The organism is Actinomadura sp. NPDC049753, assembly GCF_040674655.1.
Taxonomy (GTDB): Bacteria; Actinomycetota; Actinomycetes; order Streptosporangiales; family Streptosporangiaceae; genus Spirillospora; species Spirillospora verrucosospora.
The window spans coordinates 1-56,932 of sequence record NZ_JBFARL010000022.1 but is presented as its reverse complement, the minus strand read 5'-3'; the positions used below and the strand labels follow the sequence as shown (position 1 = coordinate 56,932).

General features: G+C 69.7%; 51 protein-coding genes and 3 pseudogenes. 22 read left to right on the top strand and 32 right to left on the bottom strand.

Annotation, left to right across the window (positions count from 1 at the left end):
- The first annotated feature begins 23 nt into the window (after window positions 1-23).
- The 3 genes from AB0K37_RS09040 to AB0K37_RS09030 all read left to right on the top strand — a co-directional run bounded on the left by AB0K37_RS09040 (window position 24) and on the right by AB0K37_RS09030 (window position 5,034).
- A complete protein-coding gene (locus AB0K37_RS09040) occupies window positions 24-806 on the top strand; it encodes an SDR family oxidoreductase (RefSeq protein WP_363977062.1) in 783 nt (260 codons plus the stop codon).
- Window positions 807-832: 26 nt separating this feature from the next.
- Window positions 833-3,760, top strand: coding sequence for a BTAD domain-containing putative transcriptional regulator (locus AB0K37_RS09035; protein WP_363977059.1), 2,928 nt, complete (start codon window positions 833-835; stop codon window positions 3,758-3,760).
- Between the two features lie 77 nt (window positions 3,761-3,837).
- Window positions 3,838-5,034, top strand: coding sequence for an FAD-dependent monooxygenase (locus AB0K37_RS09030; RefSeq protein ID WP_363977056.1), 1,197 nt, complete (start codon window positions 3,838-3,840; stop codon window positions 5,032-5,034).
- Here the strand turns inward: AB0K37_RS09030 and AB0K37_RS09025 are convergent.
- Window positions 5,010-6,623, bottom strand: coding sequence for an ATP-binding cassette domain-containing protein (locus AB0K37_RS09025; RefSeq protein WP_363977054.1), 1,614 nt, complete (start codon window positions 6,621-6,623; stop codon window positions 5,010-5,012). The two genes, AB0K37_RS09030 and AB0K37_RS09025, sit on opposite strands and share 25 nt — an antisense overlap.
- A gap of 75 nt (window positions 6,624-6,698) precedes the next feature.
- On the opposite strand from AB0K37_RS09025, the gene AB0K37_RS09020 reads away from it, so the two are divergent.
- Together AB0K37_RS09020 and AB0K37_RS09015 are read left to right on the top strand one after the other, a co-directional pair.
- On the top strand, window positions 6,699-7,376 hold the full coding sequence (locus AB0K37_RS09020; RefSeq protein ID WP_363977051.1) for a TetR/AcrR family transcriptional regulator: 678 nt from the start codon (window positions 6,699-6,701) through the stop codon (window positions 7,374-7,376).
- A 168-nt stretch (window positions 7,377-7,544) separates the two neighbouring features.
- Window positions 7,545-7,943, top strand: coding sequence for a hypothetical protein (locus tag AB0K37_RS09015; RefSeq protein ID WP_363977048.1), 399 nt, complete (start codon window positions 7,545-7,547; stop codon window positions 7,941-7,943).
- Window positions 7,944-8,043: 100 nt separating this feature from the next.
- Here the strand turns inward: AB0K37_RS09015 and AB0K37_RS09010 are convergent, their stop codons facing one another.
- From AB0K37_RS09010 to AB0K37_RS09000, 3 genes are all read right to left on the bottom strand, one after another.
- Window positions 8,044-9,597, bottom strand: coding sequence for an FAD-binding protein (locus AB0K37_RS09010; RefSeq protein ID WP_363977045.1), 1,554 nt, complete (start codon window positions 9,595-9,597; stop codon window positions 8,044-8,046).
- Window positions 9,598-9,892: 295 nt separating this feature from the next.
- A complete protein-coding gene (locus tag AB0K37_RS09005) occupies window positions 9,893-10,333 on the bottom strand; it encodes a hypothetical protein (RefSeq protein WP_363977042.1) in 441 nt (146 codons plus the stop codon).
- Between the two features lie 360 nt (window positions 10,334-10,693).
- Window positions 10,694-11,740 (bottom strand): hypothetical protein, encoded by a 1,047-nt coding sequence (locus tag AB0K37_RS09000; protein WP_363977039.1) that lies wholly within the window; start codon window positions 11,738-11,740, stop codon window positions 10,694-10,696.
- 109 nt (window positions 11,741-11,849) lie between these two features.
- Here AB0K37_RS09000 and AB0K37_RS08995 point away from each other — a divergent pair, with 109 nt between their 5' ends.
- Together AB0K37_RS08995 and AB0K37_RS08990 are read left to right on the top strand one after the other, a co-directional pair.
- A complete protein-coding gene (locus tag AB0K37_RS08995; RefSeq protein WP_363977036.1) occupies window positions 11,850-12,065 on the top strand; it encodes an aldehyde dehydrogenase family protein in 216 nt (71 codons plus the stop codon).
- Window positions 12,066-12,332: 267 nt separating this feature from the next.
- Window positions 12,333-12,575: a hypothetical protein gene (locus AB0K37_RS08990; protein ID WP_363977033.1), complete on the top strand. Its 243-nt coding sequence runs from the start codon at window positions 12,333-12,335 to the stop codon at window positions 12,573-12,575.
- Between the two features lie 114 nt (window positions 12,576-12,689).
- Here the strand turns inward: AB0K37_RS08990 and AB0K37_RS08985 are convergent, their stop codons facing one another.
- The 7 genes from AB0K37_RS08985 to AB0K37_RS08955 form a co-directional block, all read right to left on the bottom strand.
- Entirely contained in the window at window positions 12,690-13,598 is a 909-nt protein-coding gene (locus AB0K37_RS08985) for an RNA polymerase sigma-70 factor (protein WP_363977030.1), read from the bottom strand.
- Between the two features lie 227 nt (window positions 13,599-13,825).
- Window positions 13,826-14,878 (bottom strand): ferritin-like protein, encoded by a 1,053-nt coding sequence (locus AB0K37_RS08980; protein WP_363977027.1) that lies wholly within the window; start codon window positions 14,876-14,878, stop codon window positions 13,826-13,828.
- 79 nt (window positions 14,879-14,957) lie between these two features.
- Complete coding sequence (locus tag AB0K37_RS08975; RefSeq protein ID WP_363977024.1) at window positions 14,958-15,185, bottom strand: hypothetical protein; 228 nt, start codon at window positions 15,183-15,185, stop codon at window positions 14,958-14,960.
- 294 nt (window positions 15,186-15,479) lie between these two features.
- Window positions 15,480-15,917, bottom strand: a complete 438-nt coding sequence (locus AB0K37_RS08970; RefSeq protein ID WP_363977021.1) for a cupin domain-containing protein — start codon at window positions 15,915-15,917, stop codon at window positions 15,480-15,482.
- Between the two features lie 36 nt (window positions 15,918-15,953).
- On the bottom strand, window positions 15,954-16,712 hold the full coding sequence (locus AB0K37_RS08965; protein ID WP_363977018.1) for an SDR family oxidoreductase: 759 nt from the start codon (window positions 16,710-16,712) through the stop codon (window positions 15,954-15,956).
- A gap of 428 nt (window positions 16,713-17,140) precedes the next feature.
- Complete coding sequence (locus AB0K37_RS08960) at window positions 17,141-17,338, bottom strand: FAD-dependent oxidoreductase (RefSeq protein ID WP_363977015.1); 198 nt, start codon at window positions 17,336-17,338, stop codon at window positions 17,141-17,143.
- A 763-nt stretch (window positions 17,339-18,101) separates the two neighbouring features.
- Window positions 18,102-18,719 carry a response regulator transcription factor gene (locus tag AB0K37_RS08955; protein ID WP_363977012.1) on the bottom strand — a complete coding sequence of 206 codons (618 nt, stop codon included), beginning with the start codon at window positions 18,717-18,719 and terminating at the stop codon, window positions 18,102-18,104.
- 69 nt (window positions 18,720-18,788) lie between these two features.
- Here AB0K37_RS08955 and AB0K37_RS08950 point away from each other — a divergent pair, with 69 nt between their 5' ends.
- Entirely contained in the window at window positions 18,789-19,241 is a 453-nt protein-coding gene (locus AB0K37_RS08950) for a phosphotransferase (protein WP_363977009.1), read from the top strand.
- A gap of 47 nt (window positions 19,242-19,288) precedes the next feature.
- Here the strand turns inward: AB0K37_RS08950 and AB0K37_RS08945 are convergent, their stop codons facing one another.
- The 5 genes and pseudogenes from AB0K37_RS08945 to AB0K37_RS08925 all read right to left on the bottom strand — a co-directional run bounded on the left by AB0K37_RS08945 (window position 19,289) and on the right by AB0K37_RS08925 (window position 22,191).
- Window positions 19,289-19,555 (bottom strand): helix-turn-helix domain-containing protein, encoded by a 267-nt coding sequence (locus tag AB0K37_RS08945; RefSeq protein WP_363977006.1) that lies wholly within the window; start codon window positions 19,553-19,555, stop codon window positions 19,289-19,291.
- A complete protein-coding gene (locus AB0K37_RS08940) occupies window positions 19,552-19,866 on the bottom strand; it encodes a recombinase family protein (RefSeq protein ID WP_363977003.1) in 315 nt (104 codons plus the stop codon). The genes AB0K37_RS08945 and AB0K37_RS08940 overlap by 4 nt, the downstream gene beginning before the upstream one ends.
- Before the next feature lie 286 nt (window positions 19,867-20,152).
- Entirely contained in the window at window positions 20,153-20,557 is a 405-nt protein-coding gene (locus AB0K37_RS08935) for a crosslink repair DNA glycosylase YcaQ family protein (protein ID WP_363977000.1), read from the bottom strand.
- 109 nt (window positions 20,558-20,666) lie between these two features.
- A pseudogene (locus AB0K37_RS08930) lies at window positions 20,667-21,179 on the bottom strand (crosslink repair DNA glycosylase YcaQ family protein); the annotation flags it as partial.
- Between the two features lie 169 nt (window positions 21,180-21,348).
- The gene (locus tag AB0K37_RS08925; RefSeq protein WP_363976997.1) at window positions 21,349-22,191 is read right to left on the bottom strand and encodes an NAD(P)H-binding protein; all 843 of its coding nucleotides are present in this window, start codon (window positions 22,189-22,191) and stop codon (window positions 21,349-21,351) included.
- Window positions 22,192-22,371: 180 nt separating this feature from the next.
- Between AB0K37_RS08925 and AB0K37_RS08920 the strand changes: the two genes are divergently transcribed.
- The 4 genes from AB0K37_RS08920 to AB0K37_RS08905 all read left to right on the top strand — a co-directional run bounded on the left by AB0K37_RS08920 (window position 22,372) and on the right by AB0K37_RS08905 (window position 27,059).
- Entirely contained in the window at window positions 22,372-23,346 is a 975-nt protein-coding gene (locus tag AB0K37_RS08920; RefSeq protein ID WP_185024531.1) for a YafY family protein, read from the top strand.
- A gap of 547 nt (window positions 23,347-23,893) precedes the next feature.
- The gene (locus AB0K37_RS08915) at window positions 23,894-24,361 is read left to right on the top strand and encodes a hypothetical protein (RefSeq protein ID WP_363976994.1); all 468 of its coding nucleotides are present in this window, start codon (window positions 23,894-23,896) and stop codon (window positions 24,359-24,361) included.
- A gap of 594 nt (window positions 24,362-24,955) precedes the next feature.
- Window positions 24,956-25,177: a hypothetical protein gene (locus tag AB0K37_RS08910; RefSeq protein WP_363976991.1), complete on the top strand. Its 222-nt coding sequence runs from the start codon at window positions 24,956-24,958 to the stop codon at window positions 25,175-25,177.
- A 337-nt stretch (window positions 25,178-25,514) separates the two neighbouring features.
- Entirely contained in the window at window positions 25,515-27,059 is a 1,545-nt protein-coding gene (locus tag AB0K37_RS08905) for a M4 family metallopeptidase (protein WP_363976988.1), read from the top strand.
- 674 nt (window positions 27,060-27,733) lie between these two features.
- Here AB0K37_RS08905 and AB0K37_RS08900 read toward each other — a convergent pair.
- Window positions 27,734-28,738 (bottom strand): tyrosine-type recombinase/integrase, encoded by a 1,005-nt coding sequence (locus AB0K37_RS08900; protein ID WP_363976985.1) that lies wholly within the window; start codon window positions 28,736-28,738, stop codon window positions 27,734-27,736.
- 644 nt (window positions 28,739-29,382) lie between these two features.
- Between AB0K37_RS08900 and AB0K37_RS08895 the strand changes: the two genes are divergently transcribed.
- Complete coding sequence (locus tag AB0K37_RS08895) at window positions 29,383-30,564, top strand: hypothetical protein (RefSeq protein ID WP_363976982.1); 1,182 nt, start codon at window positions 29,383-29,385, stop codon at window positions 30,562-30,564.
- Between the two features lie 782 nt (window positions 30,565-31,346).
- Here AB0K37_RS08895 and AB0K37_RS08890 read toward each other — a convergent pair.
- From AB0K37_RS08890 to AB0K37_RS08855, 8 genes are all read right to left on the bottom strand, one after another.
- Window positions 31,347-32,300, bottom strand: a complete 954-nt coding sequence (locus AB0K37_RS08890) for an RNA polymerase sigma-70 factor (RefSeq protein ID WP_363976979.1) — start codon at window positions 32,298-32,300, stop codon at window positions 31,347-31,349.
- A gap of 82 nt (window positions 32,301-32,382) precedes the next feature.
- Window positions 32,383-33,564 (bottom strand): FAD-dependent oxidoreductase, encoded by a 1,182-nt coding sequence (locus AB0K37_RS08885; protein ID WP_363976976.1) that lies wholly within the window; start codon window positions 33,562-33,564, stop codon window positions 32,383-32,385.
- Window positions 33,565-35,876: 2,312 nt separating this feature from the next.
- Window positions 35,877-36,299, bottom strand: a complete 423-nt coding sequence (locus AB0K37_RS08880; RefSeq protein WP_363976973.1) for a hypothetical protein — start codon at window positions 36,297-36,299, stop codon at window positions 35,877-35,879.
- A gap of 657 nt (window positions 36,300-36,956) precedes the next feature.
- A complete protein-coding gene (locus AB0K37_RS08875; protein ID WP_363976970.1) occupies window positions 36,957-37,130 on the bottom strand; it encodes a hypothetical protein in 174 nt (57 codons plus the stop codon).
- Window positions 37,130-37,567: a hypothetical protein gene (locus AB0K37_RS08870; RefSeq protein WP_363976967.1), complete on the bottom strand. Its 438-nt coding sequence runs from the start codon at window positions 37,565-37,567 to the stop codon at window positions 37,130-37,132. The genes AB0K37_RS08875 and AB0K37_RS08870 overlap by 1 nt, the downstream gene beginning before the upstream one ends.
- Window positions 37,568-37,616: 49 nt before the next feature.
- Window positions 37,617-38,951 carry an amidase gene (locus AB0K37_RS08865; protein WP_363976964.1) on the bottom strand — a complete coding sequence of 445 codons (1,335 nt, stop codon included), beginning with the start codon at window positions 38,949-38,951 and terminating at the stop codon, window positions 37,617-37,619.
- Window positions 38,948-40,141, bottom strand: coding sequence for a hypothetical protein (locus tag AB0K37_RS08860; RefSeq protein WP_363976961.1), 1,194 nt, complete (start codon window positions 40,139-40,141; stop codon window positions 38,948-38,950). The genes AB0K37_RS08865 and AB0K37_RS08860 overlap by 4 nt, the downstream gene beginning before the upstream one ends.
- Before the next feature lie 4 nt (window positions 40,142-40,145).
- Window positions 40,146-41,060: a nitrilase family protein gene (locus tag AB0K37_RS08855; protein ID WP_363976959.1), complete on the bottom strand. Its 915-nt coding sequence runs from the start codon at window positions 41,058-41,060 to the stop codon at window positions 40,146-40,148.
- Window positions 41,061-41,210: 150 nt separating this feature from the next.
- On the opposite strand from AB0K37_RS08855, the gene AB0K37_RS08850 reads away from it, so the two are divergent.
- Entirely contained in the window at window positions 41,211-41,654 is a 444-nt protein-coding gene (locus AB0K37_RS08850; RefSeq protein WP_363976956.1) for a helix-turn-helix domain-containing protein, read from the top strand.
- A 671-nt stretch (window positions 41,655-42,325) separates the two neighbouring features.
- Here AB0K37_RS08850 and AB0K37_RS08845 read toward each other — a convergent pair.
- Complete coding sequence (locus AB0K37_RS08845) at window positions 42,326-42,571, bottom strand: hypothetical protein (protein ID WP_363976953.1); 246 nt, start codon at window positions 42,569-42,571, stop codon at window positions 42,326-42,328.
- A 198-nt stretch (window positions 42,572-42,769) separates the two neighbouring features.
- Here AB0K37_RS08845 and AB0K37_RS08840 point away from each other — a divergent pair, with 198 nt between their 5' ends.
- Entirely contained in the window at window positions 42,770-43,315 is a 546-nt protein-coding gene (locus tag AB0K37_RS08840; protein WP_363976950.1) for a sigma-70 family RNA polymerase sigma factor, read from the top strand.
- A complete protein-coding gene (locus AB0K37_RS08835; RefSeq protein WP_363976947.1) occupies window positions 43,312-44,217 on the top strand; it encodes a hypothetical protein in 906 nt (301 codons plus the stop codon). The genes AB0K37_RS08840 and AB0K37_RS08835 overlap by 4 nt, the downstream gene beginning before the upstream one ends.
- 897 nt (window positions 44,218-45,114) lie before the next feature.
- On the opposite strand, the gene AB0K37_RS08830 is transcribed toward AB0K37_RS08835, so the two are convergent.
- Complete coding sequence (locus tag AB0K37_RS08830) at window positions 45,115-45,624, bottom strand: RidA family protein (RefSeq protein ID WP_363976944.1); 510 nt, start codon at window positions 45,622-45,624, stop codon at window positions 45,115-45,117.
- A gap of 965 nt (window positions 45,625-46,589) precedes the next feature.
- On the opposite strand from AB0K37_RS08830, the gene AB0K37_RS08825 reads away from it, so the two are divergent.
- The gene (locus tag AB0K37_RS08825) at window positions 46,590-48,116 is read left to right on the top strand and encodes a hypothetical protein (RefSeq protein WP_363976942.1); all 1,527 of its coding nucleotides are present in this window, start codon (window positions 46,590-46,592) and stop codon (window positions 48,114-48,116) included.
- Between the two features lie 147 nt (window positions 48,117-48,263).
- Here AB0K37_RS08825 and AB0K37_RS08820 read toward each other — a convergent pair whose 3' ends face one another.
- On the bottom strand, window positions 48,264-49,151 hold the full coding sequence (locus AB0K37_RS08820) for an ankyrin repeat domain-containing protein (RefSeq protein ID WP_363976939.1): 888 nt from the start codon (window positions 49,149-49,151) through the stop codon (window positions 48,264-48,266).
- Between the two features lie 1,035 nt (window positions 49,152-50,186).
- Between AB0K37_RS08820 and AB0K37_RS08815 the strand changes: the two genes are divergently transcribed.
- On the top strand, window positions 50,187-50,783 hold the full coding sequence (locus AB0K37_RS08815) for a hypothetical protein (protein WP_363976936.1): 597 nt from the start codon (window positions 50,187-50,189) through the stop codon (window positions 50,781-50,783).
- 139 nt (window positions 50,784-50,922) lie between these two features.
- Here the strand turns inward: AB0K37_RS08815 and AB0K37_RS08810 are convergent, their stop codons facing one another.
- From AB0K37_RS08810 to AB0K37_RS08795, 4 genes and pseudogenes are all read right to left on the bottom strand, one after another.
- Complete coding sequence (locus AB0K37_RS08810; RefSeq protein ID WP_363977089.1) at window positions 50,923-51,696, bottom strand: FAD-dependent monooxygenase; 774 nt, start codon at window positions 51,694-51,696, stop codon at window positions 50,923-50,925.
- Window positions 51,697-52,067: 371 nt separating this feature from the next.
- Window positions 52,068-52,937: pseudogene (gene mca / locus AB0K37_RS08805) on the bottom strand (mycothiol conjugate amidase Mca); the annotation flags it as partial.
- Window positions 52,934-53,794 (bottom strand): alpha/beta hydrolase fold domain-containing protein, encoded by an 861-nt coding sequence (locus AB0K37_RS08800; protein ID WP_363976934.1) that lies wholly within the window; start codon window positions 53,792-53,794, stop codon window positions 52,934-52,936. The pseudogene mca and the gene AB0K37_RS08800, both read right to left, overlap by 4 nt.
- A 12-nt stretch (window positions 53,795-53,806) precedes the next feature.
- Complete coding sequence (locus tag AB0K37_RS08795) at window positions 53,807-53,935, bottom strand: hypothetical protein (protein WP_363976931.1); 129 nt, start codon at window positions 53,933-53,935, stop codon at window positions 53,807-53,809.
- 95 nt (window positions 53,936-54,030) lie between these two features.
- Here AB0K37_RS08795 and AB0K37_RS08790 point away from each other — a divergent pair, with 95 nt between their 5' ends.
- From AB0K37_RS08790 to AB0K37_RS08775, 4 genes and pseudogenes are all read left to right on the top strand, one after another.
- Window positions 54,031-54,669, top strand: coding sequence for a TetR family transcriptional regulator (locus tag AB0K37_RS08790; RefSeq protein WP_363976929.1), 639 nt, complete (start codon window positions 54,031-54,033; stop codon window positions 54,667-54,669).
- Between the two features lie 156 nt (window positions 54,670-54,825).
- Window positions 54,826-55,563 carry a VOC family protein gene (locus AB0K37_RS08785; protein WP_363976926.1) on the top strand — a complete coding sequence of 246 codons (738 nt, stop codon included), beginning with the start codon at window positions 54,826-54,828 and terminating at the stop codon, window positions 55,561-55,563.
- A gap of 262 nt (window positions 55,564-55,825) precedes the next feature.
- The gene (locus tag AB0K37_RS08780; protein ID WP_363976923.1) at window positions 55,826-56,365 is read left to right on the top strand and encodes a DUF1062 domain-containing protein; all 540 of its coding nucleotides are present in this window, start codon (window positions 55,826-55,828) and stop codon (window positions 56,363-56,365) included.
- 139 nt (window positions 56,366-56,504) lie between these two features.
- Window positions 56,505-56,932, top strand: a pseudogene (locus AB0K37_RS08775) (hypothetical protein); the annotation flags it as partial.

The following is a 56,932-nucleotide window of genomic DNA, read 5'->3' as shown; positions in this document are numbered from 1 at the left end:
CGGCCGCTGAACAGGGAGCGACGATGAACGTTCTGACCGGCAAGACGGCACTGGTGACGGGCGGCTCGCGGGGGATCGGCCGTGCGGTCGCGTTGCGGCTGGCGGCCGAGGGCGCGCTGGTCGCCGTCCACTACGGCGGCGACGAGGAGGCGGCCGAGACGACCGTGGCGCGGATCGAGGAGGCGGGAGGCCGCGCGTTCGCGATCCGGGCGCGGTTCGGCGAGGACGGCGCGGTGGACCGGCTGTTCGAGAGGCTGGCGGCAGGGCTGGCGCGGGCCGGGCGGGAGGGGGCCGGGCTGGACATCCTGGTCAACAACGCGGGCATCAGCTCGACCAACCCGATCTCGCAGGTCACCGCGGCGGAGCTCGGCCGGCTGCTGGAGATCAACCTCGTCACCCCGTTCTTCGTGGTCCAGCGCGCGATTGCGCTGCTCAACGACGGCGGCCGCGTCATCAACATGGGCTCGACGGCCAGCCGGTTCGCGGTCTCCACCCAGATCGGCTACACGATCAGCAAGGCGGCGCTGGAGTCGATGGCGCCGTCGCTGGCCAACGAGCTCGGCCGCCGCGGCATCACGGTGAACACCGTCGCGCCCGGCGCGGTGCGCACCGACATGACCGCGGGCTACACCTCCATCCCCGAAGTGGTCGCCGGGCTGGAGTCCATCACCGCGCTGGGGCGGCTGGGCGAGCCCGAGGACGTCGCCGACGTCGTCGGATTCCTGGCGGGCCCGCAGGGCCGGTGGGTGACCGGCCAGACCGTTGACGTCTCGGGAGGGACGTTCCTCGGCCCGATCGCTCCGTGATCGCGTGCCGGTGAATAATCGCCGGCATGCGGTTCGGAATCCTCGGCGAGACCAGGGCCTGGAACGGCGACGGCGGCGAGGCCCCGCTGGGCGGTCCGGCCCGCCGGGCACTGCTGGCCCTGCTGCTGGTGCGTCCCGGAGAAGTCGTCTCCTCGGACCGGCTGGCCGACGAGATCGACCCCGCCGGGGCGCTGTCGGCGCACTCCCTGCAGTCCCAGGTGTCACGGCTCCGTGCGGCACTGGGCGCCGGAGCCGTGATCGAACGGGCCGGAGCGGGATACCGGATCGCGGTCGACCCGGACGACGTGGATGCCTCCCGGTTCGAGCGGCTGGCCGCGGAGGGCCGGGCTGCGCTGGCCGGCGGCGATGCCGGACGTGCGGCCGCTCTGCTGCGCGAGGCCGTGGAGCTGTGGCGGGGACCGGCTCTCGCCGACCTGCCCGACGGCGAGACGGCCCGGGCCGCCGCCGCACGGCTGGAAGAGCGGCGGCTCGGGGCGCTCGAAGACCGCATCGAGGCCGCGCTCCGGCTCGGTGAGCACGGGGCGGCCGTGCCCGAGCTGCGCGAGCTGGTCGGCCGCCATCCGCTCCGGGAACGGCTGGCCGGGCTGCTGATGCGGGCGCTGTTCGCCGCGGGCCGGCAGGCCGAGGCGCTGGTGGTGTTCGAGGAGACGCGCCGGCGTCTGGCCGACGAGCTGGGCGCCGACCCGTCGGCCGAGCTGACCGCGCTGCACCGGGAACTGCTCAGTGCCGATCCGGCGCCGTCGCCCGCCGCGCCGCCCGCCCAGCTGACGAACGTCGTGGGCCGCGCCGGCGAGGTGAGCGACGTCGCCGGGCTGCTTCGCGTGGCCCGGCTGGTCACCCTGACAGGGCCCGGCGGGGTCGGCAAGACCCGGCTCGCGGTCGAGGTCGCGGGCGCCGGGTCGGCGGCGGGCGCGGCCGGCGAGGTGTGCTTCGTGGAACTGGCGCCGCTGCGCGACGGGGCCGGGCTCCCGCAGGCCCTGCTGGGCGCGCTCGGCCTGCGCGAGAGCGGTCTCCAGATGGACGGCGGCGCGAAGACGCCGGTCGACCGCCTGATCGCGGCGCTGTCGGACCAGGTGCTGCTGCTCGTCCTGGACAACTGCGAGCACGTCATCGACGACGTCGCGAGGCTGGCGGCACGGCTGCTGGCGACCTGCCCGCGGCTGCGCGTGCTGGCGACGAGCCGGGAGCCGCTCGGCATCATCGGCGAGCACCTCTTCCAGGTGCGGCCGCTCGACGCCGACTCGGCCGTCCGGCTGTTCACCGAGCGGGCCGCCGCCGTGCGGCGGGGCTTCACCGCCGCCCCCGAACTCCTGCGGCGGATCTGCGCGGCGCTCGACAACCTGCCGCTGGCCATCGAGCTCGCGGCGGCGCGGTCGCGCACCCTGGACATCGACGACCTCGCGGGGCGACTGGACGACCTGCTCGGCGTCGCCGCCCGCGGCAACCGCACGTCCGACGGGCGGCACCGCACGCTGCGCTCGGTGGTCGCGTGGAGCTGGGATCTGCTCTCCGAGTCCGAGCAGCGGGCGGCGCGGCGGTTCACGGTCTTCGCCGGGGGTGCGACCGCCGAGTCCGCGCTGCGGGTGTGCGGCACCGACGGTGAGACGCTGGAGTCGCTGGTCGACAAGTCGCTGCTGGAGTTCGCCGGGGGCCGCTACCGGATGCTGGAGACGATCCGCGCGTACGGCGCCGAACTGCTCGATGCGGCGGGCGAAGGCACGTCCGTGCGGCGCGACCACGCCCGGCGCCTGCTGGAGGTGGTGCGGACGGCCGACCCGCATCTGCGGCGGGCCGAGCAACTGGAGTGGTTGCCCGTCGTCGCCGCCGAGCATGGCGACCTCGTGGCGGCGCTGCACTGGGCGGTCGAGGAGCCGGAGGTGGAGACGGCCTTCGAGCTGCTCGCCTCGGCGTTCAACTACCTGTGGATCCGAGGCGCGTCCGCGTCGGCCGCGCCGCAGGCGACCGCGCTGCTCGCAAGGGTGGGCGAGGCGATCCCCGACGGGCTCGGCGAGGAGTACGCGGCGTGCGCGCTGCTCGCCGCGTCGGCGCCGGCCTCGGGCGACGCGGGGCAGCGGATATGGCGGCGCCATCGCGCGTCGGCCGCGAAGGCGCTGGCGGCCGCGTGGCCCGGCGACCGGCCGGGCCGCTACCCGGTCGTCCTGCTGCTGTGGATGATGCGGAACGCGATGGGACCCGATCCGGAGGGCGCTTTCGCGCTCGTCTCGTCCCAGCGCGACTGCGGCGAGCCGTGGGCTCGGGCGGCCGCCCACTACGTGTCAGGGTTCGGGCACCTCGGCGAGGGGGACGCCGCGAGGGCCGAGGACGCCTTCGGCGAGGCCCTGCGGGGATTCCGTTCCCTCGGTGACCGATGGGGCATCGCACTGGCGCTGGACACGCTCGCCGGAGCGGCGGGCGCCCGCGGCGACCGCGGGCGGGCGGTCGCGTTGACCGACGAGGCGCTCGTGCTCACCGAACGGCTCGGCGCCCTGGAGGACAGCGCCGACCTGCTGGTCAACCGCGGCGACCACCTCGCCGCCGCCGACGCGGCCGCGGCCCGGGCCGACTACGCGCAGGCCGCCGCGCTCGCCCGCCGCACCGGCAGCTCCACCTACCTGGCGGCGGCCCTGCGCGGCCTCGGCGACATCGCCCTGCAGGAGGGCGGCCTGGCCGAGGCCGAACGGCTGTACGCGGAAGCGCTGGAGCTCATCGACCCGCACTGGATCAAGAGCCTGGGACCCCGGCTGCGCACGCTCATCGGACTGGGACGCGTCGCCGACGCCCGCGGCCACGCCGCCGAGGCGCGCAGGCGCTACCGGGAGGCCGCCGCGGCCGCGGACGGCATGGGGACGCCCGCGCGGGAAGTGCTGCGGATGCTGGGGCTGTCCGAGGACGTCGTGGACGCCGCGCTGAGCGCGGTGACATCGCCGCGGTAACGGCGGGCGCGGTTGACCGCGGGTGCGGTGAGCGCACGGTGAGCCCGCGGTGAGCGCCCCCTTGGAAGCTCTGGGCCATGACGAACCTCAAGGTATTGATCTCCGGTGCCTCCGTCGCCGGCCCCGCGCTCGCCTACTGGCTCCACCGGCACGGCTTCCAGGCCACCATCGTGGAACGCGCCCCCGCCCTCCGCGACGGCGGCTACGCCGTCGACTTCCGCGGCGAGGCCCATCTAACGGTCCTGCGCCGCATGGGCATCCTGGCCGACATCGAGAACGCCCGGACCGGAATGGGCTCCATGTCGTACGTCAACAGCGCGGGCAAGCAGCAGGCCAAGCTCCCCGCCGACCTGTTCGCCGGAGACGTCGAGATCCTCCGGGGCGACCTCGCCAGGGTCCTGTACGACGCGACCAGGCAGCACACCGAGTACGTCTTCGGCGACTCCATCACCTCGCTCACCGAGGACCCCGACGGCGTGACCGTGACCTTCGAGCGGGGCGCGCCGCGCCGGTTCGACCTGGTGGTCGGCGCGGACGGGCTGCACTCCAACACGCGCCGCCTGACGTTCGGGCCGGAGGAGCAGTTCGTGAAACACCTCGGCGTCAACTGCGCGATCTTCACCACGGCCAACCATCTCGGCCTCGACCACACCGGGCACGCCTACCGCACCGCGGGCAAGCTCGTCGCGATGTACAGCGCCCGCCACAACACCGAGGCCAAGGCGGTCTTCTACTTCGCCTCGCCGGAACTGGACCTGGACCGCGGCGACGTGGCGGGCCAGCAGGCCCTCCTCGCCGAGACCTTCACCGGCAACGGCTGGCAGAGCGACCGGTTGCTGCACGACATGCGGTACGCGCCCGACTTCTACTTCGACTCGGTCGGCCAGGTCCACATGGACACCTGGTCGCGCGGCCGGGTCGCGCTGCTCGGCGACGCCGCCTACTGCCCCTCCTCCCTGTCCGGCATGGGGTCGGGACTCGCTCTGGTCGGCGCGTACGTGCTGGCGGGCGAACTGGCCGCGGCCCACGGCGACCATCGCGTGGCGTTCGGCCGGTACGAGGAGGAGATGCGCGAGTACGCGGTGGGCTGCCAGAAGATGGGCGACGGCGTCGCCAAGCTCATGGTCCCCGGAAGCCGGGCCCTGGCCACGATCCTCAACCGGTACTACAAGGTCATGCCGTACCTGCCGGGAAGGAACATGCCCGCGAAGATCGCCCGTAGGACCGCCGAGAACATCACCCTGCGCGACTACCGCGAGCTTGCCCGGCCCTGAGCGCCTCGGCGGTTCTCCGCGGGCCATGTCGGGGTGGCGCGGTGGTGGACGGTGCCGTCCGGATCGAAGACCAGGTAGCGGTCGAAGTCTTCGGCGAACCAGCGGTCGTGCGTCACGGCCAGGACGGTGCCCTGGTAGGCGTTCAGGCCGTCCTGGAGGGCCTGGGCGCTGGCGAGGTCGAGGTTGTCGGTCGGTTCGTCCAGCAGGAGGAGGGTGCAGCCGGACAGTTCGAGCAGCAGGATCTGCAGCCGTGCCTGCTGCCCGCCGGACAGGGTGTGGAAGGGCTGGTGCCGCGCGGGTGCGAGTTCGTATCGGGCCAGTGCCCGCATGGCGTCGTTGAGGGTCGTCCCGAAGTCGGTCGTGATGATCTCGTCGGGGTGGCGGTCGCGCAGGTCGGGGCGGGCGTGGGTCTGGACGAAGTGGCCGGGGGAGACGCGGGCGCCCAGGCGCACCGCGCCCTGGTGGGGGACTGAGGACGGGGCGGCGAGCAGCTTGAGGAACCGTGACTTGCCCGACCCGTTCGCGCCGAGGACGGCGATGCGCTCGCCGTACCAGACCTCCAGGTCGAACGGCTCGGTCAGGTCGGCGACGGCGAGCCCTTCGCAGATCACGGCGCGTTTCCCGGTGCGTCCGCCGCGCAGGCGGACCCGGATGTTCTGCTCGCGCGGCGGCGGCTCCGGCGGCCCCGCCTCCTCGAAGCGGGCCAGGCGGCTGCGGGCGGCCTGGTAGGACGAGGCGACGGCGTCGTTGGCGGCGGCACGCTGGCGCAGCGTGTGGACCAGGCGGCGCAGTCGCGCGTGCTCCTCGTCCCAGCGGCGGCGCAGTTCGTCCATGCGGGCGGCGCGGTCCCGGCGCGCGGCCGGGTAGGTGGCGAAGCCGCCGCCGTGCACCCAGACCGTGCCGGACTCGACGGTGATGATCCGGTCGGCGGCCCCGGCGAGCAGGCGGCGGTCATGGGAGACCAGCAGCACCGTCTTGGTGCTGGCTCGCAGCCGCTCCTCCAGCCACTGCTTGCCGGGAATGTCGAGGTAGTTGTCGGGCTCGTCGAGCAGCAGGACCTCGTCGGGCCCGCGCAGCAGCGCTTCCAGCATGAGCCGCTTCTGCTCGCCGCCGGACAGGCTTCCCGCGGGCCGGTCGCGGACGTCCTCGTACGGCAGGCCGAGCGCCAGGGTCGTGCAGGCGTCCCAGACGACCTCCAGGTCGTAACCTCCCGCGTCGGCGAAGTCGCTGATGGCCTGGGCGTAGGCCATCTGACTCTCCGCGGCGCCGCTCAGCGCGGCTTCGGCGCGTGCGAGCGCGTCGGCCGCCGTCCTGATCCGCGGCGGCGCCACCGACAGCAGGAGCTGGCGGACGGTGCGATCTTCCGGAGTGAACTGGCGCATCACGCCGAGCCCGCCCGTGCATGCGACCTTCCCCGCGGAAGGGGCCAGCTCCCCGGCGATGAGCCTCAGCAACGTCGTCTTGCCGCCGCCGTTCGGTCCGACCAGGGCCGCCTTGGCGCCCTGCCCCACACGGAAGGACACCTCACGCAGCAGGTGCCGTCCATCGGGCAGCGCATAACTCAGGTCGTTCACATCGATGTGGCCCACGAACCACCTTCTGAACGCTGATCCGGTTACTAGAACGTTGATCCGGTTACTCGTTCACCATACTAGAGTGGGCGCATGGGAACGAGCCGAGCGGGCGACATCTGGTTGAGGGAGCCGCGCAGGCGGCGGGAAGCGCCGCCGCTGTCGCGGGAGCGCATCGTCGCCGAAGCGGTCGCCCTCCTGGACGAGGAGGGCGCGGACCGGCTGACCATGCGGCGGCTGGCCGAGCGGCTCGGCACCGGATCGACCACCCTGTACTGGCACGTGGACACCAAGGACGACGTGCTCGACCTGGCCCTCGACACGGTGTTCGGCGAGGCCGAGGTGCCGCCGGCGACCGCCGACTGGCGCGCCGACGTCACCGCGATGGTGGGGCGGTGGCGCGCGGTGATGCTCGGGCATCCATGGACCGCGACGCTGATGGGCCGGCCGATGCTCGGCCCGAACATCCTCGCGCGGACGGAGTTCCTGCACGCGGCACTGCAACGCGCCGGACTCACGGACGCGCCGCTGACCGCCGCCGCCTACGGGCTGTCGCACTTCGTGATCGGGGCCGCGATCAGCCAGCTGTCATGGCGCCAGAGGGACGAGTCGTCCACCCGCGAAGCCGCCGACGAGATCCTCGCGGCGCAGCGTGAGGCGTACCCGACGCTGGCCGCGCACGGGCACCCCAGCGACAACGACTGGGACGACGCGTTCCACCGCGGCCTGGGATACCTGATCGACGGAATCCGCGCGAACACCCTCGGGTAGCCGGCTCCCGCCGGTGGAACCTGTCGGGGCACAGCGGTCATCGTCTGCCTGCGAGGCTCGCCTGCGACCGCGCAGCCCCACCCCTGCACGTGAACGGCTGCCGTTTCGAGTAAGAGAGGGGCCGTGGGCCTCGATTGATCTGCTCGCGGCACATTACAAGATCGCACAATGGCTTTCGGTCGTGATTTCGAGCTGGAGGGGCAGGGTGCCTCACGGCGCTCCCTTGAACTGGGTGGGCACAGCGACAAGGACGGCCGTTCGAGCGCGCGCCTTTACCTGCTGCGGAACGGAGATCTGACGCTCTACCTCGTGGACAGCGGCTACGGCGTCACGATGCAGATCGGGGAATCGGTGCTGGAGTGGCGGCGGTGGACGACGATCGCCGCCGCGGACGTCTCCCGCCTGGTCGGGGAGGGCGCCACCGATCCACTGGAGGCCGTGCGCGCGGCCGTGGTGGCGAAGGGCCAGGAGAGGAACGACGCGTCCGCCATCGGGGGCCGACTGGTCCGGTGGCTCGACGAGCGCGACGTGCCGTGCGTGTTCCGGCAGTTCGACTACGAGGGTTGACCGGCTTCCGACGCAGGATTCCGCCTCCGCCGGGTCTTCGTGAGACGTCCGTTAACGGCACCACCACGGCGGACTGATTGTGCGCAGCCCTGATCTGAGCTCAGCCACGGACCGACAGCGCGTGGTGAAAGACGTTGCGCGGGTCCCAGCGGGCCTTGACGCGCTGAAGTCGCGCGTAGCCGTCGCCGTAGTAGAGCGCGTGCCACGGAACGTTCGACTGGTTCCACCGCGGGTCGGCCAGGTCGGCGTCTGGATAGTTGATGAACGTGCCGAAGCCGTCGTCCTCGGCCGGGACACCGTCGCTCGCCGCGTAGATCTTCCGGTAGAACTCGCGGATCCACGTGAGGTTCCGGGCGTCGTCCTTCGCGTCCTCCCAACCCGCCAGGAAGCCGATCTTGAAGATCGAGTCGCGGTGCGCCACGGCGGTCGCCCCCGGAGCCACCGCGTTGACCCGGCCTCCGTAGGTGTTGACGAAGAAGTGGCCGTTGTCGAAGTCGGTCCTGGCAAGCTGCTCGTACGCGACGGCGGCCTGCGCGTCGGTGAAGCGCCGCCGCCGGTAACCCGACTTGATCTTGATCCGGTAGAACGGCGCGGGGCCTCCGCCGAAGCCGTACCGTGTCGCGTGGAGCCACGGCATGGCGGACGTCTTCGGCTGGGGACGAAGGTCGAGCCCGCGGTGGAGGGCGCCCATCAGATCGGCCAGTATTCGTTCGGCGCCGCTGTCACTGACCACTTGTCCCGTGAGAGTGGCGTTCTCGGCGGGTCTGGAAAAGATGAATTCGCCGTACAGGGGCGCCATGGGAGAGCCAGGGGCCGAGTTGCGCTCACCCCATTCGCCGTAGTTGCGCAGGAGCCGCACGAAGGTCTCCCGGTCGAGCTTCTCCCACGGCCAGTCCACGGTGAACGTGAGGACAGTGCCGGGCGGCTTCGGCAGCGCCGCCTGCTCTCCCGGAGACCGGAACCAGTAGCGCGTGACAACACCGAAGTTGCCGCCGCCCCCTCCCGTGTGGGCCCACCACAGGTCACGGTTGGGATCCGAGGCCTCACGTGTGGCCACGACGCTCCTCACCTTCCCCGCGCGGTCCAGGACGACCACCTCCACCGCATACAGGTGGTCCACGGAGAGACCGTCCCTTCGGCAGAGCACCCCGTAGCCGCCGCCCGCGATGTGCCCGCCCACCCCGACATCCGGATGGGTCCCGCCAGGAAGGGTCACGCCCCACCCCACGTACAACCGGCGGTAGACCTCGCCCAGAGTGGCGCCCGCCTCGACCATGAACGCCTTGCGCCGCCGGTCGTAGTCGACCGCCGTCATCCCGGACAGGTCGATGAGCACCCGCACCGACGGATCGTCCACGAAATTCTCGAAGCAGTGGCCGCCGCCGCGCACGGCCACCCGCCGGCCCGTGCGCTCCGCCCTCTCGACGGCCCGGACGACGTCCTCGGTGGACGTCGCGACCAGGATCTCCTCGGGTCTGCCTTCGAAGCGCCGGTTGTAGCCCCGGAGCACCAGCGAGCGATAGCGCGGATCGCCGGGTCCGACCATGATCGGATCGGTACCGGCCGCCACCGGGCTGATCCGCCCGGCCAGCGGCACGGACGCCGCGGCGATGCCGCCGCTGCGCAAGACGGTCCTTCGGCTGTGCTCGACCACGTGGCCTCCTCATGTCAGGCCGCCCACGTATGGGACGCTATGAAGCCGAGAGCACCGGGGCTAGGGACTTACCACCCCCAACCAGGTAGAGAAAACTCCACATGCGTAGCCGGACCTGACGCGGCCCACCAAAGCCGTTCTAAAGGCCGCCCGGCGACCGTGTGGCGATCTGTCTCTCTTGGAACTCATCGAACCCGATCCGAGTCCCGGGCCTTGTCAGCGCCGCGACATCCTGCATTGCCGACACCCGTATGCCGGCAGGGGGACCCGCCCGCTCTGCGGGCGGCCGCGGCTTCTATGCGTCGATGACGGGTGCGCAGGTCTTCACGTAGATCAGGCGGCTGACGCCGGCCGTCGCCGCCATCGCCGCTACGAGGCCCGCCCAGTCCAGCCCGGGTGGGGTCAGCTTCTCGAACGTAATGGAGAAGGGGACCGTCGCGATGGCGAGCGCGATGGTGACGCCGAGCCACTGGACGCCGTGGCCGCCGTAACTGTGCTTCCTGGTCCACCTCCGCCCCTCGGGCGTCCACGAGCTGTTCTTGCGGAAGCCGACGAGGAACACCACCGCCGCGGCGGCGACCTCGCCGGCCAGGACGCCCAGGGCAGGCGGTCCGAAGACGTCCTCGACCTTCAGCCAGGCGCCGACCCCTATACCGAGCGAGGCTCCGAGGACCAAGGCGAGAAGGGGCAGCACCGAACCGACCCATCCGTAGCCGGTGGTCTTCGCGCGTCCCAAGACTTCCTCCCGCTCGCCGATTCCGCAGACCGTCCGATCATGCCTACGTACCGTCACGCTCGGGTCACGGAGGCAGAGGCCCGTCGCTGGCGGTGTTCTGTTCGATCTCGTAGGCAAGAACGTCGACGCCCGAGCCGAAGCCGAGAACGCAGCCGCCGGGGAACGGGGCCCCTCTGCCTCGGTAGCCCCAGGGCAAGTGCCGGTGACCTGCACGGCAGAGGGAGAGGAGCCGGCGAGATGCTGGGCAGTCGGTCGTACTCAAGTCCCCGACCACCTGGAGTTGCCATGGGCGGGGGCCGATCGGCGGTCCATTCCGGCCCTTGATCATGTGGCTGCGTTCCTCGGCCGCCGCATCCCGAACTAACCGGTGCCGGCCGCAGCGGTCATCGCTCTGACCGCCTGTTCGGCCTCATCGGGGGTGTGTCGGCCGAGACCGCAGGCCGTGGCTACCGCGTACGCCTCGCGGCCCGCGGCGGCCTCGAACAGCCGCAGGCTCTCGACGCCGCCCGCCGGGTCGGCCGCCGCCGCGATCCCCGCGATGACCTGCCACTCCGGGGCGAGCCCGCTCAGCGGCCGGTAGAACGCCTCGGTACGCGGCGCAGGGTGCGCGCCGTAGGCCGCGGGGAGGTGCACCGGCGGCAGACGCCGGCCGCGGCGGCGCAGCGCGTCCGCGAGGAGGTTGAGGTATCGGACGGCCGCGCCGAGGTCGCGGGGCGCGAACATTTCAGTGTTGCGATAGTTGCCGTAGCACAGATGCAAGATCACCTGAGCGTCGTCGGGGAAGCGCGCGATCAGGCTCGCGACCTGCCCGGCCATGAGCCGCGCGGCCAGCGCCGGGCCTCCGGGCGCCCGCCTGGCCATGTCCATGCCTATCAGCACGGACGGCGTCTCAAGCTGCCAGACGACGTCCGGTCCGGCGAAGGCCGCCAGGTCCGCCACCTCGTCCACGACGGCCTGAGCGAACACCGGCAGGTACCGCAGCGACAACCACGGCCGGCCGGCGAACACGAAGATCGCCAGGTCGAGCGGACTGGGGAGGCTGATCTGCAGACGGGCGTCGGCGAGCTCTGGGCGCTCGGCGCGCAGCGCACGGAACTCGTCCACGATCTCGCGCAACCGGTCAGAGCGGCGCATCGACACGTCATCGGGCCGCAACCGCCGACCGCGCCGTACGCCGTAGGTGCGCATGTCGTCGTAGTCGGCGTACTCGCCGGCCCGCTTGATCTCGAACGCCTCCCGCTCGGCGAGATCCCGCAGGTAGGCGACGACCCAGTTCGAGTCGAGATCGCAGGGCACGGAGATCAGCCGGTGGCCGCGGGCATGATCGAGGACCCACTCCATGGCCTGGCGAGGGCTGGTGGACAGCTCCGGCGGGAGACTCCCGACAAAATGGATGGAACGTTGCACAGCCCCTATTTCAGCACTGTGTTGCATCCAAGATGTCAAAAACGAATAACCGTGATCCAGGATCGTCCCGCGTCACCAGCTCCACCAGCCGCCCTACCTCGCCACCCTCGTGACGGATGTCGGGCCTGAGGCGACGGTCATGCAGGAGGAGGCGTTCGGTCCGGTCATCTGCGTCACCCCGGCGTCCTCGGACGACGAGGCGGTCGCCATCGCCAACTCGACGCGCTACGGACCGACCGACCAGGTCTACTCGCGCGACCCTGACGCGGCGCGGCATGTAGGCGGGTGCGTCCAGCCGGCTGACGGTCGAGGCCGCCAAACGTGATCGTCCTGGAGTCCGCCCGCCACCCTCCGTCCTTCGCGGCGCAAGACGAGGCCGGTGCGGCCGTTGAGGGACCCGACGGTCGCGGCGGCCGCCGCTCGCACCGACTCCTGGTCGGTCACGTCCAGATCGAGACAGGCGACCCGTCCGGGCTGTGGCAGCCCATCGAAAAGTGCTCACCCTCGTCGGCGCGGAGCCTGTCACGGATCGGGGGGCTGTCCGGTCTATCCAGGGGACCGATGCCGCCATTCCATGCAAGGAGAGCAAGACGTGCCATTCTCAACTGAGGGCGACGAGCTCAGCTTCGAGCAGGACATCAAGCCTCTGTTCCGGACGAAGGACCGTGCCGCGATGCTGACCCGTTTCGACCTGTTCGATCATGCTGACGTCGCCGAGCACGCCGACGCCATCATCGGTTCCCTGCTGAGTGGGCGAATGCCATGCGACGGCGCATGGCCCGAGGCGGACCTGGAGAAGCTCCAGCGGTGGATCGACATCGGCAAACCGGCTTGAGGGACGGCAGTGCGAAGTGGCCTCCGCCCATGACCGGCAGCGGCAGGTTGTGGGCGCCGGCCCCCGTCCGGCCTTACTGCGGCCACCCAACGGGGTGGCGGGCCGCGCGGGCGGTCAGGTGACGACGGTCGCGGCGGTGATCTTGGCGGGGTTCATCATCCACAGCACCTGGCCGATGCCCTGGTCGGTGCCGTCGACGGTGAGGACGGTGAAGGTCCGGCCGTCGCGCTGGAGCAGGGCGGCCCACTGGCCGTTCACGGTGGCCCACTCAACGTCGACCCCGTCCCAGAACTGGTTCGCGAACGCCCGGACGTACTTGGCGACACGGACCGCGCCCACCACGGGGAAACGGGACGCCCGGACGGCGCCGCCGCCATCGGAGTAGCTGACCGCGTCCGCGGCGAGGAGCTCCTCCAGAGCGGCCATGTCGCCGGCGCGGGCAGCGGCGACGAAAGCGGTCAGCAGCCTGCGCTGCTCGGCGCCGGTCACCGATGCCCGCCGCTCGGACCGCAGGTGCTTGCGGGCCCTGCTGACCAGCTGCCGGACCGCCGCCTCCCCGGCCTGGAGGATCTCGGCGATCTGCGGATAGGGATAGTCGAACGCCTCTCGCAGGACATAGGCGGCGCGTTCGGTGGGCGACAGCCGTTCCAGGAGCATCAGGACCGCGAAACTGAGCGCTTCGCCGCGCTCGGCTCCCAGGTACGGATCGGAGCCGGTGTCGACGGGTTCGGGCAGCCAGGGACCGATGTAGCTTTCCCTGCGGACCCGGGCGGACTGCAGGACGTTGATCGCCAGCCGGGTGGTGGTCGTCGCCAGGAACGCGGCGGGATCTGCCACGGCGGCGCGGTCGTAGGTCTGCCACCGCAGCCACACGTCCTGCACCAGGTCCTCGGCTTCGGTGACGCTGCCCAGCATCCGGTAGGCGATCCCGAACAGCCGCCGCCGCACCTCGGCGAAGACCGCCGCGGCGTGGTCGAGATCGCCCGCCGACGGGGTGTCGCCCGGTCCGCCGTCCGCCACCATGATCGCCCCCGTTCGGATCGCCGGCCTGTCCGGTCTCACCTGCCCTCGGACAGCTCAGACAAGGCAGGCCTCACTTCTGTGACAGTAACCGCTGCCAGTCCGAGACGGTGGAGTGCCTGCGAGAGTGCGCCAGTCCGACACGTGAGGGCGTTGCCCTCGGCAGAGACGATCTTCCGATCGCGCCGGCCGTGCGCGGGGTGCGGGCCGTGAGGGAGCACGTTGATGCGCTACGGCTCGTCGCCGGCGCTCCCACCGCGCTCATCCGGCGAGACGTACTCGAACGTGGGGCCGGCCGTGGTGCCGTCGCCGTCGGGCATGCGCATCAGCGCCTGGGCCTGCGCCTTGAGCCGGTACATGGTGGTGACCGCGTCACCGAGCAGCTGCGGGCAGCCGTTGAACGCCTGCTCCAACAGGTGCAGGAGAGCGCAGTACGTCCGGTTGAACTCCTCCTGGGCCGCGCGGATCGTGCTGCCCGGGGGATGGTCGGCGATCTTGGGGTTGGGCCGCATCGGCAGGACGCCGTCGAAGTCCACGCCGATCGGTTCGCCGGTGGGCCCGGACCGCGGGGTGTCGCCGCGGCGGTAGCGGCGGCCGACTTTGAGCTCCTGGAAGCGGTAGTAGTGGGCGACCGCGTCCCGGTCAGGATGGTGGACGTCGGGGTCGCCGTCCCAGACCGCGCCGCGGGACGTGCCCTCGCCCTCCTCGACGATCTCCTCCAGCGCGGCCAGCGCCGAGGCCAGATCGGTGACCGCGATCATCTGCCCGGCGGTGTGCTGGAAGTGCCCGGCGTGGACCTGGCGGGACGGGTCGCCCGAGAAGACCTCCGCCTCGCCGAGCCGGTCGCACAGGCCGCTCAGCCCGGCCTCGATCGCTTCGTAGAACTGCCCGATCGTCTCGTAGCGGTCGCCTTCGGCGGGGGCGCCGGGCGGCGCCGGCCGCTCCAGACGGAGCAACATGTCGAGTGCCGCGTCGCCGAACGGGAGCAGCGACAGCTCCAGCGAGGGGTCGCCGTGCGGCAGCCGCCGGGGGTGCGGCGGCAGCAGCTCCGGCGCGGCCAGCCGCGGGCTCCCGCCGACGGCGTTGAGCAGGTTCGCCGCCAGCACCAGGTGCAGCATCTCCTCGATGAAGACGCCCGCCACCGCCTCCGCGCCCTCGGGGTTGCGGCCCGGGTCGAGCGAGTAGAGCGCGCACAGGTACGGCGGCAGGGTCGCGTGCTCCAGCTCGATCGCCCACTGCAGGTGCTCGCGGAGATCGTCGAGCGTGGCGATTCCGGTCGACACTACGGGAACGGAGGCATGCTGCCGCCCGACTGGGTGGTTCATTGGTGTCTCGCTTCGGATGTCGTGAGGTGGGCAGGGGTCAGGCACCTTCGCCGGGGCTGCGCCCCCGGGACCGGAAACCGGACTCCAGTTCCTCGGCCGCGCCGAGCAGGTTGCGGAGCTCGATCTCCTCGGCCTCGGCCTCGGCTGGGTCGAACAGCCACTCGGAGACCGGCTGCGCCGCGGCCCATGCCGGGTCGCTCGCCTCGGCCAGCTCCAGTTCGGCCTCGACCTCCGCCTCGAATTCGTCGCTGGTCGGGGTACTCATCGCTCCTCTTTCCACGGATCGTTCGGATGGCCGCCCGGCCGGACGCCTGGTCGCGTGGACCAGCCGCGCGGAGATCGGCCCAGAGGCGAACAGGCGGCCGGCCCCCGAACCGCTCCGCCGCCCGGGCCGCCGACGCCGGCACCCACGTCCAGCGGGACCGCCCCGGGCCTCAGCTCGCATGCCTCGCCCAGCCAGGCCATCGCCGCCGGGTTCGCACTGCCGCGGCACTCGGCCGGGATCGCGTACCGCTCCCCGGACCGTCGTGGCGCCGGACGTCGGGCAACTCACCGATGGTCAGAAATCTTCGGAGACCCGCAGGTGTGCGCGTTCGGCGAGCTCAGTGTCGTCCACGAGGGTCAGCATCGGCTTGCCGGGCTCGCAGAGCATGGTGACGACGAACCGGACCGGTATGTCGTCGCGGTTGTTGCCGTCCTGGTAGTGGATGACGTCGCCGCCGGGCTCCCAGAACGCCTCGCCCGCCGGGACGGGCCGGGGCGCCTGCCCTTCGAGCTCCATGAGCATCTCGCCCTCCAGCACGTAGCCGAACGCTGGGCCGGGATGCCGGTGCGGCGGCGCGCCGGGGTCGCCGGGCGGGTACTCGATGACCACTGTCATGGCGTGCGCGCCGGCCGGGATGAAGGGCGACTCGACCTCCTGGACGGTGGTGAGCGCGGTCTGCCACGCGGTCGACCTGGGCTTCGGCTCGGCGGCGGTGGCGTCACGGCCGGACATGGTGCTGCCTCCTAGGCTCGTCGGTGCGGACGGGGGTCATTTGACGGGGTTCGCGGCCAGCCAGTCGACGTACGTGATCTCGCCGAGGGTCGCGGCGCCCTCGTCCGGAACGAGGTCGCGCTCGTGCATCTCGGCGCCGAAGTAGTGCGCGTGCGGGTCGGTGACCACTTCGCGCGGGTCGCCCCACGCGGCCAGCGCCTTGCGGAAGAACTCGTCCATCCGCGACACCTCGGGGCCGGCGATCTGGAGGCGGCCGTTCAGCGGCGCGCCCACCGCGGTCCGCGCGACCGTCCGGGACACCTCCTCGCCCGCGATGGGCTGGAACAGCACCGGCGGCATCGGGACCGTGTCGCCGCCGGCGGCGGCCTCGTCGGCGATCCTGCGGCCGAACTCGAAGAACTGCGTCGCGTGGACCAGCGAGAACGGGATCGGCGACTCCTCGATCAGCTTCTCCTGCGCGACCTTCGCCCGGAAGTAGCCGATGTCGGGCCGCCGGTCGGTGTTCACGATCGTCAGCGCGACGTGGTGGCCCACGCCCGCCTTCTTCTCCGCCTCAAGCAGGTTGCCGGTCGAGGTCGTGAAGAAGTTCAGCACCGCCGCGTCCTCGAAGGACGGCGAGTTGGACACGTCGATGACCACGGACGCGCCCTCCAGCACCTCGGCCAGTCCCTCGCCCGTGAGCGTGTTCACGCCCGTGTTCGGCGCGGCCGGCACCGCCTCGTGCCCGTGCTGCCGGAGCATCTCCACGGCCTTCGAACCGATCAGGCCGGTGCCGCCGATGACCACGATCTTCATGAGTCCCCTCCTGTCCGCCGGGCCGTCGGTCACAGCCCGGTCGCCAGCTAAGACAGGGCACTCGTTCGGGCTGTGACAGCTCCCGCAAAGATTCCCGGAGGCTGCCCGATTCGGCCCCGCGGCCGTCACGAACCCGGGCCCTCGCTTGCCTCCGCATCCGGACGAGCCCATACGACGACGGAAGCGAGACCGTGCCACAAGCAGGTGCCGCATGCCGTATCCGGATAACCGCGCGGGCGGGCCAGGATCCGCGGCTGCCCGCACCCGCCGCGCGGACCAGATCCCACCCATCGACTTCTGGACCGCAGTCGCCGCCCAGACCCGCCCTGCCGACCAGGGTGCGCTCGGGGAAGCCGCCTGGGATCGAGGCATACCACGATGCCGCCCGACTCCTAAAGAACGCCACGGCCAGCGGTAGCCCTCAAGCCCTAGAAGTCGTCGACAAGCCAGCGAAGCTTCGGGCGGTCGCCGGTGTGAAGTTCGATCGGCCATGGTGACCGGACGATGCAGGCGGGGCGCTTCCGGCAGTTGAGGACGCCATCGATGCGCAGGGTCTCGACACCGGCGATGTTCCGGGTCTGGCGGATGCCGGCCGGTCCCGGTGTCGACGGCGTAGGCGTTCTCACATCCGGGAACGTGGCAGCTGAGGAAGCGCGCGTAGTCGCGGCCTTGTACGAGGGCCGCCCGCCGTTCACCGCACCCTCTCACGGAGCACTGTTCATCGCCATCGCCACCCAGGAGCCGGTGCCGCCCCGGTGCGGTGGACCGCTCGCTCCACTCCTGAACGGCCTGCTACGCAAGGACCCCGCTGACCGGCTGTCTCCCGCACAGGCTCGCGATCTACTCAATGCAGCGGTCAGCCCCGGCGAACGCCCCTCCGACCAGGACCGGCCGTCCAGCCCGGCACCCGCGCCGGCCCCATACCCGCGTCCACGGACGACGGTGTCCACGGTGACCGTGACCATCCGCTCGCCGTTCGCGGTGCCCTCGCCTGCGCCTGGATCGCGGTCGCCGCCATCTTGCTGCTGCCGCGTGACTTCACCGACCCGATCGGTGTGGTGACCCTCCAGGGAGCGGCCCCGCGCTGGCTGGTGGGAGCCCCGGGGCTGGCGGTCGTCTTCTCATGCTGGCTGTGGAGACTCACCCACAGGCCGGGACTCACCCTCGCGGCCGTCGCCGTTCTCAACCCGTTGCTCTGCTTAGCCGCTCCGAGTGGCTACGACACGGTCATGATCAATGAGATGGGCAACCCGTACAACAGCCCTGACATCGGCCCCGGAACGGCCTTGGCCTGGCTGACGGGCACGGTCGCACTCATGTTCGCGTTCGCGGGAGTGAACAAGCCGCTGATTGCGCGAATGTCCCGCTTTGGATCACGTCACGCACTGCTCAGGCCACCCCCATCATCATCGAAGGTGCGGTGGCGATGATGTGGCTGCTGTTCGTCCTCTGGGCTGGGCCCGTGAGAGCGCACGTGGTCATACGCCAGTACGTCGACTCCGGAATCGAGTTAACGGGACGGTGTGATGAGTCGGTTCTCGTAGGCGAGGATGAGAGTTGGACGCGGTCGCGGGCGCCGAGCTTGGTGAGCAGGTTGGCGACGTGTGTTTCGGCGGTACCCGGGCTGATGTGGAGTTCGGCGGCCAGTTCGACGTTCGACAGGCCGCGTCCGACCAGGGTGAGGACTTGGCGTTCGCGATCGGTGATGCTCGGCAGCCCCGCGGGTGGGGGAGCGGGCTCGGGGCGGCCGGCGAATTCGGCGATGAGACGGCGTGTGACGCTGGGGGCGATCAGCGCGTCCCCGGCGGCCACGACCCGAATGGCGGTGATCATGTCGTCCAGGGCCATGTCCTTGACCAGGAAGCCGCTGGCTCCTGCGCGGAGCGAGGCGTAGACGTTGGCGTCTTCGTCGTAGGTCGTGAGCATGAGGACGCGAGCCGCTGTGGTGTCCGCGGTGATCATCTGGGTGGCGTCGAGCCCGTCCATGCCGGGCATGCGGATGTCCATGACGACCACCTCGGTCCGGGGTTGAGGAACCTGCGGACAGCCGTTGGCGCTGAGAATGATCTTGGAGCGGTGTCCGGTTGGAACGTTCGTGAGGTGGCGTGCCATAACGACCTGTCGCCGAAGAACACGGTGTATCGGGAACTGGGTGCGGGGTTGCGACCGGTGGCCTTCATCGATTGGGACCTGGCGGCTCCTGGGCGGCGGATCCACGACGTTGCGCATGTGTGCTGGCAGTACGTGCGGCTGGGGCCCGGCGTCTCCGATGTCGGAGAAGCGGCTCGGCGGGTCCGGTTGGTCTGTGATGCCTATGGGCTGGTCGATCGGAGCGAGTTGGTTGATGTGATCCTGTGGTGGCAGGACCGTTGCTGGCGTGGCATCGCGGCCGTTGCCGAAGCCGGCGACCCGGCGATGGACCGTCTTCGCGGGGCCGGGGTCGTAGGTGAGGTGCAGGCTGCCTATCGCTGGTTGATCAGCACCGCAGTGAGCTTGGATCGGGTTTGGTGCAGTAGGCCGCGCGGGTAGCTGGGCGAGGTCGGCCACCTAGAACCAGTGCTCGATCTGCGGCGCGGTCATGCCGGGGTTCCAGCGCGTTCCAGGACCCGGTACACCGTCGCCCGGCCGACGGAGAACACCTCCATCAGGTCGTTGATGGAGTACTCGCCGCTGGCGCGCATCCGAACCAGCTCGGCCTGCTGGCGGGCGGTGAGCTTGGGCTGGCGCCCCTTGAGCTTGCCGCGGGTACGGGCGATGGCCATGCCTTCGCGGGTGCGCATCTTGAGCAGGTCGGCCTCGAACTCGGCGAAGACGGCGAGCATGTTGAAGAACATCTTGCTCATGGGGTCGGCGGGGTCGTAGATGCTGCCGCCCAGCGACAGCGGACGCCGCGGGCGACCAGGGTGTCGCCGATGTCGCGGGCGTCGGGGACCGAGCGGGCGAGCCGGTCGAGTTTCGGGACGACCAGGGTGTCGCCGGCGCGGACGGCTGCGAGGGCCTGGTCGAGGCCGGGCCGTTCCCGGTTGGTGCCGGTGAGCCCCTTGTCGAGATAGATGCGATCTTCGGGCACGCCGAGCCCGAGAAGGATCTCGGTCTGGGCGGTGAGGTCTTGCAGGACGGTTGAGCAACGGGCGTAGCCGATGAGCTCTCCCACCCGCGCAGCGTACCGTTTAGCCCCCGTCACCGGACAGATTCGCGGACCACCTATGTGAGACGGCTTCGCCGCAGGTCGCGTTCGCGCCCGAGCGCTCGTTGCTGTTGTCCGGTGAGCGTTCCCCTAACGGACACCATCGGAGGTGTCGATTTCCGAAGTGGACCGCACGGATGATCGAGGTCCTCTGCACGAATTCTTGCCGGTGGGCGGATTTGGTCACCTTCCGAAGGGCACGGGCAGCGGCATGAGCGGGCGTCTGTGGATGGCACGCATGAGCAGGGCCTGCTCACTGCCGATCGCTTTCCTCTCCGGTCACCGCGTCGTCGACGAGCGTGGCCGTGCCCCTGCGGAGGTCGTGGCTGGCGCCGGGCGCGGCGAACTCCAGCAGCCGGGTGCCTTCGGTCTCGACCTCGGCGCGCTCGGTGGCGGTCAGCGGCCGGAATGGGTCGATCTCCAGAGTCGCTGATGCTTTGCCCAGGTGGAGTTTCCAGACGCCCGTCACCTGCCCGTCCACCAGGAAGGTGGCGCGCATCCCGTTGCCTGTCATGACTCGTTTGCGGGCCTCCTCCGAGATCACGCGGGTGCGGTCGGTGTGGGAGGCCAGCAGGTTGTCGTATTCGGGCAAGAAGCGAACCGGCGCGCGGGCGTCGGCGCCGGGGCGTGGCGCATTCGGCAGGTCGAACAGCTCCACCCCGTGCTCGTCGCGGAAGACCGCCAGTTGCGGCCTCAGTCTCCAGGACGGGACGCAGCCGGGTTCGGCCGGCCCATGTCTGCACGTCGGCGACCGAGGCCGGGCCGAACGCGGCGAGGTAGCGCAGCACTATGTGTTCGAAGTCGGCGGCGGGGGCGGGCTCGGCTCCGGTCCAGCCGGCCGCCGTCGCGTACCGGGTGGTGCCGCCGACGCCCCAGACGGCGCGTGGCGGTACCTGGACCAGCGGCACCAGGTTGCGCACTACGGTGGCGAGCGCACGGGGCTCGTGATCGGGCCACCGCTCGTGCAGCGCCGCCCTGAGCTCCTTGGGGGTGAGGTGCCGTGCGTCGAGCAGCGCCCGGCCGGACTCCGCCACGGCCACACGGTCCAGACCGGTGAGGGGCGTTTTGAATGCGGTGTCCAGCTCACGGTCGAGCGCGGGCTGCGCCCATGGCCGCAACGAGCGGTAGTCCGCTGTGGTGACCAGGTGGACGGTGCTGCGCATCAGCGCGACCCGCACCAGGCGGCGCTCGGTCAGCGCGTCCGCCAGGTCGGCGGTGCCGAACTTCCGCAATCTGCTCCAGAGCCCGAAGTAGGGCGCGTACGGCGCCTGCGCCTGCATGCCGACCAGACGGGTGACCGCCTCCTCGGCGGTCGCGTCGGCCCGTTCCAGCAGCTGCTGACGGGCCAGCAGGGCTCTCCCCAACTCCCGTCGCCCCAGCACCTGTGCCACCGTGCCTCCCTTTCCGTCCACATGGCGGGGGCGGCGAATGTCGCCCCCGCCTCGTTGCTCAGCCGCCGAAGTCGGCCCGGTGATCCGCGGCCCACCGGGCGTAGGTCCGCGCGGGTTGCCCGGTGATCTGCTCGATGACGTCGTTGACCGGCGCGGGCTTGCCGACCGCCTGCGCCATGAGAGCGAACAGCGCGGCCAGGAACTCGGGGTCCATGAACTGGCTCATCTGCTCCAGGACGGGCTCCGGGTCGAGGTCCTCGACGGTGAGCGGGCGCCCCAGCGTCTCCCCGAGGATGCGGACCTGCTGTGTCTGGGTCAGCGACTTGGGGCCGGTCAAGTCGTAGGCCCGCCCCGCGTGCCCGCCGCCGATCAGGATCCGCGCGGCCACCTCGGCGACGTCCCGCTCGTGCACGGCACTGAAGGCCGCTTCGGTGTAAGGCGCGCGAATGACGTCACCGCCCTGGAGCTGCATCGCGAACGTCAACGAGTTGATGGCGGGGAACAGCAGCCGCAGGAACGTCCACTCGATTCCGGACGCCTCGACGGCCCGCTCGACGCCGCGGTGGTACTGGGCGATCACATCAGGCTGCCGCTCGGCGCCCGGGACGACCGCCCCCGAGGACAGGAACACCAGCCGACGCACCCCGGCCCGGCCCGCAGCCGCCAGCAGCGGAGCGACATCCATCCCGTACTGCACAACCAGGAGGGCGGCCTCGACGCCGGCCAACGCCGCCGGCAGCGTCTCGGGCTTGGTCAGATCGGCCCGGACGACGTCGACTTCCTGCGGGAACCCGGCCCGCTCCGGAGTACGGGTCAGCGCCCGCACCGGGGCACCCGCGGCGACCAACTCCTCTACCGCCTGACGTCCGAAGTGAGCCGTGGCACCGATGACGAGATACATGGGATTTCCTTTCGTGTGAATACATGGGGGTCTGAGGGGTCCGCCGACAACCGGCGGCGGATCAGCGCACCTTGCCGAAGAACTGCCGGATGTCGCCGGCGAGCAGATCGGGGGGCATGGTCATCAGCGTAGGATCCATTTAGGCAAGGTACGTTCCTAACAATCCGGAGGCTCCGAAGAATGTTGGAAACCTCGGCGCGGCTGCTACGCCTGCTCTCGCTACTCCAGACGCCCCGCGAGTGGACCGGCGCCGAACTGGCCGAGCGGCTGGCGGTCAGCACCCGCACCGTCCGCAACGACGTGGAACGCCTGCGAAACCTCGGCTACCCGGTGCACGGCACCCGAGGCGCGGTAGGTGGCTACCGACTCGGCGCCGGCGCCGCACTGCCGCCCCTGCTGCTCGACGACGAGGAGGCGGTCGCGGTAGCGATCGGGCTCCGCACCGCCGCCGGGGGCACCATCACCGGGGTCGAGGAAACCTCGCTGCGCGCACTGGTCAAGCTGGAGCAGGTGCTGCCAGCCCGCCTCCGGCGTCGCGTCGACGCCCTCAAGCAGTACGCCGTAGCAGTGCCGCGGGACGACCTGGGCCCGCGGGTAGACGCCGACACGCTGAGCGCCCTCGCGGCCGCCTGCAGGGACCACGAGCGCCTGCGATTCGGCTACCGAAGCCACGACGGCTCCGAGAGCCGGCGCGAGGTCGAACCGTACCGGCTGGTCAACTGGGGACGCCGGTGGTACCTCGTCGGGTTCGATGTCGAGCGGAGCGACTGGCGGACGTTCCGGGTGGACCGGCTCCACCCACGCACCCCAACAGGTCCCAGATTCACCCCCCGCGATCTCCCCGAGGACGCCGTCGACCAGGTACGCCGAGGCGTGTCATCGGCCGGCTGGCGGTACCGGGCCCAGGTCGTCGTACACGCACCGGCCGAACAGCTCGCCGAGCGGATCAACCCCGCCATCGGCACCATCACGTCGGTCGACGACACCCGCTGTCTACTGGACACCGGCGCGGACAGCATCGAGGCGCTCGCCGTTCACCTCGGCCTGCTCGGCGCCGACTTCACCGTGACCAAACCCGCGGAACTCGTCGAACTCGTGCGTGCACTCGCCGGCCGCTACCACCGCGCCACCAAGCCAGGGCCGCAGGAGACCTAGGCTAGACGGACGAAGCCGCCCGCTGCGGCTCCTGCCCCCATGCGGTTGCGCATCCGCTCATCGGCTACTTGGAGTGCGTTGCCAGCGGTGTGGAGCGGCGATGATCCGCTTCGTTGAGCGGCACCCATCGTCTCCTGCCAAAGCTCGGCGCGACGGGTGCGGCTCCGTCCGCACCTCACCGTCGGTGCGGCGCGACCGTAACGCAGGCGAGTTCTGCGGGCAGCCGCGCCGCGCCCGGGCCGCCTCATGCAGATGGGACAGATCCTCCAGCTCTCCGGTCACCACTGCTCGATCACCTCGAACGCCAGTCCATATCCAGGATTGAGGAACCTGCCGCCAAAACTCCGGCCACGGAGGGGAACGGAATCCAGGCTCACTCCCCGGCAGAAGGTCCACGCCCCAGGGTGGAGCCCCGCCCGTTGAGCAGGGCGAACCCTTCAAGATCCATCTCAGCGCCAACGGCTGGCCGCAGGTTCCTCAACCCCGGATCTCGCACGGGCCCAGCGGCATCGGGTTCGTCAACTTCGGCGACCTCGGCCGGCTTGACGTGCGGGGACCGATCACCACCCACGGCACCGGAGCGCGCGGCTTCAACCTCTACGACGGCTCGCTGCGGCACGCTTCATTCGACTCCATCGCCACCACGGGCGACGGCTCGATCGGCGTCCAGATCAGCAAGGAGCTGCCGCGGTTGGAGGTCCGCGGCGACCTGACCACGTCCGGTGGTACCGGCACCAGCCTTGTTCGCGGCGTCCAGGTCGAGTTACAGGCGATCGCACTGAGCATCAAGCAGAACGGACGCATCGGACAGGCCGCGGTGGGCGGACGCATCGCCACCCGAGGCGATCATCTGGTCACCGTTGAGATCCTCGGGGAGGTCGGCGACCTCCGGGTCGGCAGCGGCATCCGTGCTGAAGGCTCCGGACCGGACGCCGTGCACCTCAGCGGCGACGGCGTCGACCTGACCAGCATCGAGGTCACCGCCGTGGATGGGCAGGCCATCGTCCGCGCATGATGCCCCCAGCTCCCCGCAAAACGGTACCGGACAACCTCCGCCAGCTGACGCCCCATTGCCCGGTTCTGGCTACTGACCGAAGCCGACGCCCATTCTTCGTCTCGTATGCATTCCGTCGAGCCGAGCCCGGAGGTGGAGTACAAACCGGCCGATGAGTTCGGTGAGTACAGCAGGGTCGAGCCGATCTGCCAAGTGCTCAGCCGGCATGGAATGAATATCGCAACGAGCACCTACTACTGCTGATCCAATCGGATCCGATCCAAACTTCCGACGCCCCATTTCGTCCCTAGTGCCGGCCGCCAGAAGCACACCGGGCGAGCTGGAAAGAGACACGATCGGGCATGGGCGACCGGATCTACCTGCGGCACTCCACCGACAAGCAGACCGGCGGCCGCCAGCGGCACACCCTAGCCGCTCTTTTCGCCGCCGGCGCCCCCGCCTACGAGGACCCCCGGCCACCTCCAGCCCCCAGCTCTCCCCGGACCGCGCGGGATTCATCCGCCCGCTGCACGAGGCCGCCGCAGGCCTGTTCCGGTCGGTCGCCGACATCCTGCCCTGCGCCCGCTCCTTGCCGGAAGGGGCCAGCACCTGCGGGTGGAGCCCGGGCTGCCGGGGATCGGCCTGGTCTCCGACGATCCCGGCACCAAGATGATGGTCTCCGTCCTGGCGGCCGTGCTGAAGTTCCAACGCGACGTGATCAGCGAGAACTTACGCGCAGGCGTCGCCGCCGAGGCCTCCGGCAAGACCCTTGGCCGCTCCACCTCCCTCGATGGTGATGCGCGGGGATTTCATCGACCGTTCCGCCGAGCACCCTGAGCTGGCCGAGGTGTTGCGGGACGGTTCGTTCGTTCCAGGTTCGATGGCGCGCGCGGATCTGCGGGGGATCCGGTGCCGCCTGTCACTCCGGTGGGCGGGGCCGGATGCTGCTCACCAGGAAAGTTGACTCGTATACAGTCCCTCAGTTCTTGGTTTGTGAAAATTCATGCTGCTTTGAATGTATTGACACGTTCAAGTCCGACAAGGTGCACTTCGGGGCAGCTCATCCGGATGAGCGACACGTCCCCAATCCCCCCCGCCGACAAGGGCGTCGCAGGCCGCTCCCACGTGAGGCTTCGCCGCCCTGTGCCGTCGGGCCCGTGGAAGGAGCACCCCTGTGAGACACCAGACCGCGATCGGGGCGGCTGCGCTGGCGGCCGGCCTCGCCGTGGCGATGTCCGCCCCCGCCACAGGAGCGACCGCCCGCACCACCCCGGCCAAGCCGACCCCCCGCACGCTCGCGGCGATCTCGGCCGACACCTTCGTGGCCGCCAAGCCGGCGGAGTTCATGAAGGCCCCGAAGGACAAGATCTTCCGCACGAACGTCACCTCGGGCCTGCGCGGCCTCCAGTACGTGGAGTACCAGCGCACCTACGACGGCCTGCCCGTCTACGGCGGCGACATCGTCGTCACGACGAACGCCGACGGAGGTGTGCTGAGCACCTCGGTCAACCAGACCGCGACGCTCAACGTCGGCACCAAGGCGACGATCAAGGCGTCGCAGGCCGCCGCGGTGTCGCGTGCCAAGGTCGCCAAGGTCGACACGGTCTCCACTCCCCGCCTCACCGTGCTGGCAGAGGGCAAGGGACACCTGGTCTACGAAACGGTCGTCACCGGTCACCAGAAGAAAGGCGAGACGAAGCTGCACGTGTTCGTCGACGCCAAGACCGGCAAGGTCGTCGGGACGTTCGATGACGTCCGCGACGCCGCCGATGACAGAAGCTTCTACCACGGCACGGTGGACCTGAGCACCGCGGCGACGTCCATGACCGACCCCTCACGTCCCGGTCACCAGTGCGGCGGCCAGAACGGCTCCGCCTACACCGGCACCGACAGCGCCTGGGGCAACGGCAGCGGGACGAACCTGGAGACCGGCTGCGTGGACGTGTTGTACGCGGTCCAGAAGGAATGGGACATGCTCAAGGCATGGCTCGGCCGTAACGGGACCAACGGCAACGGCCGCGGCTTCCCCTCGCGCGTGGGTCTGAATGACGTCAACGCCTATTGGAACGGCAGCTACACCAACTTCGGCCACAACCAGTCGAACACCAAGCTGGCCACGTCCGTCGACGTCGTCGGCCACGAGAACGGGCACGCGATCTTCCAGACCACGCCCGGCGGTTCCAGCGGCGGCAGCGGCAACGAGAAGGGCGGGATGAACGAGTCGGCCGGCGACATCTTCGGCGCGCTGACCGAGCACTACATGAACGAGCCCTCCACCTACGACCCGCCGGACTACCTGGTCGGCGAGGAGGTCGACCTGGTCGGCCAGGGCCCGATCCGCAACATGTACAACCCGTCCGCGCTGGGCGACCCGAACTGCTACTCGTCCTCGATCCCGAACACCGAGGTGCACGCGGCGGCCGGCCCGCAGAACCACTGGTTCTATCTGCTGGCCGAGGGCTCGAACCCCACCAACGGCAACCCGACCAGCCCGACCTGCAACAACTCCCGCGTCACCGGCATCGGCATCCAGAAGGCCGGCCAGATCTTCATGGGCGGCCTGAACCGCAAGGTGACGAGCTGGAGCCACGCCCGCGCCCGCGTCGCGACCCTCCAGGCGGCCAAGGAGCTGTTCTCGGGCAGCACCGAGTGCAACGCGGTGAAGGCCGCGTGGAGCGCGATCAACGTCCCCGCGCAGAGCGGCGAGCCGACCTGCTGATCCGTCCGGCAGAGCACATGGGACGTCGCTGACGACCTCCCGGTACGCCTGGTGCGGGGCCCCGCACCAGGCGTGCTCGTCGTTCAAACGATCTTCGCGTGCTTCGAGCGATCCGCTGAGATCCGCTCCAACCGACTCGCCGCTCGGCGCGCTGACCGGGATGGCTGCGGTACCGGCCTTCGGGAGGTCGAGTGCAGCGCTTAGCGGTAGGTCATGGTGCTTGTCTGCTGCTGGACGACCTCTAGCAGATGCCGTTCCGCGGCGGTCCCGTCCTCGGCGGCCTGCTGGGCGCGCTGGGCCTGCCCCTACTGCCGCCACGCCCGCTCGGCGTCGGCGCGCGCGTCGGCGACCTGCTCGCGCGCGCCACGGGCTCGGCAAACGCAAGAAGCTGTTAACCGCTACCACGCCCCCGTCTGCACCTTGGGCGAGCAAGGCGCCGCCACCCTCAAACGCGGGAGATCCTGCGGAAGGCTCGCTGCCCACCATCCCGCCTGACCGCCATCGTCCAAGCCATCTTCACACTGCACCACCAGGGCGAATGAAGTTGGAAATGGCTCACTGGGCATGGATCCCGCTGGACCTGGCGTCCACGAACGGCCGGGGCTCGCCTTGCGCAGCAAGGTACGGTCTCTGGGTTTCTGCTCCACGAACTGCCCTGGTGTTTGCTTCAGTGATTAGAGGCCTACATCGTCCAGGGCATTGTTGGCCCAGGCCGAGCCGCGGCGCCAGTAGCGGAACACCATGGCCAGGCTCGTCCATCGCCCGTGTTCCTGGATGGTGGAGGGTGCGGCGCCGGCCTCGGCGGCGGAGGTGGCGGCTCCGGCGCGCAGTCCGTGGAAAGTGTGCGCGGTGGCGTTGTCGAGGTCGGCGCGGATGGCGGCGTCGCGCACGATGTCGTTGAGGGTCTCGTCGTCGATTCGACCGGTGTTGGCGCCGGGGGCGGCGTAGCCGGGTGTGCCGCCCAGGCGGCCGTGCTTGTCGATGCCGCGCAGCAGCGGTCCGCTGGTGATGGGCGGTTCGGCGTCGGCGAGCCGCGCCACCCAGGTCCGCAGCAGTGCGACCGGGTCGGTCTGGGGGCGTCTGCCGTGCTTGATGATGACCTCGCTGCCGACCGCGTCCTGGTCGGTCTTGGACTGGCGCACTTTGATGAGCAGTCCGCGGGTGGTGAAGGTCAGGTCCTCGATGTCGAGCGCGGCGACCTCAGAGCGGCGGCCCATCATGGCGAAGCCGAGCACCAGGACGATTTGGTCGCGTTCGGCGCGCAGCGGGTGGATCCCCCCGGCGTCTGCGGCGTCGCCGATCGCAGTGATCATGGCGCGGAGGGCGTTGACGTCGATCTCGGGGGCGCGCCTGACCCGGTGGCGCAGCGCCGGGTCGGGGTGGGTGGTGCGCTGCTTGCGGTAGGCGCGCAGCGCCATCCGGGCCAGGCGGGGGTCGCAGTCGAGGCCCGCGAGCTTGTGCGCGGACTGCACGCAGCTGAGCATCGCGTCTATGCTCCCCGGCGCGGGAGGCTTGCCGTACTGGGTGGTGGTGCCGGTCAGGTGATGGACGTACTCGGCGAGCGTCTCCCGGGTGGCCGGCAGCGGGGTCCGGCCGGTCAGTTCGCACCAGCGGGTGAAGGTGGCCCAGTGCCGGGTGTAGGCGCGGGTGGTGTTGTCGGCGAGCCCGGCGGTCACCATCGCGGCCGCCTCGGGGGACAGGGACCGGTCCGGCGCGAACGTCGCCTCGCCCGAGGGGGCTGGCGGCCCGGTGAGCGCGGGCCGAACGGTGTCAGGCCTGAGTACCGGTGCGGCGGACGGGGCACCACCGGGGAGAACCAGTGCCGCGGTGCTTTCGCCTCCGTGGTCAGGCCCGCCCGCTGATGAAGGCCGGAACGGAGAGGGGGCGGCGCCGGTGTCCGCGTCGTGGGCGGCGGGCTGCTCGGTTGTCACTGTCCTGGCTCACCGAACCCGATGAACGCCCGACGCGCTGACCTGCCGAACATCGGAAGCACCGAGCTGGCCGGGGTCTCGTCCGGTTCAGTGAACGCGCTGCGAGCGGAAGGGCCGGACGCGCCGAGCCGCGGCATTCGCGCAGCGCGGCGGCGGATCCACTGAGCGGGCATCAGATTGAACTCCGTTCGCATCAGGTCCGGTGAGCCGTGATCGGGTCGGCTGCGCCGGGTCAGTCACGAGGTGATCATAGGCGGCTCCGGTTCGCCTCGTCAGGGTTAAGTCTCCCTTAACCCCAATCAGATATCCAGTCTTGATACTGTTTCTTGAAACCTAGAAAGAGAATCGCGGTTTCGCGGGTACCCATCCACGAAACCTGCCATGATGATGGTGTGGCCGATCTTGAACCTCCGGTGCCCAGCGCCGACGCTGACCGCGATGCGCAGCCCGTCCGGGACGCCCCCGGCGGCGGACCCCCGTCCCCCGCGTCCGAGAGTCCGGGGGAGGAGGCGGCGGACGCGGCGCCGCACGGCCGGTGCAAGCACTGCCGGGGGCCGCTGCCTCCGCGCGCGGCCACCGGCCGTCGCCGCGAGTACCACCACAGCGGAGAGGGCCCGGAGGGCCAGGACTGCCGGGAGGCGGCCCGGCGAGCCCGTGAGTCCGCCGTTGGCGCCGCTGTCGAGCCGCCGCTGCAGGCCCTCATCACCTGGGCCGACCGGGAGGAGACCGACCGGCGCGCCCATGCCGAACTGCTGCGCGCGGCCGCCGCCCGCGACGACCGGCTCGCCGCTGACCTGGCCGACCTGCGCACCACCGTGGTGGAGCGCAACACCGAACTGGAGGCCCAGACCGCACGGGCCAAGACCGCCGAGGCCGAGGCCATCGCCGCCCGCCAGGCCGCCGAGGAACGCGAGCAGACCGCCCTGGCTGAGGCCGCCGACGCCCGCGCCGCCGCGGAGCGGGCCACCGAGCGCGCCGCCGGCGCCATCGAACTGGCCCGGCGGGCCGAGGACGCCGTTGATGCCCACCGGATCGCGCGGACCAAGGCCGAGCAGGAGACCGAGGTGGCCGTCCGGGCGGGCAACGAGGCTCGCTCCGAACGCGACGCGGCACGGGCCCGGCTGAGCGAGCTGGAGCAGGAGTTGGCCTCGGTTCGTGCTCAGGCCGACGCGCTGGCCGGGCGGCTGGACACCGCCACACGTGAGCTGGCCGCCGCCCGCCAGACCCTTACCGAGAGGGACGCGGCGATCGGTGAGCTCACTGGGCGGCTGGAGCGCGCCGAGCAGGAGACCGAGACGGTCCGCCGCCGCGCGGCCGAGGACGCGCAAGCCGCCCGCGACGCCGCTGAACAGGACGTCCGGCGCGCCGACGCGCAGCGCCACAGCGCCGTCGAGGCCGCCGAGCAGATGCGCGGTGAACGCGACCAGGCCCGCACCGACCTGATCGCCGCACAAGCCTCCTACCGCGCTGAGCTGCAGGCACTCGAACGCGAGCGCGACGTCGCGCGGGCCGCCGAGACGGAGCAGCGCGAACGGGCCGTGCGGGCCGAACAAGCCGCTCCCGTGGTCGAATGACCCCTGCCGGCGGCATCAGGCGCAGGCGGGACGGTACCGCGGACATTGTCGGAATCGTGTGCGGCACCTTCACGGTGGGTGGGCGACATGGCGGCCCGCAAGGACGGACGATGTATTCGCTGTAACGGCGACCCGGGTCGAGGCTGGAGGCCCCCGGGCGATGGCGGGGCCCGACCTGTCCACCGAAGTGGGCCCACCCGGAGGCCAAGGCCCGTGTCGCCGCCTACTTTGACGAACTGCTCGCCCGCCAGCTCTCCCACTACTTCGCCTCGCATGACGACCTGGTCGCTGCCGTGACCGCCGGCTTCCTGCAGGAGTTGACCGCGGTGATGCGGAGCGCCCGCGACGCCCGGCCCCCCGACTCGGCCGGCGACCGGCTGCTGGCCACCTGCCGCGCCATGCGCCACTGGGCGACCGCTCACCCCGCCGAGTTCGGATGTATCTTCGCCAGCCCCATACGCTCGGCCTCGACTACCGGCCACCCGCACCGCCCGAACCCCCACCGCACGCTCAGCCTTCATGACACAGGCGCGGCGCTCGCCTCCACAATGCTCAGTCGGACGCAACGGTGCCATAACCGGCCAGGAGACTCGAGCGCCGCGGAGGGGGACAACGGGGACAAGGTGAAGAGCTACCAGAGGGGCGGCGCGTGTCGTGGTCGGCAAGGCGAATACACCAGATGCACTCTCGTCATGCGACTCCTTGGTGAGACTCCGGCCAGTTAGAGCACGCTGGCCTGCTATCCGCGGCGGCGGCGGCGGTGGTCTTCGCCGTTGTCGTCGTCACCGTGACCCTTTGGTGTTGGAGGTAGGACCGTCGGTGCCGCCCGCCGCTTGAACGCCATTCAGCTTCTGGGGGTTGACCTGGAAGCGGATGTTCTCGATGCGGCCATCGTGAATGTCGTAGGTGAGTGCGCCGACGAGGTCGTCGCCGACCATGCCGACGACGCTCAGCTCGCCGTTGACGACGGCCGGTTCGAGGCGGATGTCGGCGGAGACCGGTTTGGCCATGACGCCCAGGATCCAGCGCGCCACATGGTCAGGGCCGTGCAGCGGACGGCGGGCGGCGGTGACGATGCCGCCGCCGTCGTTCCACAGCGTCACTTCCGGGGCGAGCAGTTCCATGAGGGCGTTGAGGTCACCGCCGTGGCAGGCGGCCATGAATTTCTCGGTGACCTCCTGGCGCGCCCCGTCGTCCGCGTCGAAGCGGGGGCGGCGGGCCTGCACGTGCGAACGGGCGCGGCGCGAGATCTGGCGCACAGTGGCCGCAGGCCGATCGAGGAAGCCGCCGATCTCGGCGTAGGAATAGCCGAAGACCTCGCGCAGCACGAAGACGGCCCGCTCGGTGGGGTTGAGGGATTCGAGGACGACCAGCATGGCCGTCGACACCGTCTCGGCCATTTCTGTCTCCTCAACGGCGTTCGAGGGGGTGATCAGCGGTTCGGGAAGCCATGGCCCCACATAGGTCTCACGGACGGCCCGGGCGGAAGTGAGGCGGTTCAGGGCCAGGTTGGTGACAGTGCGCACCAGGTAGGCCTTGGGATGCTCGACCAGATCCTGGTCCACCGCATGCCATTTCAACCAGGCGTCCTGGAGGATGTCCTCGGCGTCGGCGACGCTGCCCAGCATGTGATAAGCGGTGCCGAACAGCAACCGGCGGTGTTCGACGAACGGGTCGATCGCCGCCTCTCGCGGCTCGGGCGCCGGGGCCGCCCGGCCGGTCTCGCGATCCTTCATCGGAACCATGCCTAGTGGTCGGTAGCTCGGGATTTCAGCGGGCCGGGGGATCTGGTGGGTCCCCGACCCGAGTCCTGGAACATCATGCGGCCTTTCGGGTGGCGCGGCCGCCCTTCGACAGCTGCACCGGTATCTTCACGTAGCGGGACATCTTGGCGGCCACCGGCGGGGTACCGCTGACCTGCTCTTTGTAGATGACCGCGGCCTTGCCCTTGAGGTACCACCGCCTCGGGGTGTCATCGGCCCTGGTGAACTGGACGACCGCGTCCTTGCGGCCCAGGCTCACCGGCTGGTGGAAGTAGCCGAACCGCAGGGGCTTCACCGGCTTCCCGCGCAGCAGCCGGGCGATGACGCCGGCGGTGTAGTCGGCGGTGACCACCCCGCTCTGGCATGTGCCGTGGATTTGCCCCCAGGCCTGCCGCACCAGGGCGGCGTCTCCGATGGCGTGGATCTCCGGGTGCGAAACCGAGCGCAGGGTGGGGTCGGTGAGGATGAGCCCCTTCCCGTCGGTCGCGATTCCGGCCTGGGCAGCGAGCTGCGGCACCCGCACACCGGTGGTCCACAGGGTCAGATCCGAGGAGACGAGCTCACCGGTGTCCAGCCGCACCGCGTCGGGCAGCACTTTGGTGACCTTCGCTCCGACCATGCGCACCACGCCCAACCGGTCCAGGACGCGGTTGAGGTGAGCTCGGGCCTTCTCGCCCATCATGGAACCGGGTTCGGTGGCACAGACCAGGTTGACGGTCAGCGCCGGGTGGGCCTCGGCGATCTCGGCGGCCGCCTCGATGCCGGTGAGTCCGCCACCGCAGACGGTGACCGTGCCGCCCGCAGCGGCGATCTCGGGCAGCCGCCGCGACAGGCGGTGCGCCAGACGGGGGTCGTTGAGGGTCCAGGCGTGGTCCGCCGCACCGGGGACGATGCTCGCGTCGGTGGCGCTGCCGAGGGCGTAGACCAGCGTGTCGTAGTGGAGGAGGGCGCCATCGTCGAGGGCGACGGTCCGGTCAGCGGTATCGATAGTGGTCGCGGTGGCCTGGTGGAATCGCACGCCGGTGCCCTCCAGCAGGTCCGGGATCTGGAAGTCGGTCAGTTCCTGGCCCGCGGCGACCTGGTGCATGCGCAGACGCTCGGTGAAGCGGGGCGAGGGGTTCACCAGGGTGATGCGGGTGTTCAGCCTGCGGGTGTAGCGGGCCAGCCGAGCTGTTGCGATCAGGCCGGTGTAGCCGGCGCCGAGGACGACGATCTGATGGGCGGTGCTGGTGTTCATCGCTCGCTCCCCATGGGGCTCGTTCGTTCGGGACGGCTATGGGACAGGACGCCTCGGGAGAACGTGACAATCCGGTGTTATGACCTGCGCCACACCCCGCCCCAGACGTAGCCGCACGTTCCGAAGTGCTCCGCTGGCCAGAGAAGTAGGTGCCCAAGCCGAGCCCCCTTCGCGCCAGCATGCGGAGTGCTGCCGCCTCCGGTTGGGAGACCTGGCTGGCCACCACGGCATGACGACCGGCGTGGAGAACTGGGCGATGACCCCGACCGGGGGTCGGGGGCTGTCGTACTCCTGCTCCCGCACCCGGCGCCCAGTTATGGTCTGGCAGTGTCAGTAATACGTGTATTACATGCCTACTTGTATCGTGCCGAAAGTGGTCGGCCCGCACCCCCGTTGCTTGCCGGCCCTGAGGGTGCGAGCCGTGAAGGGAACCCGGCTCTGCAGGCCTAGCCGATCAGAGCCCGGGGCCCCCACCCCACCGGTTCCACAGATCCCACAGAAGCCTGGCCGCGTTCACCAGGAAACTCCCGCAGGTCCAGGGGTCCGGCTGTCCCAGCGGAAGCTTCCGCTTCCTCCGCCACCATGGGGGATCCTTCTTCACCCGCTCACCATCCTTCTCGGATGATCTACGGGGACCGCCTGCGCCGAGGCGCGTGCGGCGTCGGCCTTGAACCCCTCTTTCTGGCCGTCCTGCAGAAACGTCCAGACGTAGGGCTCGGGCGGTTGGCGCCGAGCAACAAGGTAATTCCTTCGCTGGACCAATGAATGGCAGAGCAGACTCCATATCGTCATCGTCCGCGCACGATCGGCCACGAGGAGGTACATGTCGGCGGAATCGATGTACGTTGGCGCCATTTCAGTTTGCTTCGGTGAGGCTTGCGAAGCGGATGTTTTGACCGGTCCTGCGCTTAGCGGAGAGATGCGGCCCTGGTCAGGTTGGGTTTCGGCTGGTGGCCATGGCGCTCGGTCCTCTTCGGCAGCCTCGGCCGAGGTTGCCCTCGGATCTGCTGAAGATCTGTCTGTAGGCGGCCCGTGGCTGAGGAGGGGATCTCGGTGTCGATCTCTTGGACTCCGGCAGCCGCGTGACGGGGTCACCAGCCTGATCGATTGATCCGAGGCAGGCGGGGGCGGTGCCTCGTTCAACCTTCCCGGGGTGCGCGCACAGCCAACCTTCCCGGGGTGCGCGCACAGCCAACCTTCCCGGGGTGCGCGCACAGCGCGGATCCCGGGACGGACCTGAGCAGGTGTGCCGCCGCCACCGGTGGCCGACCTGGGGAGTTGCCGATCGGCGGCCTGGGCAGGCGGGGTCGTGCGCGTGGGGCCCGGTTCGCGCCGGCGGGGTTCGTTCAGCTTTGGGACGTCGGGCTCGGGTGGCCGGAGCCATCCTTGCGGCGGGCCGCCATAAGGCCCGTGGTCGCACCAGCGCGGTGGAGCGGCGCCGGGCGGGCGGGGCGGTCCGCTCTGGCATCCGGGCGCGGCACCGGCCTGATCGTCGGCGACCCGCTGGCGCCAGCATGGGGCTCGGAGCGCCGTTCTTCTTGGTGGCCGGTGAGCGGCCCACGCGCCATTGCCCCCGCGCGGCCGCGCGAGAGCTGCCGCGTCCGCGTCTGCGACAGGCGTTGTGCACAAGCGGCGGTGTCGCTCATGCCGCAGGGGCGGTGTAGCGCTGAGCAGCGACGTCGGTGACGACGATGAGGTGGGCGAGGGAGGACGTCGTAGCAGGCGCAGGTGGTGGCGGTCTTGGGCCTGGTCCGGGCCGAAGCCACGCGCCGAAACGTCACCGTCGATGTCGTGCACGCGATCAATATCTTGGACCGTGGCGCCGGACCTGCACCATTTGGGCGACCCTGCGGGGCCTGAGTTGCTATTGAGCGGCCCTGCTCAGTTGGACGACTCGGGCGGCAGCATCAATGGAGAGCGAGCTCCGCAGTTGCGCTTGGCCAGCGCCGCGACCTGTCCCCCCGCACCAGCCTCGCAAGCCCGAACTGCCTGAGCCGGCGCGGCCCTCCATCCGCCGCCCTAAGCCGAGGGGGAGGTATCCCTCGCCCGACCTGGCCACCGGGTACAGCGTCGGCCGCTCCACCATCCACCGCATCATCCCCGCGCCTCCGGCCGGGCAGAGCTGACCCCGGCTCCCGCACGGCCGAGCCCTGCTTTGGGGCTGACCACATGTTGTGAGTGGGCGCCAGGTCTCCCTTGGATGTCTGGGGCCGTTCGGGAGAAGGACGGGGTCAGGGAATCGGTTTTATGGTTCAAGCCCCAGAGCGCGGCTCTCGGCGATGTAGCCGCGGTGCTCCGCGGCGCCGTCTGCGTTAGCGGGCGCGGCGTAGCGAGGTGTACTGGAGCGCTGCGAAACCGGCGACCACGATGGCTTGGAGCACCGCCCACACCGCCCCGACAGTGCTCAGCGAGAACCAGCCCACGATCACCGTGAGAACACTCAGGATCGTCCACAGCACGTTCGCCTCGACCACGGTCACCACGGCGACCCGTCTGGGCCGGGCGGGCATCGAGATGGCCCACACGGCAGCGGCGTACACCAGGAGAAACGCCCCCAGTGCGCGTCCGGTGGTGGCGTCGAGTCCAAGCAGGTCCTGAAGCGGAGCGGCAAAAGCGAGGTAGAGCAGACCGTTGGCGCCAGTCACGATCGCGTCCGCACGCAGTGCCAGACGCAGCAACCGGCTGGCATCGGCGAACAGGCCGGCGAAGTTGTGGCTCGTCGATGTGGTGGTCATTGGAGTCCTCTTTCCGGGGGCCATTTACCTCGAGGACCTCGACGCTAAGGGCGTCCGAGAGACAAAGCGATTACCTGGGAGGTAGCCCGGGTCATAGCGTTGTCGTGGTGGCTGACCAGCCCGTCGGGTGGGAGGCGACGGCCTACCTTTCTCGACGCCCGGGTCGTATGGGCGACCGCTGACTTCTCATTAGTCCCTCGTTCCCAAAGACTGCGCTTGTGGCAGAAGTAGACCTGCATCCCGGTGTCGGCGGCGAGCGCCTGGTGCTCGGCCATCTCGCGGCCGCGGGTCCCAGGTGAGCGTCCGTCGCAGTGGCTGGGGAGTGCGCAGCAGCTGGCGGGTGAGGTGGGCGCGGATCTCGTGGGCCTTGTTGCCGTCGGGCAGGGCGGCCAGTGCGATGAATCGGCTGGTGCGCTCCACCAACGTGGCGATCGCCGACGAACGGGTCCCCATCAACAGGTCACCTTCCCAGTGACCGGGCAGAACGCGGGCGGCGGACTCGGCCAGGCGGGCGCTGATGGACACCATGTCCCGGAAGACACCACGGCCGGTGCGCTGTTTGGCGCACTTGGGCTGCCGCATGGGGCGGGCGGTCCGCAAACGCCTGGTCAGCGTCCGATCGAGGCCGTGCCGGCGGCGCGGGGCGAACAACGAAAGCTAGATCGCCTCGTGTGAGATCTGCAGGGCGAGGTCGTCGGGGAAGCTGCGGCGCAGCCAGCCAGAGAGCTGTTCGGACGACCGCGTCCCATCGAGGTGAACGACTCGCCCGCACGCCATCGCTGCCGGGCAGGTGAGGCCTGGATCATCGGCCGTTTCGTCTGCGTCGATCATCAGAGCTTGTCAGTGCGTTTCGCTGTCGTAGCGGAGTTCTCGGTGATTCTTTCGTCGCCGGTCCAGTCAGTGTTGAAGCCGGCCAGGTGGGGGTGGTACATCTCGTCACCGGAGTGCTGGGTGAATTCGACCTTCACCCATAGCGCGTCTAGTTCGAACATCTCCACGCACGTGTCGATCAACAACTGGGCCAGGCGGGCCCGGGTCTCCACCGGCCGTCCGCTCCGGATGTCGCACATGATGAGGGCCGAGGGGGTCGGGGGGCCGTCCTGGTGGCATCGCCACAGACCGCCCTCTCCGAGGTCGTGCACGGACACGGTGAGGAGGTCCATGCCGACCTGCATGGTCTCCGCGTAGATTTCGCCGACACGTTGCGCGAGCCGTTGCTTGGTCGCAGCCGGAGTGGTCAGCGGTAGGTCGATCTGGATGGATGGCATCGGGACTCCTTTTCCCTCACGTCGGTGCTGAGATAGATCTGTCGGGGGTTCACCGGCGCCCAGCCGCCGCCTCCAGCGTCTGTGCGGCGGTGAACAGGAGGTGCTCGTTGCCTGGGCCGGTGACGAGCTGTACGGCTACCGGCAGTCCGTCACACCGGCCCGCCGGAATGCTGATCGCCGGCACGCCGGTCATGTTCCACGGGAGGGTGAGGGAGAGCAGCGCCGAGCGCACCTCGAGCTCGGCACCGTCGACGTGCATGCTGCGGGTGTTGAGAGGGGGGGCCACGAACGGGACCGTGGGCAGAGCGAGCAGGTCATGGGTCCGCAGCAGGTCACGCACGGCCGCGCGTAGTTCCCCGCGCACCTCGTCGGCCCGTTCGTAGCTCGACGTCGAGACCTTCCGGCCGTTTTCGAGTCGCGCGAGGACCTCGGCGTCGATCAGCTCTCGGTCCTCGTCCAGGTGATGCCTGTGCACCTCATATGCCTCCCTGCTCTGAAGGGTGGTGACCACGTCGAACAGGGTCCGGTCACGGTCCCGCCCCGGGAATCCGTGCACCGCTTCGGGAGCGAAGCCGGCACGTGTCAGGAGGTCGTGCACCAGTTCTTCGATGCGGGGGTCGCACGTCGCGACGTCGCTGGTCGGGATCCAGCCGACCGTGATCGACCGTGAGTCCTGGGGAAGCCGGCTCATGGGCTGGTCGGTGAGGGCCTGATAGCCGAGAAGGACGTCTTCGACAGAGCCCGCGAACAGGCCGACGTGGTCGAGCGTGGGTGCCAGCGGATAAACACCTGCGTCCGGGATGGCGTCGTAGGCCGGTTTGAATCCGACGACTCCGCACAGCGCGGCCGGTACCCGGACCGAGCCGACGGTGTCGGTTCCCAGCGACAGCGGGACCATTCCCGACGCCACGGCCACCGCGCTCCCTCCGCTGCTGCCACCCGAGATCCGGGTGGGATCGTGGGGGTTTCGTGAGGGACCGTGCATCGAGCGGTCGCCGGTCGCGCCGTACGCGAACTCGTGCAGGGTGTTCTTCCCGACGATGACCGCGCCGTGGTCACGCAGCCGGGTGACGACCTCGGCGTCGCGTGTGGCGAGGGCCCCGAACGATGTCGCCGACCCGCATGTGGTGGGCAGGCCTTCGACGTCGATGAGGTCCTTGACGGCGACGGGTATGCCGTGGAGCGGGCCTCGGTCGAGGCCCGCGGCCAGCTCCTGGTCCGCTCGTCGTGCCGCTTCGTAGGCCCCGGGCTCGTCCACGAGGGCGAACGCGTTCACGGTCGGGTCGCGGTCCTGGATTCTCCGCAACGCTTCCGCGGCCAGTTGGGTGGCTGAGACCTCTCGACGGCGCAGGGCCCGTCCGAGGTCGGTGATCGTCTGAGTCATGAGGTGATTCCTGGTACGAGGTCGAGCAACGGCACGATCAATGCGGTGGAGACGCTCATCGAGGCCACGTTTCCGATGAACGGGTGGAAGCCCGTCGGCAGACGGCGTGAGATCGCGGCCGCGAGAGGAGGACCGACGAGTGCGCCGATGAGTGCTCCCGCGATGACGGATTGAGGGGTGCCGCCAAAGGCCAGCACCGTGGCCGGTGCGACGGACACCACGGGGACGAAGGTCGGGTAGAAGCCCAGCGCCTGCCACCTGCGCCGCCAGATCAGGACGCCGGCGAGTGCCGTGACGGCCTGGCTTGTGAGCACTGCAAGGAACAGACCGCTCCCGTAGGCGAACGCTGACGGGCTGATCAGATAGGCGATGACCGCACCGGAGAGCATCGCCCCGCTCGCCCATTCGTTGCCGAAGAACTGCGCCTCGCTGAAATCGGCCAGCGCCCGGCGGAGAACCCACAGGAGTGACGTCGTCGACGTGCCGGTCCCTGTGAGGTTCTCCACCTCTCGAGCGGCCCGCCAGGCCCCAGGCGCCGGCATCCAGGGAAAGTACCGGCATGCCCCGAATGCCACGAGAGCACCGATCCACATGCCCGCCGTGGCGCCGACGACAGGCGGAAGGTGGCTGGGCTTGCAGACGTAGTCGACCACCAGGATCGACGCGGGGGGCGTCAGCAGGGCTCCGGAGATGGCGGCGGTCACGCAGACCCGAAGTCTGGGCCCGTAAAGGACGACCATGGCGGGCGCCGTCGCGACGAGTGGCACGAAGAGCGGCTGCCAGACGCGGGGCTGCAGCGTCCATCCCCAGGCCAGGACGCCCAGGACCAGGCTCGCAAGCGCACTGCCCACGACCGAGGGCCAGATCCCGGTGCCGCAGGCCTGGACGAAGCCTGCCCAAGGTCGCGAGCTTCGCTGTGCCACATGAGCGAACAGACCTCCCAAGAACAGGCCCAGGCCGGCGGTGGCCACCGCATAGAACTGCGGCTCGGTCATCGAGGCGATCAGCCAGGAGACCAGGCCCGGTGCGTCGGTGTAGGCGCCGGACCATGCCTGTCCTGTGGCGGGGTCGGTACTTGCGGCGACTGCCAGGACCACGAGCGTCACGAGAGCGGCGCAGCCGGCCGCCGTGGCGACACGCGTGGCGATGCGTGTAGCGGGAAGGCTTTCGTTGTCGCGGAGGGCCGCCATGACGTCAGCGGGGCAGGGGCTCGCCGCCGCGGTAGCCGAGCATCTGGTCGTACAAGTCCGTACGGCGATCGCGGTGCAGGTCGTTGAGCTGGTTCCAGATCGGGGCGGTGCGTGCCGCGGTGAGATCGACGTCGGCGTAGAGGATGGTGTCCTCATCCGGACCGGCGATACGGTCGATGGGCCATCCGTTCGTGCCCGCGATGAGGGAGTTCCCCATGAATCCTGCGCCGCGCTCCTGGCCGATCCGGTCCGCGGTGGCGATGAACACGTTGTTCGCGTGCGCTGCCGTCATCGTCAGGTAGGCGGCCATGCACACGCCGCTGGCGTCGTACAGCGGTGGCGGGGTCCAGACCCAGCCGGTCGGGATACAGATGATGTCCGCACCCATCTGGGTCACGATCCGAGCCGTCTCGGGGAACCAGATGTCCCAGCACACCAGCAGCCCGATCCGCCCGATGCGGGTGTCGAACACCGAGAACCCCTCGTCGCCTGGCGTGAACCACAGCTTCTCGGTGTTCCAGAGATGGGTTTTGCGGTAGCGGCCGATGTACCCGTCGGGGCCGACGAGGACCGCGGTGTCGAACAGCTTCGGACCTTCTTGCTCGACCACGCATCCCACGATGTAGACGTTGCGCTCGGCCGCCAGTCGGGCGAACGACTGCACGGTGGGACCGTCGGGGACCGCCTCGGCGTGCGCGAAGGCTTCCTCGCGGGTCTCGAAGACATAGCCCGTGGTGGCCAGCTCGGGCAGGACGATGAGGTCGGCACCTGCGTCTGCGGCGGCCGTCAGCCGCGTTTCCACGGCCAACGCGTTGGCCTTCAGGTTCTCGACGCCCACGCGTGGTTCGAACTGCGCTACCGCAACCCGAACCGGGCTGACACTGGTGTCCTTGCCGGCGGTGTCCTGCTGTTCGGTCATGACCTCTCCTCGCTTGCACTACACCAGGATCCGGTTTCTTTTTAAAACCAGATTGCGACGACTCTAGAGCGTCCGGTTTAAACTTGCAACCACTTGGGTGAGTTGTTTCGGGCAGCCAGTCGGACAGGGGTAGTGATGCGAGCACGGGGTGTGAGTCACCAGCAGGCGGAGTGTCCGGTCGCCAGGACCGTGGACGTGATCGGGGACCGGTGGTCCCTGCTCATCGTCCGTGACGCCTTCGACGGGATCCGACGGTTCAGTGAGCTGCAGCGGAACCTGGGGCTGGCCAAGAACATCCTGGCGGCCCGCCTCCGTGACCTCGTGGCCCAGGACATCTTGGAGATCGTCCCGGCGGCCGACGGGTCCGCCTACCACGAGTACGCGTTGACCGCGAAGGGCCGAGAGCTGTTCAGTGTGATCGTGGCCCTCAGGAAGTGGGGAGAGACCTACCTCTTCGAGGAAGATGAGCCCCGCTCAGCGCTTCTGGACACCAAGAACGAGCTTCCCGTCAGGCTCCAGATCACGAATGCCACGGGCGGTCCCATCAGTGCCGCCGACACGTTCGTGCGCAAGGCATCCGCACGTTCGACTTGAACTCGAGGCGTCGAGCTGGGTCGGGCCGAGGCGCCCCGCCGTGATCGCTCACGGTGGGCCCCCGCCCGCCTGCTGCGCCAGGTGGGCGCGTTTCCATCTGGTCGGGCTCCTGCGGGTTCGTTGGTCCAGGAGCCGGGATCTTATTGCCGCGGGTAGGTAGGCGTAGCGTGAGATCTTGATCTTGGGGCTAGGACGGGTGACGGACGCGCGATCTTCGTCCGCGTTCGCGGCGTCGGTGGCCGACAACATCCGGCTGGTGAACGTGATCATGCTGGCACCTCTGTGCGGCCAGCAACGGCGCCAGCATCCGCGGGCAGTGGTGGGAGTAGGAACCCCGCAGCTGGTAGCGGACCCGTTCGGCGATGATCCGCTCGGTGGCCATCAGCTCGCGTGCCAGCGTCCGCGGCGCCTTCTCCCCGCCCGGCACCGCCGGGAACACACCCGCCGAACCGGACCGTCGGGGCATTCCAGGGCCGCGTTCACCATCCGGCCTAAGATCCCGCGCTTGCCCGGCATATGCGCCAGCTCACCGATCAGCTCCTTGCCACCCGCCGCTCCGCGCGGGCGTTGATCCGCTGAATCAGCCCGACCAACAGCTCCACCAGGCCGTCGACCAGCTCAGTCTGCCGAGTCCAGCAAAACGCGGCCAGCAGCGTGTACCGCTTGCGAAGTCAGACGGGAACATCTTCATCGCCCGCGCCCGCCAGGCCGCCACAATCCGCCACCACACCCCAGACGGCCGTCACACCGACGGCGAACGCCTCTTCGAACCGGTGTGCCGCCGAGGCGACCACCCGCTCCAGCTGCCCCTCGGTCGGCGGCTCGACGTGTTCACTGCGACACCGCTGCCTTACCGCAGCGGTCGGCCGGCTGCCTTCGTCATGATCGATCTCGCGTACGCGAACTCGCTCAGCCATGCCCGCATTCTGAAGTGATCATGCCAGACGACCGGGGAGGCTGACCTCGCCGCTCTCCGCGGACCACTCTGGCCAGGGGGGTGACGAAGCCGCACGGGAATTCTCCGATTCCGGGCGAAATGATCGGGGTGCCTCCACCAATGAAGAGAGCGACCGTATCCGTACCGGAAGTGGAGGATGCCACGATGGGGACCGCCTGTGTCAGATGACACTCAAAGGTTCGAAGCGGTCTACCGGGCGACCTACGACCAGATCACCGCCTACGCCGCACGCCGCTGCGACTCGCCGCAGGACGCGGCCGACGTGGTCGCTGAGACCTTCGTCATCGTCTGGCGCAAGATCGATGAACTGCCCCCGGGCGCGCAGGCGAGGCTCTGGGTCTACGGAGTGGCCCGCAACGTGCTGGCCGACCATCGCCGCAGCGCGCTGCGCCGCCAGGCGCGGCACCGGGACCTCGACGCGGAGATGGCCGACCTCTACGGTGATCTCGCCGACCGCAGCGTCGAGAGGAACGCGATCGCCCAGGCGTTCGCGACGCTTCCCGAGGACGACCGCGAGCTGCTTGCGCTGGTCGCGTGGGAGGGCCTGGACCGCAGGGAAATCGCCGCGATGCTGGGGCTCTCCCGCAACGCCGTCCGTATCCGGCTGCACCGCGCGCGCAGACGCCTGTCCCGGGCGCTCGAAGTAGCCGACGTTCGATTTACGGCGACCGATGCGGTCGTTCCCACAGGGAGATCACTATGAGGGACGTCGACGTGATCAATGAGCTGCTGAGGCCGCTGGCCCGGATCAGTCCGGACGAACCAGGCGGGCGTGCTGGCGGCGCCCGCGCGCAGGCGCTGTTCGCCGACATCGTCGCTCAGGAGCGGGACGCGACGACGACGACGGCGGAGCTCCCACGACGCCCGCGCGGGCGTCGCGTCGGGCATCGCGCGCTGCTCGGGCTCGCCGCGTCCGCCGTCCTCGCCCTCGGCGTCGTCCTTGGACCGAGCCTGCTCGGCGGCGGCGCGACCTCCTACGCCAACTCCGCGGTGGAGATCCACGAGGAGGGCGACACCTACGTCGCCCAGATCAAGGACCCCTACGCGGACCAGCGGAAGTTCTCCGAGGCGTTCCGTTCCCTCGGCCTCAACGTCGAGCTCAGGGTGATCCCGGTCTCGCCCAGCGCGGTCGGCGAGATCGTGAGCTTGGGTGGCGGTAACGCCCCGGTGAACGTGCCCATCGGAGCTCGTGAGGAGCCGGCGGACTGCGATCTGGCCGACAGCGGCTGCTTCATGGTGGTGACCGTCCCGGCGGCGATCAAGGGTACGCCCGACGTGGTGCACTTCGAGCTGGGCAGGCCGGCCAAGCCGGGGGAGGCCTACGAGAACAGCTGGCAGTCGGCCACCCGTCCCGGAGAGCCGCTGGCCGGCGTCAAGGTGAGCGGCCGAACCGTTGACGATGTGCTGGCCGAGGTCGGCAAGCACGGCTTGAGTGCGGAGTTCCGCCGCGTCGTGGTCCATGAGGGCGGGTACACGGTCGAACCAGTGGCCGCGGATCAGGTGGGCGGCGACTGGATCGTGTTCAAGGCCATACCTGCACGTGAGGGCGTGGTCGGCCTGGAGGTTACCGCCGAGCGCCAGACGGGCCTGCAGTACGCGGACTGAGCACCCAGCGCCCCGCCGTTCCATCGCCTTGGCGCAACCGCCACACCAACGACGATCGGCTACGCAGGATCGTCAAGAGGCCAACATGGCCTGCCGCAGCACTAGCCGTGGTAACCGAATGTGTTCACATGGAGGCTTCCCCATCGGCGGACTGAGGAGCCATGGGCGCGATAACTTCTCGGTGCGGAGGTGCTGCATGTCGCGGCGGGCCCGACGCGGCGGTTGGCCGGATCGGTGTGGGTCTGCTCCGCGTACGCCACGCCGTCGCCGATGACACGGTCGAATCGACGGCGACCCCACCGGTCGATCGCCATCCGGGCCAGGATCCCGGCAGCCACCCGGCAATTGGGCTCCTGACCAGGCAAAGCAGCGCTTGCAGTGCTGCATGAATGAACAAATTTAAAGATCGTTACCTCTGACAATTCTGACGTATTCACTGACGCTCGGGTGTCGTCCAACACCTGCCGCACTCCGCCCAACCGGTGCGAAGACGGGCTCGCGACCAAAGTGTTGACACCCATCCGCGGCGATCCCGACTGCCGCTTTGGCGGTAAGCCACAGACGACAGGCAGCCACTGTCGGAAAGGAGGACACCGATGATCTGGTCCCGCCGGCCACAGCCCGCGACCGGCCGCCGACTACGGCATCGAGCGCGATGGTGATGTTCTTTGCCTCGGCCTGGCCGAGCTCGGCGAGAAACCGGATCGTGCATTGCGGCGTTCTCTTGCTGAGCTGAGTCAGCCCCATCATCGTCGCCTGAAACCTGCAGCGCAGGCGACCGTCGCGCGCGTCCCAACGAGGAAGCCAGAGTTTGAAGGTGAGCGACCCGGTGTCGGGAACGCTGTCTGTGTGATGGGTCGCGACGGATCTCCTGATCCTCGTGAACGGCGTGCGTCCTCAGTCACCGAGATAAAGGGTCAGCTCGCAGGCAACGGGCGCCTCGCGCGGCAGGTCGTTCTGGTACAGCGAGATCCGGGCGTGGCCTCCGCGGTCGGGCCCGAACACCTCGACCAGCAGGTCGGAGGCCCCGTTCACCACGGCGGGGGCCTCGGCGAACCCGGGGACGCAGTTGACGTAGCCGGCCAGCCGGACGACCTGGGTGACACGGTCCAGACTGCCGAGCTCGGCGCGCGCCATGGCGAGCAGGTTCACCGCGACCAGCCGAGCAGAGCGGTACCCGTCGCCGACGCTCAGGTCGCGGCCGAGCTTTCCGCTGATGGGAAGGAAGTCCTCGCCGTCCTCGTGCTTGGCGGTGCCGTAGGTCCCGGACACGTAGAACAGGTCACCGGCCCGGACCCCGTAGCGGAAGTTGCCGATGGGGGTCGGCGGCCGGACGCCAGCGAGACCGAGCCGTGCGAACTCCCGCTCCGGTGAACCGTCCGTTTTCTGGTTCTGGCCTTCGTCCATCTGTCCCGTCCTGATCGCGCTGGTCGGCCATGCCCCTGCGGCGGCCTCCGTCGAGGATGACATGGCCGACGCCATCCGGCCGCCCTCGCCAGTTGTCGGCGATGCATCGCGATTGTGGAAGTCAGCGACCGAGGTAGCGGGGGTCCACTGCGATCAGTGCATTACAAAGCGAACGTTCCAACCCGGCTACTGATTCAAGATCACTCTCAGCGCCAACGGCTGTCCGCAGGGTCCTCAACCCCGTTATTGGACGGCGGGCGGTTTCAAAAGCCAGACCGGCGCCGAGGCGCGCCTCGACCTGGCCGCAAAGGTCAGCGTAACCCGCGTTTGGTGATCGGCAGCCGTGAATTCTGCGAGGCTGGTAGTTGAGGTCGGCGGCAATGGCGTCCAGGTCTGCCTGGGTGAATGTGCGCAGGTCGCGATTCTTGGGCAGGTACTGGCGCAGGAGGCCGTTGGTGTTTTCCTTAATCCCTCTCTGCCAGTGGCTGCGACGTTTGCAGAAGTAGACGGCATGGCGGTGTCGGCGGTGAAGAGGGCGTGTTCGGCCAGCTCGCGACCGCGGTCCCAGGCCAGCGTTCTCCGCAGGTGGGGTTCGATCTGCGGGGCGGCGTGGGTGAGATGCGGCCGGACTGGTGGGCTGTGACGCCGTCGGGAGCGCGACGAGGCAGACCAGGCGGCTGGTGCGTTCGACCAGAGTGGCAATGGCTGAGGGGCGGGTTCCCATGACCAGGACGCCTTCCAGTGGCCACTGGTCTTGCGGTCGTCGGCCTCGACGGGGCGTTGGGTGATCGGCAGCATGTCGCGGATGCGGCCACGGCCGCTGGGCTGTCGTGCCTTGCGTGCGATTCCCGCGATCACGGCGTTGGGCCGAACCGGGTTGGCAGGTGGGGCCAGGAACTGCTGGTACAGCCAAGGCGATCCGCAAGTCGCCTCAAGAGCCAGACCGATGACAGTAGGCTCGCCGCGTGGAACTACCCGGTTGGCTTGAGGGCAAGTCGGACGAGGAAGTGATTTCCGCTCTTCGAGCGGAGGTCGATAATGACCACAACAGGTTGGCTGACAGAGAGAAGCTGACGTTTTTTTACGAGCTGATCGATGAGCCCGAAGAGGACTTGGCCGGGGAGTGGGACGCGTACTGCCGTCACGCCTCGCTTGTGGACGAGCGGGTGAGTCGGCTCCGGTCGGCAGCCCTGGCCCGATTCGACCGGGAGGTTGTCCCGTTGCCTCCGGCCGATGCCGCCGCAGTGGTGTACGGCGATGACGACTTCTGGTTTCCGGGTTTTGTGGCCGATCGACGCCACGGCGATCGTGACCCCACCGACGATCCCTGGTCTGACTTGACCCCCGAGGAGCAGCTATTGCAGGCCATCTTCGGGACGAGGCCCGCCAGTCGGAGCGAGCTGGCCGGCGAGCGGCGTCGTACGGCCCGTGGGGCAGCCGAAGGGCGGGACTACGCCGTGTGGCGGTCGACTCATCAGCCGCCGGATCCGACGGCCCGGTTGGCTGCCGAGTCCCGGGTGGCCCGGGATCGCGCCGCGATTGAGCGGCGGTTCGCCGACGACTGGGGCATCGAGCTGCCTGACTCGATCTTCCGGTATTGGCTGTTCCTGGTGTCACTCGGGCCGGTCGAACAGCGTGCGCTCCACGACACGGACCTACGACCGTTCGGGATCATGGACCTGTTCGACGACCCCGCGTGCCCGCCGCGTGTGGGCCTCGACGTTCGGGTGCACGGCCGCTACTACCGGGATCCGCCCGAGTTTTTGACCTTCATGCACGGCGGCACCGACGGGCTGCACTTCGGACTTTGGTACGACGACGGCCGCACCTGCACCGGCGTCGCGTCCTACTACAACAACGACGGTGGTGGCGTCGGCCTGCCGTACGGCACTCCGCTGGAGGCGGTACGCGAACAGATCGAATGGCGTCAGGCTCACCTTGACAGCGAGGCCGGCAAGGACGAGCCGATCGCTGCGAACCTGGTGGAGGAGCGGTTCAGGCTGCGGGCGCTGCGGGAGGTCCTGATGGCTTTCGAGACCGGTGACCGGCCCGACGAGGGCAGGGCCTACCACGAGACGTACCGGGACGAGCATGAGGTACTCGAGGACGGCGACCCGAGCCGGTTCGAGACCCTGGACGGTGGTGGGGCGCTGGCCGACGGTGAGTCGGTTGTTCCGCGCGGCCGGCAACGTCCCTATGACCGCTACGGCTGGTGCACCAACCTGCACGAACAGCTGACCGGGGATCCCGGTGTGGTCGCCGCGTGGGTCACCGAGGCCCTGCGGCGTTGCGCCGCCGGGGATCCGGCTGGCGCCCTCACTCTCGGGCGTGACCTGCACTGGGCCAGTGGGGGAGACGCCGAACGGGAGCGTCAGGCACACGAGCTACTCGTTGCGGCTTATCGGGCTCTAGGCCGGCACAACCTCGCCGGGATCGCCGACGCGCACCACCGGCACCGCGACCTCCCCCAGGTGGGCGTGCTCCTTACCTGAACGATCCTGATGCGAGGAATGCAGTCGGCTACGGTGAACTGGCCTCGTGGGTGCGCGGGGCGAAGAGCCGGCGCTTGAGGTTGAGTTGGATGTCTCCGTGCGGGTCGTATGGGGGTAAAACGGCGGGTCAGGCCGCCGTTGCGGCGATTAGTCCCGGAGGTCGAGCAGGTCGACGATGGTCTGGTGCCCTTTGATCCGCGCGATGTCGAGCGGTGTGGCGTTCACTGGGTAGCTCTCGAACGGCTTCGTCAGGCCGCCCCCGGGGTCCGCGCCCGCCGTGAGCAGGGCACGCACCACCTCGACGTGACCGTTCTCTGCCGCTTCGTGCAGCGGGGTGAACCCGTAGCTCTCTGTGATGTTCGGGTTCGCTCCGGCCTCGAGTAGCAGCCGTACCGGGTCGAGATGACCGTGGCGGCTGGCGTAGTGGAGCGGGGAGACGCCGTCCTTGTCGCGCGAATCGAGATCGACCCGCTTCGTCGCGATGAGCAGCTCGGTGATCTCAGCGGTGCCCCGCGACGCGGCGTGCGACAACGGGGTCTGCTCCGCCTTGGACGTCGCCAGTTCGACGTCGATCCCCCCGTCGATCAGCATGCGCGCGATGGCGACGCAGTCTTCGTATTCGTCGTCCGGGTGGGATCCGATCTCCGCGCGAATCTCGTCGCGGCCGGTGAGAACCGTCTCGACGCCGTCGCGTACCACGGTGACCTCGTAGGCCACCGGCCGGTCCTTGGTGTGCTGGATCACTTGGTGCAGTGCGGTGAAGCCGCCCGGGAGAGCGATCCCCGGATCCGCGCCCGCCGCGAGCAGCGCCTCGACGCCGTCTCGGAACGCCTCGCGCGCCGCGACCAGCAGCGCCGTCCAGCCCCGCTCGTCGGCGACGTTCACATCAACGCCAGCCGCTATCTGCTTCTTGAGGACGGTCAGATTCCCCATGTACGCGGCGGTTCGCAGGACATCCGCCCGCGAGACGTCGCCGGAGTCCGTAATAAGTCCCGCGGTGTCGGTCGGATTCACCGCACCATCAATGTCCGCCACGTGTCGCCCTCGGCTGCTGTTGCCCGACATCTCGTCAAGATCAAAAATTGTGTCATAAGGGAGTGCCACCACGACCTGCGGTTGCGGTGCGGCCGCACAGCTGGCGAGTTGCCTTGACTGGACATTTCGCCCGTTCTCATCCGTCCGGTGCGAAGCCCGGAGCCGTCCGCGTGTGTACGCGGATGTGCCAACCGAAACCGGAGCCGGCGTTTCGTGTACGACGGCCACTGGCTCCTTGACCTGGAGGGCGAGGGGCCGCGGCTCCACGAACTGGACCTCAGCAGGGCGGAACTGCCGGGGTGCCCGTCCCAAGACGGTGTCGCCGGGGCGGGTGACCGACAAGTCCGCCAGGGGGCTCATCGAGGGGTTGCGGATCAAGCGCGCCTCCGTGGACCCGTCCGGCGTCAAGCTCAGTCGGCCTGGTCGAGATCAGCAGGTCTAAATCGAGCTGTGGAGCCGCCGGAGCGGCACGCAGCATGTGGCCGTCTCGGATCGGCCCGATGCGGTGGTGGCCTGGTTCGCGCAGGACGCCAAGTCCTACCGGGAGAGGCTGAACGTCGTGACCGACGCGGTGACGTTCCATGACGTCCCGCTGCTGGCACCCGGAAGTGGCCGTTCGCCACGGGGGAGGCGATGCACCGCCGTACGACGGTCACCGCCATGCTCACCAGGCCGCCTGACCGGGCCTGGCCCCTGGTGCCCCAGTGGGGCGGTGTCACGCCGTTTCGCCGGGGCAGCACCCCTTCCAGGGCCCTATGGTCAGGCCATCGTTTCCAGTACTCCGCCCTCGAACGTGTCTCCAGCCGCCAGATGGAGCCCCGGCCCGTCCCGGCGCGGCGAAGCGCTAGATGACGGCGGGCAGCCTTCACCGGTCTGATGGTCGGCGTTCTCGGCGGTTTGAGAGACCGCCCGCGCCAAAGCTGAACTGGCAGCCATTGCTTGACGATAGCCACCAGGAGAGAACTGCGATTTCTGAAGGCTCTCCAGAAAATCGTCAGCTCCGCAGTCTGCGCCTCTGAAGTGTAAGCTCCCGTGGTGATCAATGAGGAGGCCTGCCGGCTTGGGCGCGAAGCCGCGCGGCGCCTTGCCCGGCGAGGCAGTGTCGAGATCGCGCCTGGTCTCACCGAGGCCGAGTTCGAAAGCATCGAGCGGACCTATGGGTTCGAGTTCGCCGATGATCACCGGGCGTTCCTGGCGGAGGGACTTCCGCTCAGCGGGCCTTCAAGGCCACGGCGGAGTGGGAAGTCGCCCTGGCCGAACTGGCGCAGTGGGGTGCCTGCGGAGCTGCGCAAGCAGCTCCATTGGCCGGTTGAGGGAGCCCTCTTCGACGTTGAGAGAAACGGACTCTGGCTTTCCGCCTGGGGGCAGCGGCCGTCCGATCCCGTGGTAGCGGTCGACCTTGCCCGATCCCACCTGGAAGAGGCTCCGAAACTCGTTCCCATCAGGGGGCATCGCTATCTCCCCGCTGGTTGCGGTGATTATGGGCATCCCGTCTTGTCGATCGTTCAGACCGACGTCATCTTCTACGGGACCGACATCGCCGACTACATCACCAACGAGTTCAACGGCTGGCACATCAGCGCTGACTGGACACCTCCGCCCCTGGTCCCCTTCTGGAGTGACTTCCTATGACTTGACCGCATGCGTGGTGGCTCCCCGGGACGGGTGACGTCGCCTATCCCGCTCGGTCATGCCCGCCTCGGCTGCCTGGCCCTTACGCGATAGCCCGTCGGGCCCAGCCAGACGAGGAGGAGACACGAGGCATCTGCTTTCAGTAGGTCTTCAGGGACAGATCGGTGTCGTGCTCGTCTGACGGCTCGGCGAGCTGGGTGGCCATGGCGTCGAACACTTCTTGGGTGGGCTGGGCGAAGACGTACTGGCTGCCGTGGACGCCGATCTCCTGGTTGCGCGCGACATGCTCGCGCAGGGCCGATTCGTAGGCGGTGAAGGCGGTCCGGTGGTCGCCGTCGGCGGCGGCGAGCTCGCCGGCCAGGATGTAGGCACCGATCAGTGCCTGGGAGGTGCCGCGTCCGGAAGTGGGGGCGGCGCAGTGGGCGGCGTCGCCGACGAGCACGATGCGGCCCTTGGACCAGGTCTCCATGCGGATCTGGGCCATGGCGTCGAAGTAGAGGTCACGGGCTGCGTCCAGTTTCTCCAGCAGGGTGGGCGTCTGCCAGCCGAGGTGGGCGGCCCGCTGCCGGAGGATCCGCTTGTGCGCTTCGATGTCGCGCCGCCCGTAGGTCAGGGGTTCGTCGGACTTGAACAGCAGGCCGACCCGAGCTGCCGCGTTGTTCTTGACGCTGAAGATGCTCAGCGCTGCTGTTTCGCCGTCGCCGGTGGCCATTCCTTCGTGGTCGAGGTTGAGGTAGTTGTCGGTCTCCCAGTAGCCGTAGTAGCAGCCCAGAAAGTGGGAGAAGTCCTCTTCGGGACCGAACGCCAGCCGGCGCACCACCGAGTGAGCGCCGTCCGCGCCGATCACCAGATCGAACCGCTCTGGGGCCCCGTGCTCGAAGGTGACGCTCACCCCGTCCTCGTCTGGTTCCAGTGCGGTGATCGAGTCGCGGAAGCGTACTCGACCCCGGCCTGTACGGCCTTGCCGTGAAGGATCTCGATGAGTTCGTCGATGAGGACCTCCAGCTCACCGGCGTCCAGGATGGACGGTATGACGGCGTGCGGCGCGCCGTCGGCGTCCACGACGGTGCAGTCGCCGATGCCGGTGTCACGCTCCTTCACTTGCTCCAGCAGGCCCATCCGCTCCAGCACGGTCAGCGCGGGGCCGCGGAAGTCGACCGCCTGGCCGCCCTGGCGCAGGGCAGGGGCCTGTTCGACGACGGTCGGGGCGAATCCGTGGTGCTGGAGCCAGTAGGCGACCGTCGAGCCCGCCACTCCGCCGCCGGAGATCAGCACCTTGGGTGGCCGTAGTCCGGAGAACAGGTCGTCCTCGGGGAGGGAGGTCTGCACGTGTGAGCGGGCCAGGTGGTAGTCCTCGGTGGGCCAGACCTCCCGCTCGACGTCGCGGTTGTGCAGCATGAGGCCGGCGTTCGGGTCGATCTGGGTGGCGTGTGCGAGCAGCGCTCGGTCCCTGACGCTGAAGTACTCGGCGCAGGGCACCTGGGTGGTGAACTGCGGCGCGGGAACGTCGTCGGGGAATTCGGCCAGGACGGCCTGCATGCCTGAATCGATGCCGCAGGCGGTCATCGCGTCGTGCATGGTCTGGAACCAGGCCTTGGAGAAGGCGCCGTGGTAGTAGAGCTTGAGCGGCTGCCAGGGCTGCCCGGTGCCGGGGAACTGGTCGGCTTCGCCTGCTGCCTCGAACGCCGCGACGGTCACTTCATGGGTTCTGAGGTGGTCGGGGTGCGGGTAGCCGCCGGTTTCGTCGTAGGTGACGATGACGTGTGGGCGGAACTCGCGGATCAGCGCCACCAGCCGTCCAGCGGCTTCCTGCAGCGGGGCGAGGGCGAAGCAGCCCTCCGGCAGCGGCTGGCCCGCCGCCGGCAGCCCGGAGTCGACGAAGCCCAGGAATTGCTGCCGGGCGCCGAGGACGTCCCGGGCGGCCTCCATTTCGGCCTGCCGGATCGCGGCGAGGTTGTCGCGCACCTCGGGCCGGTCCATGGCGGGGTTGAGCACGGTGCCGCGCTCGCCGCCGGTGCAGGTGACCACCAGGACGTCCGCGCCCTCGGCGGCGTATTTCGCGAGGGTCGCGGCGCCCTTGCTCGACTCGTCGTCGGGGTGTGCGTGCACGCTCATCAGGCGCAATGGTTCTCTTTGAGCAACACGCAGGTTCATGCAGACCTTCTGTCAGTGAAGTCCGCCAGGCGGCGGAGAAAAGTGGTCGTGGTCGTGAGCGGCGTGCCGGTCAGCATCGCCAGATGGAAGACGTGGGGCATGCCTTCGTAGACGTCGAGGGCGGCGTGAGTGCCGGCGTCCTCGGCCGCCGCGGCGAAGCGGCGTACGTCCTCGGCCAGCACCTCTCGGGAGCCTGCTACCAGCAGCAGGTCCGGCAGCCCGGCCAGGTCGCCGTGCAGCGGTGACTGCGGCGCCTGATCGGGCCGCGCTCCCGCCAGGTACTGGGCGCAGACCCGCTCCAGCACGGCACGGTTGATCAGGTCCTGCCCGTCGTCCGCCTCCGGGGAGAGGCTGGACAGGGTCAGGTCGGTCACCGGCGACACCGCGACGGCCCTGGGCAGCGGTTTCCCCGCGGTCTTGAGCGCCAGCAGGGCCGACAGCACCAGGGTGCCGCCCGCCGACTCGCCGAACAGGACGACCTCTGCCGCTCCGCGGGTGAGCAGGTCGTCGTGCGCAGCCAGCACGTCGTGCAGCGCCGCCGGGTACGGGTGGGCGGGGGCCAGTCGGTAGTCGACGGCGAAGACCGGGCGGCCGGTGGCCTTGGACAGGTGGTAGCCCAGGAGCCGTTCGGCTCGCGGCTCGGTGTGCGCGAAGCCCCCGCCGTGGACGTACAGCACTACTCCCGCGTCGGTGCCGGACCGCCCGGAGACGTTCACCCACTGGCCGGGCAGGCCGCCCGCGCCGGGGAGCGCGGGCGCCTGGTCGGAGTCGGCGGGCAGGTCGGGAACGCCGGCCGTCAGCAGGTCGAACCGAGCCCTGACGGCGGCGATCTCTTCGGTGGTGGCGCGGATGTGCATGGGTGTCTCTCCTTAGCGGCCCTTCCTGCCGCGCAGGGGCAGCGGCTTGCGGAGCAGGGGGCGGGGGTTGGGACGGATGTGCTTGCCGTACGCGAACGGGGTCTTCCTGGACGCCGGCGGTGGGGTGATGCGCAGGTTCATGCGCGCTCCTCTCGTTGGGACGCCAGCAAACTTAGAACGAGGCTAAGAATGTGTCAAGAATAAATTTAGCTGCGACCTATGGAACACTGGGTCGCATGACCGCTGGACTTCGTGAGCTGAAGAAGCAGCAGACCCGGCAGGCGATCTCCGACGCCGCGACCCGGCTGTTCCTGGAGCGCGGGTTCGAGAAGGTGTCCCTCACCGAGATCGCGGCGGCCGCCCAGGTGGCCAAGATGACCGTCAGCAACTACTTCCCCCGCAAGGAGGACCTCGCCTTCGACTACCACGAGACCCTCACCGCGAGCCTGGCCCGAGCCGTCGCCCTCCGACCGGTGGCCGAGTCCGCGCTGGCCGCCCTGCGCCGCGAGTGCCTGGCCGCTATCGAGCGGCACGACCCCGTGATCGGCTTCTCCGGTCCCGGGTTCGCCCGGATGATCGCCGGCAGCCCCACCCTCACCGCCCGGCTCCGCGAGCTGCACGACCAGTGCGAGGACGCCCTCGCACAGGTGCTCTCCGCCGACACCGCGACCGCCCCGGGCGACCTCACGCCCCGGGCCGCGGCCGCCCTGCTCGCCGCCGCGTACCGCACCCTGTTCCGACAGATCATGGAACTGACCCTGGCGGGCAAGGACGACCAGGAGATCACCGCCATCGTGACCGGCAGCGGCCGCCAGGTCTTCGCCCTGCTGGAACCGTCCCTGGCCGACTATGCGGTGCGCAAGCCACCGTCGTGACGGCGAACCCGAACTGGCGGAGACGACATGGCCGGGGCGCCGGCACGCGCGCCCGGCCTTCACCCCCTCATACCGCCGACGATCGCAGGCCGGGAGGGCGTATGACCTGCTGGCGGGTTCAGAGGACTGCCCCATCTGGGCTTAGGGTTGGGCGCCATGGCGCTGCAACTTGTTCAGGTGAACTTCAAGGCTCGTGATGACTCGGCACTTGGCCGGTTCTGGGCGGAGGTGCTCGGCTGGGGCACTTCCAGCGAGGGGCCCGGCGTGACCAACCTTGAGCCCGTGGGCTTCGACTGGCCCGACCCCACCGCCGTCTGCGTCGACCTCGTCACCGTTCCGGACCCCGAAACGGTGAAGAACCGGGTGCACCTCGATCTGGCCACCACCTCCGAGGCCCACCAGGCGGAGATGGTCGCGCGCCTGAAGGATCTCGGTGCGACGCCCGCGGACGTGGGCCAGGGCGATGTCCCGTGGACGGTCATGGCCGATCCGGAGGGCAACGTCTTCTGCGTGCTGGAGCCTCGGGAGATCTACCGGGACACCGGGCCGATCGCCGCGGTGGTGGTCGACTGCGCGGATCCGCAGGCCATGCTGCGGTTCTGGGGCGGGGCGATGGACTGGACCGTGCACGAGGAGACCGATGATCGTGTGGTGCTGCGCTCCGCCGAGGGCGTCGGTCCGTATCTGGAGTTCTTCCGCACGCCCAGTGTGAGGACGTGGTGGAACCGCGTGCATCTCGACCTGCTGCCCGACCCCGTGGAGGCCAAGGACGCGGAGGTCGCCCGGCTGCGGGGTCTCGGCGCCACTGACCTGGACCTCGGCCAGGGCGACGTGCCGTGGACGGTCCTCGCGGACCCGGAGGGCAACGAGTTCTGCGTTCTCGGCCGGGGCTGACACGGGCCACGAGAAAACCGCTTGAGCCTTCCTGCGGGGTCCCGTAGGTTGCCTGCGGCCCTGTCGCAGTGAAGACAAAAGGACAGAACCGCGTGACCCCGCCTGCTCTTTAGACCTGACACCTTCTTCCGCTCATCTGTAGCCGACGCTCTCGTCGGCTCTGCCGGGCTGCCGTTGCGCGCCCGGTCATTCAGCGTTTGAGGCCGCGCGTAATCGGCCTCGTGTCAGGTCTAGAGGGCTCATGTCTTCACAACCTCATATCGTGCTGCCCTGGGTCGTCCACCGCACCAGGCTGCCTCTGCTGTCGCTGCGGTGCGTGGACTGCCTCTCGGAGTCGGCCGCCACAGGCGAGGGCAGGTTCCGCGTCAACGCCAACGGCAAGCTGCTGGACGTGTGGCTGCTGGTCCGCTGCGCGTCCTGCGATCGGACGTCCAAGATCCCCGTGCACGAGCGGGTGCCGGTCAGGTCCCTCGATCCGGCCGAGCTCCACGGCTACCGCGTCAACGATCCGGAGCTGGTGGCGGCCAGGCTGCTGGATCCGCTGCTGGCCCGGCGCAACCGCTTCACCCTGGACTGGACGGGAGCCTGGCGGCTGCACGTCCCGTCGCCATGGGTGGACGGGGCGTGGCCGGTCCGGGTGGAGGTCGTCTTCGAGGATCCGGTGCCGGTGCGGCCGGACCGGCTCATCGCGCAGGGGCTCGGCCTCAGCAGGAACGAGGTGCTGCGCCGGGTCAAGTGCGACGTGCCGCTGCGCCGTCCGAGGACCGCCGGCTTCACCTTCACGGTGATGGCCAGGGACTAGCGGGGAAGGACCGGGCGGGCCACCCGGCCCGCCCGGCGCTTCCCCCGATGGGAAGCCTCACCGGCGGCCCTGCGCCAGTCGTCCTGCGCGCTCCGGAGTTCCGTCGGTGGCGGAATCCGCGCTGGTAGCGTCTGCAGGCGTGCCAGACCGGTTCGAGGCGTCGTTGCCGACGCGGTGGAAGGCGCCGCTCGTGGCGGGCGCGCTGGCCGCGCTGTCACCAGTGCTGCTCCTGGCGCCCCGCGGCGTTCCGGCGGAGGCCGGGCGCCCGCTGGTGACGGCGCTCGTGGTCGTCCACGCCGCAGCGCTGTGGTGGCTGGGTTCGCGGCCCGCCGTGGTCACCGCGGTCGCGGTGGTCTCCGGGGCGGCCCTGCAGTGGCTGGTTCCGGCGGCCGGGACGGGGATCGCGCTGGTGGTGCTGAGCACGTTCGCCTGGCTGCGGCCGGCGCGGACGTCGCTGTGGGCGGCGGCGGGGACGGCGGCCGCCGCCGACCCGCCCGTCCGCGTGCTGGTGCTGTCGGCCAGCGGCGAGCAGCAGGACGTCCTGGAGGCGGTGAAGGCGGGCGCGAC

Bases quoted from the DNA above. Each gene is read 5' to 3' on its own strand.
- AB0K37_RS09040 (WP_363977062.1), top strand. From the start codon at position 24: ATGAACGTTCTGACCGGCAAGACGGCACTGGTGACGGGCGGCTCGCGG.
- AB0K37_RS09035 (WP_363977059.1), top strand. From the start codon at position 833: ATGCGGTTCGGAATCCTCGGCGAGACCAGGGCCTGGAACGGCGACGGC.
- AB0K37_RS09030 (WP_363977056.1), top strand. From the start codon at position 3,838: ATGACGAACCTCAAGGTATTGATCTCCGGTGCCTCCGTCGCCGGCCCC.
- AB0K37_RS09020 (WP_363977051.1), top strand. From the start codon at position 6,699: ATGGGAACGAGCCGAGCGGGCGACATCTGGTTGAGGGAGCCGCGCAGG.
- AB0K37_RS09015 (WP_363977048.1), top strand. From the start codon at position 7,545: ATGGCTTTCGGTCGTGATTTCGAGCTGGAGGGGCAGGGTGCCTCACGG.
- AB0K37_RS08985 (WP_363977030.1), bottom strand. From the start codon at position 13,598: ATGGTGGCGGACGGCGGACCGGGCGACACCCCGTCGGCGGGCGATCTC.
- AB0K37_RS08975 (WP_363977024.1), bottom strand. From the start codon at position 15,185: ATGAGTACCCCGACCAGCGACGAATTCGAGGCGGAGGTCGAGGCCGAA.
- AB0K37_RS08970 (WP_363977021.1), bottom strand. From the start codon at position 15,917: ATGTCCGGCCGTGACGCCACCGCCGCCGAGCCGAAGCCCAGGTCGACC.
- AB0K37_RS08965 (WP_363977018.1), bottom strand. From the start codon at position 16,712: ATGAAGATCGTGGTCATCGGCGGCACCGGCCTGATCGGTTCGAAGGCC.
- AB0K37_RS08955 (WP_363977012.1), bottom strand. From the start codon at position 18,719: ATGGACATCCGCATGCCCGGCATGGACGGGCTCGACGCCACCCAGATG.
- AB0K37_RS08945 (WP_363977006.1), bottom strand. From the start codon at position 19,555: ATGAGCAAGATGTTCTTCAACATGCTCGCCGTCTTCGCCGAGTTCGAG.
- AB0K37_RS08925 (WP_363976997.1), bottom strand. From the start codon at position 22,191: ATGTATCTCGTCATCGGTGCCACGGCTCACTTCGGACGTCAGGCGGTA.
- AB0K37_RS08920 (WP_185024531.1), top strand. From the start codon at position 22,372: ATGTTGGAAACCTCGGCGCGGCTGCTACGCCTGCTCTCGCTACTCCAG.
- AB0K37_RS08900 (WP_363976985.1), bottom strand. From the start codon at position 28,738: ATGGTGACCGCCGGGCTCGCCGACAACACCACCCGCGCCTACACCCGG.
- AB0K37_RS08890 (WP_363976979.1), bottom strand. From the start codon at position 32,300: ATGAAGGATCGCGAGACCGGCCGGGCGGCCCCGGCGCCCGAGCCGCGA.
- AB0K37_RS08885 (WP_363976976.1), bottom strand. From the start codon at position 33,564: ATGAACACCAGCACCGCCCATCAGATCGTCGTCCTCGGCGCCGGCTAC.
- AB0K37_RS08880 (WP_363976973.1), bottom strand. From the start codon at position 36,299: ATGACCACCACATCGACGAGCCACAACTTCGCCGGCCTGTTCGCCGAT.
- AB0K37_RS08875 (WP_363976970.1), bottom strand. From the start codon at position 37,130: ATGATCGACGCAGACGAAACGGCCGATGATCCAGGCCTCACCTGCCCG.
- AB0K37_RS08870 (WP_363976967.1), bottom strand. From the start codon at position 37,567: ATGCCATCCATCCAGATCGACCTACCGCTGACCACTCCGGCTGCGACC.
- AB0K37_RS08865 (WP_363976964.1), bottom strand. From the start codon at position 38,951: ATGACTCAGACGATCACCGACCTCGGACGGGCCCTGCGCCGTCGAGAG.
- AB0K37_RS08860 (WP_363976961.1), bottom strand. From the start codon at position 40,141: ATGGCGGCCCTCCGCGACAACGAAAGCCTTCCCGCTACACGCATCGCC.
- AB0K37_RS08855 (WP_363976959.1), bottom strand. From the start codon at position 41,060: ATGACCGAACAGCAGGACACCGCCGGCAAGGACACCAGTGTCAGCCCG.
- AB0K37_RS08845 (WP_363976953.1), bottom strand. From the start codon at position 42,571: ATGGCTGAGCGAGTTCGCGTACGCGAGATCGATCATGACGAAGGCAGC.
- AB0K37_RS08835 (WP_363976947.1), top strand. From the start codon at position 43,312: ATGAGGGACGTCGACGTGATCAATGAGCTGCTGAGGCCGCTGGCCCGG.
- AB0K37_RS08830 (WP_363976944.1), bottom strand. From the start codon at position 45,624: ATGGACGAAGGCCAGAACCAGAAAACGGACGGTTCACCGGAGCGGGAG.
- AB0K37_RS08800 (WP_363976934.1), bottom strand. From the start codon at position 53,794: ATGCACATCCGCGCCACCACCGAAGAGATCGCCGCCGTCAGGGCTCGG.
- AB0K37_RS08795 (WP_363976931.1), bottom strand. From the start codon at position 53,935: ATGAACCTGCGCATCACCCCACCGCCGGCGTCCAGGAAGACCCCGTTC.
- AB0K37_RS08790 (WP_363976929.1), top strand. From the start codon at position 54,031: ATGACCGCTGGACTTCGTGAGCTGAAGAAGCAGCAGACCCGGCAGGCG.
- AB0K37_RS08785 (WP_363976926.1), top strand. From the start codon at position 54,826: ATGGCGCTGCAACTTGTTCAGGTGAACTTCAAGGCTCGTGATGACTCG.